This is a genomic window from Streptomyces sp. NBC_01381 (assembly GCF_026340305.1).
Lineage (GTDB): Bacteria > Actinomycetota > Actinomycetes > Streptomycetales > Streptomycetaceae > Streptomyces.
Genome location: NZ_JAPEPI010000002.1, coordinates 2,398,208 through 2,455,043, shown reverse-complemented (window position 1 = coordinate 2,455,043; position 56,836 = coordinate 2,398,208). Strand labels below are relative to the sequence as shown.

53 protein-coding genes (2 of these 53 cut by a window edge) are annotated in these 56,836 nt (G+C 71.9%); 23 read left to right on the top strand and 30 right to left on the bottom strand.

Annotated elements, in window-relative coordinates; genetic code table 11:
* On the top strand, positions 1–199 hold the 3' portion of the coding sequence (gene narI, locus OG453_RS32595) for a respiratory nitrate reductase subunit gamma (RefSeq protein WP_266872143.1). The gene continues 524 nt to the left of window position 1, outside the view; only the last 199 of its 723 coding nucleotides appear in the window; the start codon falls outside the window, past its left edge; it ends in the stop codon at positions 197–199.
* A gap of 66 nt (positions 200–265) precedes the next feature.
* Here the strand turns inward: narI and dnaK are convergent, their stop codons facing one another.
* The 4 genes from dnaK to OG453_RS32575 all read right to left on the bottom strand — a co-directional run bounded on the left by dnaK (position 266) and on the right by OG453_RS32575 (position 5,807).
* A complete protein-coding gene (dnaK, locus tag OG453_RS32590) occupies positions 266–2,122 on the bottom strand; it encodes a molecular chaperone DnaK (protein WP_266872142.1) in 1,857 nt (618 codons plus the stop codon).
* A gap of 169 nt (positions 2,123–2,291) precedes the next feature.
* Positions 2,292–2,717 carry an OsmC family protein gene (locus OG453_RS32585; RefSeq protein WP_266872141.1) on the bottom strand — a complete coding sequence of 142 codons (426 nt, stop codon included), beginning with the start codon at positions 2,715–2,717 and terminating at the stop codon, positions 2,292–2,294.
* Positions 2,718–2,790: 73 nt separating this feature from the next.
* A complete protein-coding gene (locus tag OG453_RS32580) occupies positions 2,791–4,620 on the bottom strand; it encodes a hypothetical protein (protein ID WP_266872140.1) in 1,830 nt (609 codons plus the stop codon).
* Positions 4,621–4,745: 125 nt separating this feature from the next.
* The gene (locus OG453_RS32575) at positions 4,746–5,807 is read right to left on the bottom strand and encodes an ATP-binding protein (RefSeq protein ID WP_266872139.1); all 1,062 of its coding nucleotides are present in this window, start codon (positions 5,805–5,807) and stop codon (positions 4,746–4,748) included.
* A gap of 293 nt (positions 5,808–6,100) precedes the next feature.
* Here OG453_RS32575 and OG453_RS32570 point away from each other — a divergent pair, with 293 nt between their 5' ends.
* On the top strand, positions 6,101–7,747 hold the full coding sequence (locus OG453_RS32570; protein ID WP_266872138.1) for a DUF6345 domain-containing protein: 1,647 nt from the start codon (positions 6,101–6,103) through the stop codon (positions 7,745–7,747).
* Between the two features lie 36 nt (positions 7,748–7,783).
* Here the strand turns inward: OG453_RS32570 and OG453_RS32565 are convergent, their stop codons facing one another.
* The 3 genes from OG453_RS32565 to OG453_RS32555 form a co-directional block, all read right to left on the bottom strand.
* A complete protein-coding gene (locus OG453_RS32565; protein WP_266872137.1) occupies positions 7,784–9,169 on the bottom strand; it encodes an amino acid permease in 1,386 nt (461 codons plus the stop codon).
* A gap of 82 nt (positions 9,170–9,251) precedes the next feature.
* Positions 9,252–11,402: a phage holin family protein gene (locus tag OG453_RS32560; RefSeq protein ID WP_266872136.1), complete on the bottom strand. Its 2,151-nt coding sequence runs from the start codon at positions 11,400–11,402 to the stop codon at positions 9,252–9,254.
* A 79-nt stretch (positions 11,403–11,481) separates the two neighbouring features.
* A complete protein-coding gene (locus tag OG453_RS32555; RefSeq protein WP_266872135.1) occupies positions 11,482–11,904 on the bottom strand; it encodes a hypothetical protein in 423 nt (140 codons plus the stop codon).
* A 94-nt stretch (positions 11,905–11,998) separates the two neighbouring features.
* Here OG453_RS32555 and OG453_RS32550 point away from each other — a divergent pair, with 94 nt between their 5' ends.
* Both OG453_RS32550 and OG453_RS32545 read left to right on the top strand, forming a co-directional pair.
* On the top strand, positions 11,999–12,787 hold the full coding sequence (locus tag OG453_RS32550; protein ID WP_266872134.1) for an MBL fold metallo-hydrolase: 789 nt from the start codon (positions 11,999–12,001) through the stop codon (positions 12,785–12,787).
* Positions 12,784–13,401: a DedA family protein gene (locus tag OG453_RS32545; protein ID WP_266872133.1), complete on the top strand. Its 618-nt coding sequence runs from the start codon at positions 12,784–12,786 to the stop codon at positions 13,399–13,401. Before OG453_RS32550 ends, OG453_RS32545 begins: the two co-directional genes overlap by 4 nt.
* Positions 13,402–13,509: 108 nt before the next feature.
* Here the strand turns inward: OG453_RS32545 and OG453_RS32540 are convergent, their stop codons facing one another.
* From OG453_RS32540 to OG453_RS32530, 3 genes are all read right to left on the bottom strand, one after another.
* A complete protein-coding gene (locus OG453_RS32540) occupies positions 13,510–14,643 on the bottom strand; it encodes an MBL fold metallo-hydrolase (RefSeq protein ID WP_266872132.1) in 1,134 nt (377 codons plus the stop codon).
* On the bottom strand, positions 14,640–15,887 hold the full coding sequence (locus OG453_RS32535; RefSeq protein WP_266872131.1) for an aminotransferase class I/II-fold pyridoxal phosphate-dependent enzyme: 1,248 nt from the start codon (positions 15,885–15,887) through the stop codon (positions 14,640–14,642). The genes OG453_RS32540 and OG453_RS32535 overlap by 4 nt, the downstream gene beginning before the upstream one ends.
* Positions 15,888–16,267: 380 nt before the next feature.
* Positions 16,268–16,978, bottom strand: coding sequence for an ANTAR domain-containing response regulator (locus OG453_RS32530; protein ID WP_266872130.1), 711 nt, complete (start codon positions 16,976–16,978; stop codon positions 16,268–16,270).
* A 79-nt stretch (positions 16,979–17,057) separates the two neighbouring features.
* Between OG453_RS32530 and OG453_RS32525 the strand changes: the two genes are divergently transcribed.
* Positions 17,058–18,194 (top strand): PAS domain-containing protein, encoded by a 1,137-nt coding sequence (locus tag OG453_RS32525; protein ID WP_266872129.1) that lies wholly within the window; start codon positions 17,058–17,060, stop codon positions 18,192–18,194.
* Between the two features lie 18 nt (positions 18,195–18,212).
* On the opposite strand, the gene OG453_RS32520 is transcribed toward OG453_RS32525, so the two are convergent.
* Positions 18,213–19,010, bottom strand: coding sequence for an RNA polymerase sigma factor SigF (locus OG453_RS32520; protein ID WP_266872128.1), 798 nt, complete (start codon positions 19,008–19,010; stop codon positions 18,213–18,215).
* A 215-nt stretch (positions 19,011–19,225) separates the two neighbouring features.
* On the bottom strand, positions 19,226–19,393 hold the full coding sequence (locus OG453_RS32515; protein ID WP_266872127.1) for a hypothetical protein: 168 nt from the start codon (positions 19,391–19,393) through the stop codon (positions 19,226–19,228).
* A gap of 140 nt (positions 19,394–19,533) precedes the next feature.
* Here OG453_RS32515 and OG453_RS32510 point away from each other — a divergent pair, with 140 nt between their 5' ends.
* Positions 19,534–19,905, top strand: coding sequence for a CBS domain-containing protein (locus OG453_RS32510; protein WP_266872126.1), 372 nt, complete (start codon positions 19,534–19,536; stop codon positions 19,903–19,905).
* Positions 19,906–20,207: 302 nt separating this feature from the next.
* On the opposite strand, the gene OG453_RS32505 is transcribed toward OG453_RS32510, so the two are convergent.
* The 3 genes from OG453_RS32505 to OG453_RS32495 form a co-directional block, all read right to left on the bottom strand.
* Complete coding sequence (locus tag OG453_RS32505) at positions 20,208–21,161, bottom strand: AraC family transcriptional regulator (protein WP_266872125.1); 954 nt, start codon at positions 21,159–21,161, stop codon at positions 20,208–20,210.
* 165 nt (positions 21,162–21,326) lie between these two features.
* Positions 21,327–21,920, bottom strand: a complete 594-nt coding sequence (locus tag OG453_RS32500; RefSeq protein ID WP_266872124.1) for a TIGR03086 family metal-binding protein — start codon at positions 21,918–21,920, stop codon at positions 21,327–21,329.
* Positions 21,921–22,169: 249 nt separating this feature from the next.
* A complete protein-coding gene (locus tag OG453_RS32495; RefSeq protein ID WP_266872123.1) occupies positions 22,170–23,789 on the bottom strand; it encodes an ABC-F family ATP-binding cassette domain-containing protein in 1,620 nt (539 codons plus the stop codon).
* A 190-nt stretch (positions 23,790–23,979) separates the two neighbouring features.
* Here OG453_RS32495 and OG453_RS32490 point away from each other — a divergent pair, with 190 nt between their 5' ends.
* From OG453_RS32490 to OG453_RS32450, 9 genes are all read left to right on the top strand, one after another.
* Entirely contained in the window at positions 23,980–24,789 is an 810-nt protein-coding gene (locus OG453_RS32490) for a methyltransferase domain-containing protein (RefSeq protein WP_266872122.1), read from the top strand.
* Between the two features lie 97 nt (positions 24,790–24,886).
* Positions 24,887–25,057: a hydrophobic protein gene (locus OG453_RS32485; protein WP_266872121.1), complete on the top strand. Its 171-nt coding sequence runs from the start codon at positions 24,887–24,889 to the stop codon at positions 25,055–25,057.
* Positions 25,058–25,252: 195 nt separating this feature from the next.
* Positions 25,253–25,792 (top strand): hypothetical protein, encoded by a 540-nt coding sequence (locus OG453_RS32480; RefSeq protein WP_266872120.1) that lies wholly within the window; start codon positions 25,253–25,255, stop codon positions 25,790–25,792.
* 276 nt (positions 25,793–26,068) lie between these two features.
* Positions 26,069–27,169 (top strand): enolase C-terminal domain-like protein, encoded by a 1,101-nt coding sequence (locus OG453_RS32475; RefSeq protein ID WP_266872119.1) that lies wholly within the window; start codon positions 26,069–26,071, stop codon positions 27,167–27,169.
* A gap of 29 nt (positions 27,170–27,198) precedes the next feature.
* The gene (locus tag OG453_RS32470; protein ID WP_266872118.1) at positions 27,199–27,777 is read left to right on the top strand and encodes a hypothetical protein; all 579 of its coding nucleotides are present in this window, start codon (positions 27,199–27,201) and stop codon (positions 27,775–27,777) included.
* Positions 27,778–27,787: 10 nt separating this feature from the next.
* Positions 27,788–28,141 carry a VOC family protein gene (locus OG453_RS32465; protein WP_135333505.1) on the top strand — a complete coding sequence of 118 codons (354 nt, stop codon included), beginning with the start codon at positions 27,788–27,790 and terminating at the stop codon, positions 28,139–28,141.
* A 43-nt stretch (positions 28,142–28,184) separates the two neighbouring features.
* Positions 28,185–28,871, top strand: a complete 687-nt coding sequence (locus OG453_RS32460; protein WP_266872117.1) for a GntR family transcriptional regulator — start codon at positions 28,185–28,187, stop codon at positions 28,869–28,871.
* A 154-nt stretch (positions 28,872–29,025) separates the two neighbouring features.
* A complete protein-coding gene (locus OG453_RS32455; protein ID WP_266872116.1) occupies positions 29,026–30,318 on the top strand; it encodes an amidohydrolase family protein in 1,293 nt (430 codons plus the stop codon).
* Positions 30,319–30,409: 91 nt separating this feature from the next.
* A complete protein-coding gene (locus tag OG453_RS32450; protein WP_266873208.1) occupies positions 30,410–31,789 on the top strand; it encodes an amidohydrolase in 1,380 nt (459 codons plus the stop codon).
* Here the strand turns inward: OG453_RS32450 and OG453_RS32445 are convergent.
* The 9 genes from OG453_RS32445 to OG453_RS32405 form a co-directional block, all read right to left on the bottom strand.
* Positions 31,747–33,732, bottom strand: coding sequence for a DUF5107 domain-containing protein (locus tag OG453_RS32445; RefSeq protein WP_266872115.1), 1,986 nt, complete (start codon positions 33,730–33,732; stop codon positions 31,747–31,749). The two genes, OG453_RS32450 and OG453_RS32445, sit on opposite strands and share 43 nt — an antisense overlap.
* Positions 33,733–33,772: 40 nt before the next feature.
* Complete coding sequence (locus OG453_RS32440; protein ID WP_266872114.1) at positions 33,773–34,318, bottom strand: GNAT family N-acetyltransferase; 546 nt, start codon at positions 34,316–34,318, stop codon at positions 33,773–33,775.
* A 21-nt stretch (positions 34,319–34,339) separates the two neighbouring features.
* The gene (locus OG453_RS32435; RefSeq protein WP_266872113.1) at positions 34,340–34,651 is read right to left on the bottom strand and encodes a PASTA domain-containing protein; all 312 of its coding nucleotides are present in this window, start codon (positions 34,649–34,651) and stop codon (positions 34,340–34,342) included.
* Positions 34,648–34,905 (bottom strand): DUF1049 domain-containing protein, encoded by a 258-nt coding sequence (locus OG453_RS32430; RefSeq protein ID WP_266872112.1) that lies wholly within the window; start codon positions 34,903–34,905, stop codon positions 34,648–34,650. The genes OG453_RS32435 and OG453_RS32430 overlap by 4 nt, the downstream gene beginning before the upstream one ends.
* 127 nt (positions 34,906–35,032) lie before the next feature.
* Entirely contained in the window at positions 35,033–36,775 is a 1,743-nt protein-coding gene (locus OG453_RS32425) for a CocE/NonD family hydrolase (protein WP_266873207.1), read from the bottom strand.
* A gap of 782 nt (positions 36,776–37,557) precedes the next feature.
* Complete coding sequence (locus OG453_RS32420) at positions 37,558–38,484, bottom strand: LD-carboxypeptidase (protein ID WP_266872111.1); 927 nt, start codon at positions 38,482–38,484, stop codon at positions 37,558–37,560.
* On the bottom strand, positions 38,481–40,469 hold the full coding sequence (locus OG453_RS32415) for an LpqB family beta-propeller domain-containing protein (protein WP_266872110.1): 1,989 nt from the start codon (positions 40,467–40,469) through the stop codon (positions 38,481–38,483). Before OG453_RS32415 ends, OG453_RS32420 begins: the two co-directional genes overlap by 4 nt.
* 31 nt (positions 40,470–40,500) lie before the next feature.
* Positions 40,501–41,862 carry a M20/M25/M40 family metallo-hydrolase gene (locus OG453_RS32410; protein ID WP_266872109.1) on the bottom strand — a complete coding sequence of 454 codons (1,362 nt, stop codon included), beginning with the start codon at positions 41,860–41,862 and terminating at the stop codon, positions 40,501–40,503.
* On the bottom strand, positions 41,855–42,688 hold the full coding sequence (locus OG453_RS32405) for a M55 family metallopeptidase (protein WP_266872108.1): 834 nt from the start codon (positions 42,686–42,688) through the stop codon (positions 41,855–41,857). Before OG453_RS32405 ends, OG453_RS32410 begins: the two co-directional genes overlap by 8 nt.
* 161 nt (positions 42,689–42,849) lie before the next feature.
* Between OG453_RS32405 and OG453_RS32400 the strand changes: the two genes are divergently transcribed.
* Both OG453_RS32400 and OG453_RS32395 read left to right on the top strand, forming a co-directional pair.
* A complete protein-coding gene (locus OG453_RS32400; protein ID WP_266872107.1) occupies positions 42,850–43,668 on the top strand; it encodes a mycofactocin-coupled SDR family oxidoreductase in 819 nt (272 codons plus the stop codon).
* Between the two features lie 33 nt (positions 43,669–43,701).
* On the top strand, positions 43,702–45,345 hold the full coding sequence (locus OG453_RS32395; protein ID WP_266872106.1) for an amidohydrolase: 1,644 nt from the start codon (positions 43,702–43,704) through the stop codon (positions 45,343–45,345).
* An 18-nt stretch (positions 45,346–45,363) separates the two neighbouring features.
* On the opposite strand, the gene OG453_RS32390 is transcribed toward OG453_RS32395, so the two are convergent.
* Complete coding sequence (locus tag OG453_RS32390; protein WP_266872105.1) at positions 45,364–46,011, bottom strand: TetR/AcrR family transcriptional regulator; 648 nt, start codon at positions 46,009–46,011, stop codon at positions 45,364–45,366.
* A 99-nt stretch (positions 46,012–46,110) separates the two neighbouring features.
* Between OG453_RS32390 and OG453_RS32385 the strand changes: the two genes are divergently transcribed.
* The 4 genes from OG453_RS32385 (at position 46,111) to OG453_RS32370 (ending at position 49,931) form a co-directional block, all read left to right on the top strand.
* Complete coding sequence (locus OG453_RS32385; RefSeq protein WP_266872104.1) at positions 46,111–47,508, top strand: MFS transporter; 1,398 nt, start codon at positions 46,111–46,113, stop codon at positions 47,506–47,508.
* A 14-nt stretch (positions 47,509–47,522) separates the two neighbouring features.
* Positions 47,523–48,749, top strand: a complete 1,227-nt coding sequence (locus tag OG453_RS32380; protein ID WP_266873206.1) for an FAD-dependent monooxygenase — start codon at positions 47,523–47,525, stop codon at positions 48,747–48,749.
* A 92-nt stretch (positions 48,750–48,841) separates the two neighbouring features.
* Entirely contained in the window at positions 48,842–49,447 is a 606-nt protein-coding gene (locus OG453_RS32375; RefSeq protein ID WP_266872103.1) for a hypothetical protein, read from the top strand.
* A 4-nt stretch (positions 49,448–49,451) separates the two neighbouring features.
* Entirely contained in the window at positions 49,452–49,931 is a 480-nt protein-coding gene (locus tag OG453_RS32370; protein ID WP_266872102.1) for a hypothetical protein, read from the top strand.
* A gap of 20 nt (positions 49,932–49,951) precedes the next feature.
* Here the strand turns inward: OG453_RS32370 and OG453_RS32365 are convergent, their stop codons facing one another.
* On the bottom strand, positions 49,952–51,460 hold the full coding sequence (locus OG453_RS32365; protein WP_266872101.1) for a carboxylesterase/lipase family protein: 1,509 nt from the start codon (positions 51,458–51,460) through the stop codon (positions 49,952–49,954).
* A 6-nt stretch (positions 51,461–51,466) separates the two neighbouring features.
* On the bottom strand, positions 51,467–52,387 hold the full coding sequence (locus tag OG453_RS32360) for an MBL fold metallo-hydrolase (protein WP_266872100.1): 921 nt from the start codon (positions 52,385–52,387) through the stop codon (positions 51,467–51,469).
* A gap of 102 nt (positions 52,388–52,489) precedes the next feature.
* Here OG453_RS32360 and OG453_RS32355 point away from each other — a divergent pair, with 102 nt between their 5' ends.
* Positions 52,490–53,398 carry a helix-turn-helix domain-containing protein gene (locus OG453_RS32355; RefSeq protein ID WP_266872099.1) on the top strand — a complete coding sequence of 303 codons (909 nt, stop codon included), beginning with the start codon at positions 52,490–52,492 and terminating at the stop codon, positions 53,396–53,398.
* Here OG453_RS32355 and OG453_RS32350 read toward each other — a convergent pair.
* The gene (locus OG453_RS32350; protein WP_266872098.1) at positions 53,367–54,140 is read right to left on the bottom strand and encodes an SDR family NAD(P)-dependent oxidoreductase; all 774 of its coding nucleotides are present in this window, start codon (positions 54,138–54,140) and stop codon (positions 53,367–53,369) included. The genes OG453_RS32355 and OG453_RS32350 overlap by 32 nt on opposite strands.
* A gap of 28 nt (positions 54,141–54,168) precedes the next feature.
* Positions 54,169–54,978 (bottom strand): SDR family oxidoreductase, encoded by an 810-nt coding sequence (locus tag OG453_RS32345; protein WP_266872097.1) that lies wholly within the window; start codon positions 54,976–54,978, stop codon positions 54,169–54,171.
* Between the two features lie 102 nt (positions 54,979–55,080).
* Here OG453_RS32345 and OG453_RS32340 point away from each other — a divergent pair, with 102 nt between their 5' ends.
* On the top strand, positions 55,081–55,911 hold the full coding sequence (locus OG453_RS32340) for a helix-turn-helix domain-containing protein (RefSeq protein ID WP_266872096.1): 831 nt from the start codon (positions 55,081–55,083) through the stop codon (positions 55,909–55,911).
* A gap of 139 nt (positions 55,912–56,050) precedes the next feature.
* On the opposite strand, the gene OG453_RS32335 is transcribed toward OG453_RS32340, so the two are convergent.
* A protein-coding gene (locus OG453_RS32335; RefSeq protein WP_266872095.1) for an agmatine/peptidylarginine deiminase crosses the window boundary here: on the bottom strand, positions 56,051–56,836 show its 3' portion. It continues 372 nt past the right edge of the window; the window shows 786 of its 1,158 coding nt (coding positions 373–1,158); its start codon lies beyond the right edge, outside the window; it ends in the stop codon at positions 56,051–56,053.

Below are 56,836 nucleotides of genomic sequence, written 5' to 3'. Positions count from 1 at the left end.
GGGGGTTCCGGTGCTGTACCAGATCCACGCGTTGGTCGGGATGGCTCTGATCGCCCTGGTCCCGTTCACCCGTCTCATCCATATGTTCAGCGCGCCGGTGCAGTATCTGTTCCGGCCGTATGTGGTGTACCGGAGCAGGGATCCGCGGCGGGTGGGGGCGCGGCCGGAGCGGCGGGGCTGGGAGAAGACGGGTTCTTGATCCCCAACCCCGCCCCGAAAGTTGAGCCCGTCCGGCGATTGAGGACGAACTCGGCGAAGCCGGTGATCAGCGGCTCCCTTGCTCCGGCCCGCTCTCCTTCCCTTCCTCGTCCACAATCTCCGCTTCCACCACGCCCTCCTCGGCAGCGGGACCTGCACCCCCCTGGTCCTGGGCGCCCCCGCCCGCATACATCGCTTGACCCATCTTCTGGCTCACCGTGGCCAGTTTCTCCGCAGCGGTGCGGATCGCCGCGGCGTCGCCGCCGTCGAGGACGGACTTCACCTCGGCTGCCGCCGACTCCACCTCCGCCCTGGTCTCCGCGGGGATCCGTTCCTCGTTCTCCCTGACGAACCGCTCCGTCTGGTACACGAGTTGCTCCGCCTGGTTGCGCGTCTCCGCCGCCTCCCTGCGCTTGCGGTCCTCCTCCGCGTGTTCCTCCGCCTCCCTGACCATGCGGTTGATGTCGTCCTTGGGCAGGGCGGAGCCGCCGGTCACCGTCATGCGCTGCTCGCGGCCCGTCGCCTCGTCCTTCGCGGAGACATGCATGATTCCGTTGGCGTCGATGTCGAAGGTGACCTCGATCTTGGGGACACCGCGCGGGGCGGGCGGCAGGCCCGTCAGGTCGAAGACGCCCAGCTTCTTGTTGTACGCGGCGATCTCCCGCTCCCCCTGGAAGACCTGGATGCCGACCGAGGGCTGGTTGTCCTCGGCGGTGGAGAAGGTCTCCGAACGGCGGGTGGGAATGGTCGTGTTGCGTTCGATGAGCTTCGTCATGATGCCGCCCTTGGTCTCGATGCCGAGGGACAGCGGCGTCACGTCCAGGAGGAGTACGTCCTTCACGTCACCGCGGATCACCCCCGCCTGGAGGGTCGCGCCGAGCGCCACCACCTCGTCGGGGTTGACCCCCTTGTGCGGCTCGCGCCCCGTGAGTTCCTTGACCAGCTCCGTCACCGCAGGCATCCGCGTCGAACCGCCGACCAGGATCACATGGTCGACGGCGGACAGCTTCACGCCCGCGTCCTTCACCGCCTGGTGGAAGGGACCCCGGCAGCGTTCGAGCAAGTCGGCGGTCAGCTCCTGGAACTGAGCGCGGGTCAGCTTCTCCGCCAGATGCAGCGGGCCGTCCGCCGACGCCGTCACGTACGGAAGGTTGATGTCCGTCTCGCTCGACGAGGAGAGTTCGATCTTCGCCTTCTCGGCGCCCTCGCGCAGCCGTTGCACCGCCATCTTGTCCTTGCCGAGGTCCACGCCGTGCGCGTTCTTGAACTGCCGCACCAGGTGTTCGACGATCCGCTGGTCCCAGTCGTCGCCGCCCAGCTGGGTGTCGCCGTTGGTGGCCTTCACCTCGATGACGCCGTCGCCCATCTCCAGGAGCGATACGTCGAACGTGCCGCCGCCCAGGTCGAAGACGAGGACGGTCTGGTCGTCGCCCTTGTCGAGGCCGTAGGCGAGGGCGGCCGCCGTCGGTTCGTTGATGATGCGAAGCACCTTCAGGCCCGCGATCTCCCCGGCCTCCTTGGTGGCCTGGCGCTGGGCGTCGTCGAAGTGCGCGGGGACGGTGACGACCGCGTCGGTGACGTCCTCGCCGAGATAGGACTCGGCGTCGCGCTTCAGCTTCTGCAGGACGCGGGCGGAGAGCTCCTGCGCGGTGTACCGGGTGCCGTCCACGGCCCCGCTCTCGGGAAAGCGCCAACTCCCGTCGCCCATATGGCGTTTGACGGAGCGTGCGGTGCGCTCCACATTGGTGACCGCCTGCCGCTTGGCGACCTCTCCGACCAGGACGTCGCCGTTCTTCGCGAAGGCGATGACGGAGGGCGTGGTGCGCGCGCCTTCCGCGTTGGCGACGACCGTGGGATCACCGCCCTCCAGAACCGCCACCACCGAATTGGTCGTACCGAGGTCGATCCCGACTGCACGTGCCATGTCCAGTCCCCTTCCACCGCGAGCCCGTTCCCGGCGTACTCCGCCCTCCATCACAAAACTTGAGCGTCGTCTTGTCAATGCCGCGTCAGCGGGTACGGGCGGGTACGACTGTGCCGCCGCCCCCGAAGGGACGGCGGCACAGTCGGTTGCGCGCGGGCGTGCGCCGGCGTCAGGCCAGCTTCGCCGTCAGCGTGATCGGCGTGGCCTTCAGCGCCTGGCTCACCGGGCAGTTGACCTTGGCGTCCTCTGCGGCCGCGAGGAAGTCGGCCTCGTCCATGCCCGGCACGGTGCCCTCGACGGTGAGGTGGATGCCGGTGATGCCGGTGCCGGGCTGGAACGTCACGTCGGCCGACGTGACCAGGCGGGTCGGCGGGGTGCCCGCCTTGTCCAGGCCGTTGGAGAAGGCCATGGAGAAGCAGCTGGAGTGCGCGGCGGCGATCAGCTCTTCCGGGCTGGTCTTGCCGTTCGCCTGCTCGGCGCGGGACGGCCAGGACACCGCCTGCTCCCCGATCCCGGAGGAGTCGAAGGTGACGGTGCCGGAGCCCTGGAGCAGGTTGCCTTCCCAGACCGTGTGCGCGGAGCGCGTGGTAGCCACGATGGAGATCCCTTCAGTACGGTTCCGTGATGCGTGTCGGAACTTCCGTGCACCCATCCGATCACACCCTGACTCAGCGCACGCGGAAGACCGGCCCACGCGCGGTGAACGGCAGACGGCCACCGGACGGCAGCAGATACGCGTGCTCCCTGCGCACCCGCAGCACATCGCAGTCTCCGTCGGTGATCACCAGGACCGGCGCGGCGGCCGGGAAGTCGTCCGCGCGTTGCAGCAGATCGATGCCGGGCTGCAGCACGGTGCCGCCGCGCCCGCGCACCCGCACCCGCCCCCATAGCCCGAAAGGCATGGGAGGTGCCCCCCTCGCGATCTCCGTGACCGGCAGATAGCCCGCGTCGTGCGGGGCCGCGTCGCAGAAGACCACGCGGGCCGCCGGTACGTCGCGTGCGGTGGCGTACGAGGCGATGGCGCCGAGCGCCTTGCCGAGCAGGACGCGGCTCATGGACCCGGAGGTGTCGAGGACGACGCCGAAGGTGCAGCGGGCGATCTCCTCGGGCGGGTGGTAGCGGCCCGCGCGCGGGATGTCGGGGGTCGAGGCCTGGCGGCGCGAGGGCCGCGCGTAGCTGCGCAGGGGCTCGGGCCGGGGCACGAACTCGTCGAACCAGCGGGCCAGTTGGGCGTCCCACGGCACGGGCGGATGCGCGAGCGCGCGGATCTCCTCGATGAGGCCGCCGGGCAACAGCCCCCGGTCCTGCTGGTGATGCAGCTCGTGCCCCTGCACGAGTCCGCGCCGGTAGAACTCGTCGAGGTCGACATAGTCCCCCACCGGCCCGAGCGGCTCCCCGAGGATGTCGCCGCGCCCTTTGCCGCGCAGCGTCGCCATCCGGCGCATGCGGCGCTGGTCGGCGACGATCCTGTCGTACACCTCCTCGGCGGATAGCCCCGCCAACTCCGGGTCGTACAGCAGCCCTTCGGGCATCTCACCGACGCCCATCTCGCGCAGCCAGCCGTTGATGACGTAATCGGCGGCGACATTGAAGAGATACGGGTCGCGGACGCCCCGCCGATCACCGTGCCGCAGGGCGGCGTGCAGCATCTCGTGGGCGAGGATGAACCGCCACTCCTCGTCGGCGTACCGCTTCAGCGGGTTGATGTAGATCTCCCCGGCGTCGGCGTTGACCGCGGCGACGGAGATGTCATGGGCGCGGGCGAGTTCGGCGTCCGCGACGACCGTCATGCCGGCCGCGATGCCGCCGAGGAGGGGGTAGGAGGACACGAACCAGTTGAGCGCGCGTTCCCAGGGGCGGGTGGGCACGCGCTCGCCCTTCAGCTCGTCACGCCGCCCGCCCGCCACGTCCATGGCGGCGGACACCGTGCGGGTGAGGGCGTGCGCGAAGACGGTCTGCCAGTCCTTGACCGGGCCGTACCAGGCGGGCCAGGGCTCAAGCACCTGGTCGGGGGCGGTGCCGCCGGCGCCGCAGTGCTCGTACTGGGCCGGGATGCCGTCACGCCGCCAGCGCGCGGCGAGCTGCTCCTCGTCGCCGCCGGGGAACTCGGTGGGCAGGTCGTCGGGCGGGCTGCCGACGGGGAACGTCTGCTGGAACCGGTGGACGACCACGCAGCGCGCCGCGATGTCGAACCGGTCCGGCTGCTCGCGCTTGCCCTTGGCGGCGGGGACGTGACCGAAGCCGAGGTGCAGCAGGCAGTGGGAGAGCGCCCAGGCCCATTCGCCGGGGGTGGCGAGGCGGGTGGGGTGGACGTGCACGCAGCCGTCGGAGTCGACGCGGGCGTGGCCTCGCGGGGGCGCGACGCGACAGCCGCTCCGGCAGAAGTCCGCTTCCAGGGAGTCCAGGGCGGGGTTGCTCCGCACCATGGCAAGTCCCTTGAGGTAGGCCTCTGTTGCGGGGTCGGGGCGGGGGTTCTTGTCCTTGCGGGGGCGGGTCATGCGGGGTCACTCCTGGGAAGCTTGCGTGCCGTCATCACCGGCTCCGCCGAGTTCGTCCTCAAACTCCCCCAAGCTCTTAAAGAGCAGGGGGGACCCCCTCGACGGGCTGAAAACTTGACACAGAGTCACCGCCTCGCCTCCACCAACCGCGGCATGTCCCTCGCCGCCTCCACCAGGAACCACGCCGGCAGCAGCGGATTGCCGTCCGCGTCGTCCGCGATGACCGTCTGGGCGACCTCCACCGAGATCTCCGCCAGCTGCACAAGCAACGACTTGGCCCGGTACGCGGTCTGGCGGACGGACGGCGACGCGTGCTCCTTGGCCGCGGGGAGTTCCTTCGCCAGGCGCCCCCGGAAGGACTCCGCGAGGTAGTAGAGGAGGTCCCGCTCCTCCAGGCGATGAGGCCACCCCGCGTCGCCCTTCAGGATCGCGTCGAGCCCGAACCGGCTCCGCACGACCTTGACGTATCCGCAGAAGGCGACCGCGTGCCCCGGCGTCAGCGTCCCGTGCGCGACGACCTTCAGGGTCTCCTCGTCCAGCGTCGGCCCGAACGAGTGCAGCGCGTCGGACAGCATGTGCCAGGACCGGGGCGTGGAGAACGGCTCTTCCGTCTTCGGCGGCTTCGACCACAGGTGGTCGGGCCGGTCGGTCAGGTAGTCCGTGATCCAGGGGTGGATGCCGTGGCCCGCAGCCCACCCCAGCCAGTCCGTCACGGATGCCGAAAGGTGCACATGTGCAAGCCGGTTGACCAGCGCGGACGAGATCGGACGCGCGAGCGCGTTGTCCGTGGCACGGTTGCCCGCGCCGATGACGATCGAGCCCTCGGGCAGTTCGTAGTTGCCGATGCGCCGGTCCAGGATCAGCGAGTAGAACGCCTTCTGGACGTCCGGCGTCGCCGCGTTCAGCTCGTCGAGGAACAGGCAGTACGGCTCGTCCCGCGCGATCGACTCCGGCGGGCAGAACACCGAACGGCCGTCACGGATCTGCGGTACGCCGATGAGGTCCTCAGGAGCCAGCTGCGTACCCAGCAGGCTCACACACTCCAGGCCGAGGGAGTCCGCGAACTTCCGTACCAGGGACGACTTTCCGATGCCGGGCGCGCCCCAGATGAAAACGGGCCGCACCGTGGCGAGCCCGAGCAGCAGCTCGGGAATCCTGGCGGGAGTGACGCTGACAGCAGCCTGCACGCAGGGGCTCCTTGGGGGTGTTCGAGTGGGGCGCGCAGGTGCGCGAGGTCCGGTACGAACAGTGTGTGCGCTGCGCACGTCGGGACGCACGCCATTTTCCGCTCCGCGGACGCCCGTCACACCCCACCGCGTACCACCCCGCACGCCCCCTCAAGGGAGGCGAATGGGGCAGGGCGAGAGCCCTGGTGCGCGCCCGCTATGGCCGGAATGGCAACTGTGCAAGGTTCCGGCGCGGTGACATTTTGAGGCCCCCTCGCGCACGGGACGAGGAATTCACCTCAGGGGGTTTGGCCATGCGCATGAACTACACGGACCGCGGTCCGTCTCCGCTGGAAGCGGAGAAGCCCGGAGCCGCGGGCGACCGTGACTCGACGTTCGGCTGGTGGGGTGCGTTCAGCATCCAGAAGTTCGTCAATCAGTCATCGCTCTTCCACACGCACGCCGATGCCACCGGATGGCTGGCGTACCTCCAGCAGTTCTACGACCGCAACTTCTGGTTCGCGGACGGCGGCGCGCAGGTGTGGGCGTACGAGGAGACGTACGACAACTGGCAGGACCGCTACGGCATGGACGCGGTGGTAGCCGTCTACCACTCGGGCCACGGCGGCATGGACGGGAACGGGGTCTTCTTCGCGCCACTCGGCGCGGTCTGGGACGGCCGCAGCGACGCCGTCTCCAACCGGATGGCGCTGGGCAACGAGAAGGCCAACTACGTCTTCTGGTCCACCTGCACCTCGCTGCGGGTGCTCGGCGGGCACTCCCCGATCCGCACCTGGGCGGGTCCCAACATCGGCTTCCGGATGATCTTCGGGTTCGAGACGGTCAGCATCGACAGCCCGGACTACGGCAAGAAGTTCTGGGAGAAGTGGCGGGCCGGGCAGACCTTCACCGACGCCTGGCTGAACGCGAGTTGGGACATCTACAAGGGCCAGGCGCCCTCGGTCTGCGCGGTCGGCGCCACCCAGGCCGACGCCAACGCCCGCCTCAACGGCGAGCGCACCCTGTACCGCGAGCACGTGCCGGACAACTGGTACGCGTGGCGCTGGTACTACGCGCGCGACACCCTCAGGGAGCCTCTGACGCAGGCGCCCACCAGCCCGCAGATCGTGCAGCTCGCGCCGCGCGACCCGGGCCAGGAGCTCACCAAGATGGGGCAGCTCGCCAACTTCCCGTCGGCGGCGCTGCAAGAGGTGCAGGTCGAGCGGCAGGGCGTGCTCAGCGCCACCTCCGGCGACCGGACCATATCGACCGCGCCGCACGCGGTCCGCTGGGTCAAGCTCGCCGAGGCCAACCACCGCAATCTGCGGCAGCTGCCCACCGAGCGTGCGGTCGAGGCCGCACGCGCGTTCGCCGAGCAGCACGCGGACGGCGCCGAGCTTGTCGTCGACAGCGTGCACGACCTGATGCAGAACTCCGGGGCGAAGGACGGCTCCGAGCTCGGGCAGCCGGTGTCGCTCGAGACCCATGTGACGTTCCGGCAGGTCTTCGACGGCATTCCGGTCATCACTCCGGACCGCGGTCTGATCCGGGTGGCCCTGGACAACGACGCCACCGTCGTCCAGGCGCAGATCTCCACTCGTGAGACCACCGGCACGACGCGCGAGCCGAGCACGGACATCGCGCCGCCGCCCCAGGCCGGCAAGGCGGCCGGCGGCAAGGCGGCCGCCGCGCCGCTGGAGCGCGACCCGCGCAAGGCGCTGGCCGCCGCCCAGCAGAAGCTGCTCGCCGAACTCGCCGCCGTCACGGCCGGCGAGCCCGGCGCCAAGGGCGCCAAGGCTCAGCAGGATCCCCAGGTCAGGGACGTGCCGGGCACGTTCGACGTCGGCTATGAGATCGAGGGCAACGAGGCCTACCCGGCCGCCCGCAAGCTGATCGAGATCGGCCCGCCCGACGGCATGTTCACCACCCGCCGCTGGGTGGTCGCGCCGCTGGCCCGGTAGTCCGGGGCAGGGCCACGACCGACGGGGGTCGGGGAATCAGTGAGTGGCGGTCCGCTTCTTGCGGGCCGCCATCCACGCGTAGACGATGACGCCCGCGAAGAGGAACAGCACGCCCTGGTAGACGGCCGCGTACCCGGACCCGGCGACGAGCCACATGGAGAACCCGCACGCGATGCCCGCGAGGATCCCGTCCCGCACCAGGCGGCCGCGGTTGACCCGCTCGCCCCGACCGGAGATCAGGAAGAAGATCTGCGCGGCGGTGGCCAGGAGGTAGGGCACGGTCGCCGTGAACGTGGTGATCAGGACGAGGGACTCGAAGACGCCGCTGGAACCGGCCGTGTAGTTGTAGACGGTGAGCAGCGAGGCGAGGACGACGGTGACCAGGACGCCGACGGTCGGCACACCGCGCTTCTTCTTGCCGAAGGCGGGCGGGAAGAGCCCGTCCTTGGCGGCCGCGTACGGCGTCTGGGCACTCAGCAGCGTCCAGCCGTTGAGGGCGCCGAGGATCGACACGACCGCCGCGCAGGCGACCGCGATACCGCCCCATGACCCGCCGAACATGACGTTGACGGCGTCCGAGAACGGCGCGGTGGAGCCGACGAGCTTGTCGTGGGCGACGGTGCCGAAGACGGCCAGGGTGCCGAGCAGATAGACGAGGGCGGCGCCCAGCGTGCCGAGGATGGTGGCGCGCCCGACGTTGCGCCGCGGATCGCGCACCTCGCCGGCGCTGACGGCGGCCGACTCGACGCCCAGGTAGGAGAAGAGCAGGATCGCGGCGGACGCGGAGACGGCGCCGACCGGGCTGTCGTCGCTCGCCTGGAAGGGCCCGAGGTTGCCGCTGTCGAAGAAGAAGAGTCCGCCGACGGCGACGAGGAGCAGCGGCAGGAACTTCAGGACGGTGGCGACGACCTGGACCGCGCCGACGTACCGGGTGCCCGCGAAGTTCGCGAGCGCGGGGAGCAGTTGAAGGACCAGGGCGGCCAGGCAGGCGGTCCACTTGTGGTCGTCGACCGGTATCAGGACGTCCAGATAGCCGACGGCCGCGACGGCGAGCGCCGCGTTCGACACCCAGGCGGTGGCCCAGTAGGACCAGGCCGAGAGGAATCCGGCGAAGTCGCCGAACGCCTCACGCGCGTAGACGTAGGGTCCGCCGGTGCGCGGATCGCGCCGGGCGAGCCGCCCGAAGACGAGCGCGAGGGCAATCGCACCCGCGGTCAGGACGGCGAACGCGACGAGGCTGATGGTGCCGAAGGGGGCGACGGAGGCCGGGAGCAGGAAGATGCCGCCGCCGATGATGTTGCCCATGACGAGGCAGGTGGCGATCGGCAGTCCGAAGCGCCGAGCGTGCCTGCTCTGCTCTTCGTGCTGTTCTTCCTGGTCGGGGGCCGGAGCCGGCAGAGTCGCGGTTCCGGTGTCGTGCATGGGGTGGTGCCTCTCGTCGTGCGGGGCGCCCGGGATCGCCGGGCGCGAGCCCATGGTCGGGCACGACGCGATGCGCTCAAAATCAGTGTGTTTTGTCCTGTACGGAACCATCGGTGACCGCAAAAGCTGTGCCGCCGGGGCCCCCGCGCGGGGAATCGTCCGGGACCCCCGTACCCCCTCCCACCAGCGGAATCTCCGGCCCTTGGGACTCCCCCAGCCAGCGTCGCAGTACGTCGTGGACCTGCTCGGCCCCGACGAGTTCACGGCCGTCCTCCAGCGGCGCGGACAGGCTGAGCGGCGAGAGCAGGAAGGGGTGGCCCTGGGTGCCGCCGAGCCCGCCGTGCGAGCCGATCTGCTCCTCGAACGCGAGCACTTCGCCCTCCTGGGGGTCGTACCAGGAGTTGACCATGATGTCGGCGGTGTGCGGGAAGCCGTCGGTGCGGCGCACGGCGTCGGCGGCACCGGGCCCGAAGTCGGCGAGCGGCCCGAGGTCGCCCGGCTCCTCGTCGAGGTACACCTCGCTGCCGCGCGCGCCCAGGACGAGCGGGCCGCGCTCCTGACTGCGTACGAGGACGAAGCCGACGCCCGGGTGGTTGGCGAGGGTCGGCAGGAGCGCCGGGTGGCGCAGGTCGATCTCCTCGCGGGTCATGCGGTGCGGGACGTCGGGGAAGGAGACCAGGCCGAGGTTGCCGGAGGCGAGCACGATGGGCTCGGCGCGGCGGGCGGGCAGGTGCTCGCCGGCGCCCTCCTCGACGGGGCGGCGCAGCGCGGCGCGCGCCGTGGAGCGGGCCTCGGCGCCACTGTGCGTGCGCTGCGCCCTGCGCGGCACGGGAAGCCCGCAGCCCGCCCTGACCAGGGCGCCGAGGGTGAGGCCGTAGCGGGCGTGGAAGGTCTCGCCGGGGCTCTGGCCGTGGTCGGACAGGAGCACGATGCGGTAGGCGCGCGGGGCGTGTTCGGCGACCTTGGCGATCAGCGCGATGGACCGGTCGAGGCGCTGCAGGACCTTCTCCGCGTCGCCGCTGACGGGCCCGGAGTGATGGGCCACTTCGTCGTACGCGACGAGGTCTGCGTAGACCGAGCTGCGCCCGGCGAGCATGTCCCCTATGACGGCGGCGACCACGACGTCACGCTCGACGACGGTCGCGAAGGCCCGGATGAAGGGGTAGAGCCCGCCCCGGTTCACCCGCGGGCGGCGCATCCTGACCCGGGCGGCGGTCGACTGGCCGATCTCGCGGAAGACCTCGGCGATGAAGGAGAGCGCGGTGCGGACCGCGTTGGCGGGGTCGGAGAAATAGGCGAAGTACCCGGAGCGTGAGCGGTTCTCCTTGCCGCGCCTGGCGGCGATGGAGAGCACGAGCGCGAGCTGCTCGGCTCCGCCGCTGAAGAGATTGCCGCGGCTCGCCCCGTCGACGGTGAGCAGGCCGCCGTCGCCGGTGCGCTCGATGGCGCGGCGCTGCAGTTCCGCGGCGGACGCGGGGCGGTTGGAGACCATCACCTCGCCCGTGTCCTTCTCGTACCAACGGAAGGCGGGGACGTCTTCGTTGGAGCCGTGCAGGATGCCGAGCTGGCTTGCGCCTGTCTGGCTCGACCAGTCGGTGCGCCAGGGGGTGAGCCGGTGGCTCGCCCGCCCGCCGTCCCGCCCGAGCCAGCCGGCGACGGTCGGCATGAGCCCCTTCTCCACGGCGTCACGCAGGACGTCGTGGCCGACCCCGTCGAGCTGGAGGAAGACGGTGCCCGGCGGCGTGGGCCCGGAGAGGCCCTCGACGACGCGGTGGCGACGGCGGTCGGCGAGCCGGTAGAGGCGTCTGCGGTAGGCGTCGTCGTCACGGACGGCGAGCGCACCTCCGGTGGCGGAGGCGACGGCGGACATCACGGCGGCGACGACCACGGCGGTCTCGGGGTTGGCCTCACCGCGGCCGTCCGGGATCAGCCGCAGGGCAAGGAGCAGCAGCGAACCGTTGAGGAAGAAGGCGAGCAGACCGAGCACCAGGGCGGGGACGAGCAGCAGCGCCCGCACGAGGACGGGCCACACCAGCGCGGAGAGCAGACCGAAGGCACCGGCGCCCAGGGCCGCGGTGACGGCGATGCGGGTGGCGCTGTCACCGTCCGCGGACTGCAGCTGGAAGTCGGGCAGGATCCCGGCCAGGGCGAGCATGGTGAGCGTACTGACGATCCATACGGCGACGGACCGCCACACCGCACTCCCGACCGCCCGCCATCGCCCTCGCCCCACGCCACGCCGCCTCACGTTTCATGACAGAACCGGACACCAGCGTGTCATACGGCGCCGACCGCAGGCCGAACCAGCGAGGTCAACGGCCGTCGTACCCCGCGGTGGGCATGGACAACCGCCGGTGGACACACGCCTTCATCACCGCGTCGTACGCCGGTTCCGCGAGGCCCGCCGTCTCGATCCGCACCCCGCGCCGCCCGCACTCCGCGGTGAACTCGTCGGCGGAACGCAGCGCGAGGTCCAGGACGCGGCGGCTGGGCACGACGAAGAGGTCCACGAGGCCCGCGTCGATGTCGGCCCACAGGACGGCGTGGTCGGCGGGCAGGCCCCGGACGACGAGTTCGCGGGTGACGACGTACCCACGGGCCGCGGCCCACCGCGCGCACATCGCGTGCTGGCTGCGGGAGTCCACCAGGAAGGGGTCGACATCCAGCTCCTCCAGAGGCGTCAGGCTCGCGATCGACGTGACCCGCATCCCGCCCACGTCTGCCGTGTCTGCCATCGCGTCCCCCTCACCTCTGTCGTCAGTTGTCGTCAGCCGAAGACCCTACTCCTGGCCGTAGGCTCGTAAACAGTCGTGCGGAGGAGGAACCGGAGTGCCGGTGGAGATCACCTGGTGGGGTCACGCCACCTGCACGATCGAGGACTCGGGCCTGCGGGTGCTGACGGACCCGCTGTTCGCCCGCCGCCTCGCCCATCTGCGCCGCCGCAGGGGCGCGCTGCCGCCCCCGGACGCGGCCGTCGCCGACGCGGTGCTCGTCTCTCATCTGCACGCCGACCATCTGCATCTGCCCTCGCTCGCGAGCATCGCGCCCGGCACCCGCGTGCTGCTGCCGCGCGGCGCCCCCGGCGCGGTGCCCGGACTCTCCCGCAGGCTCTCCCACCTGCGTCTCGTCGAGGTCGTGCCCGGCGACGAGGTGCGGGTCGGCGATCTCGTCGTCCGCGTGGTGTCCGCGCTGCACGACGGGCGGCGGCTGCCCGTCGGACCGCACCGTGCGCCCGCGCTCGGGTTCGTGGTGGGCGGTGAGTCGCGGACGTACTTCGCCGGGGACACCGGCCTGTTCGACTCGATGGCCGACGAGGTCGGGGACGTCGACGTGGCACTGCTGCCCGTCGGCGGCTGGGGCCCGCATCTGGGCCACGGACATCTCGACGCGGCGCGCGCCGCCGTAGCGCTGGCCAGGATCGCGCCCCGCAGCGCGGTGCCGGTGCACTACGGAACGTACTGGCCGATCGGCATGGACGCGGTGCGCCCGCATGAATTCCACGCGCCGGGCGAGGAGTTCGTGCGCCATGCGGCGCGGCTCGCACCCGAGGTGGCGGTGCACCGGCTCGGCCACGGCGAGAGCGTGCGGCCCGAGGTCACCAAGGGGGAGCCCCAGTGATCCTCGCGCAGGCGGCCCAGGTGCCGCCGGAGTCGACGCAGCAGGCGGTGGGCTATCCGTCGCTGTTCCTGCTCATCGTGCTCGGCGCGCTGGTGCCGGTGGTGCCCACGGGAGCCCTGGTCAGCTCGGCCGCCGTGGTGGCCTTCCACCAGACGGCGCCGTTCGCGCTGCTCATGGTGTTCGGGGTCTCGGCGCTCGCCGCGTTCCTCGGGGACCTCGCCCTGTACTGGCTCGGTCAGCGCGGCATGGGGTCGAAGAACGGTTCGCGCTGGCTCGCGGCGATCCGCGACCGCGCGCCCGAGGACCGCCTCGAACAGGCCCAGGCCAAGCTCGCGGCCCACGGCGTGCTGGTCCTCGTCCTGTCCCGTCTCGTCCCGGCAGGGCGGATCCCCGTGATGCTGGCGTGCCTGATGGCGAAGATGCCGCTGCGCGAGTTCGCCCGCGGCGACGTACCCGCCTGCCTGGCCTGGGCCCTGACGTACCAGCTGATCGGCATTCTCGGCGGCTCGCTCTTCGAGAAGCCGTGGCAGGGCGTGGCGGTGGCGGTGGGTCTGACGGTGCTGATCAGCGTGGCGCCGACGGTGTGGCGCAAGGTCCGGCGTACGGCGGCTTGAGCGCTGCGGGCGGACGAAGCGCCCCGTAAGGGGCGCGGGGCTGTGACATCTGCGGCTCCGCCGCGTGGGCGCGACAAGCCACGACGGCACCCGCAGACGAACCCTCAACTAAGACCGCGAGTCCCCATCAAGCACACGGGACGCCCCCACCGCCAGATCCCACAGATCCGCACGATCCCGCCCTGCCGCCTCCCAGGCGCCCCGCACCCGCGTCAGCGGCTCCAGCACCGGCTCACCGGACAGGAGAAACGTCCCCCAGTGCATCGGCGCAAGCCGCCTCGCGCCGACTTCGGCCGCAGCCAGCACCGCCTCCTCGGGATCACAGTGGACGTCCCTCAGCCACCACCGGGGGTGATACGCGCCGATCGGAAGCAGCGCAAGGTCGATGCCGGGATACCGCGCGCCGATCCGCTCGAACCAGTGCCCGTACCCGGTGTCGCCCGCGAAATAGATCCGCTGCCCCTCAGCGTCGGTGAGTACCCAGCCGCCCCAGAGGGTGCGACAGGTGTCGACGAGGCTCCGCTTGGACCAGTGGTGCGCCGGTACGAAGTCGAAGCGCACCCCGGCCAGTTCGGCGGCCTCCCACCAGTCGAGCTCGGTGACCTGGCCGAAGCGGCGGCGGGTGAACCAGCGGCCGAGCCCGGCGGGCACGAACACCGGGGTGTCCCTGGGCAGCCGGGCGAGGGTCGGGGCGTCCAGGTGGTCGTAGTGGTTGTGGCTGATGACGACCGCGTCGACGCGCGGCAGCGCGCTCCAGGCCACGCCCGCGGGGGTGACACGGGCCGGCGTGCCGAGGATCTTGCGGGACCAGACGGGGTCGGTGAGGACGGTGAGCCCGCCGATCCGGATGACCCAACTGGCGTGCCCCACCCAGGTGACGGCGACGGTACGGGTGTCGACGCGGGGCAGCGGCCCCGGCTCGAAGGGCAGCCGCTGGATGTCGGCGAGGCCTTCGGGAGTGGGCCGCAGCGAGCCCTCACGGGCGAACCGGGCCAGGGCCCGCAGCCCCGGCAGCGGCGCGGTCAGCCGGTCCGCGAACGACTTGGGCCACAGACGCGCCCCGCCGGGGGTGCGCGGCGGGGCGAGGGGGGCTGGGGCGGGGACAGGGAGGGCGGGGCCCCCGCCCGCCGGCCGCGTCTTCTGTGTGACCCGTACGGCGTGCTCTGCCTGCCCTGCCCGCTGCGTCTGCTCTGCCTGGTCTGACTGCTGCGTCTGCTCTGCCTGCTGCGTCTGTTGCGTCACCGAGGAGGCTCCATTCGCCGTGTTGCTGCGCGGAGATCGTCAAAGGCCGACCCGAACATGCTCAACGCCCGTTCCACATGCGGCAATTCCAGCGCGTCCGGTGTGGTGAGGGACTCCATGCGCTCCTGCTGGGTTGAACCGAGCAGCGGACCGGTGGACAGACGTACCCGCAGCGCCCCGAGGTCGTCGCCGAAGCGGTGGCCGCCGGGGGCGGGCATGCCGAGCCGTTCGCCGAGGAAGTCCTCCAGGTCCTGCGAGTCGCCGACGCCGTGGGCGGTGAGGGCGGAACGCAGCGGGCCTAGGTCCACGTAGAGGTGGCGCCCCGCCCGCGGAGGCCTGGCGAGCGCACCCGCGACGACCACCCTGTGCAGCACGGCGCCGGCCACGCGCGCGTGCAGGCGGTTGGCGCGGACGAGGCGTTCGGAGACTTCGTCCGGTTCGCCCATCGCGTACGTCGCCGCCGCGGCGGCCGGTGCCGCGAGGAGCGCGCCGAGCGCGGTGAGGACGTCGAGGGTGCGGGCACGCAGCGCGGTGCCGCGCGCGGTGGCGGGGAACCGGGCGACCGCGGCGGGCAGGGCCGGCGGCAGAAACGCGCCCGACAGGTCGGTCAGGACGGTCACCCGGTCGGGGGCCATCTCGGCGGGGCCGATGAGGACGGTCTCGTGCGGGCGGTGCAGGGTGTCGCGCCAGGTCTCGTCGCTGACGATGTGCAGGCCCTCGTCCACGGCCGCTTCCACGGCCTCGTGCAGCACTTCAGGGGGCGGCACGGTGGCGGTCGGGTCGTCGGCGACGGATAGGACCAGGAGGCGTGGGGTGCCGCCTTCGTCGCGGATACGGCGGACGGTCTCCAGGAGGGCGTACGGGTCGGGGACGCCGCCGCATTCGGCGGGCGTCGGCACGTGGTAGACCGCGCGGCCGAGCAGCCGCGCCTGCGGGGCCCACCAGGCGGGGCAGGGGCGGGGCAGCAGGACCTCGCCGGAGCCGAGTGCGGCGGTCAGGGCGAGGAGGAGGGGCGGGGCGCCGGGGGCGGCGACGACGTGGCCCCGCTCGGCGGCGAGGCCGCGTCTGGCCCAGTAGCCGCTTGCCGCTTCGCGGAGGGCGGGGCCGCCGCCGGGGGGTTCGGCGTGGGCGTCGCCTGCGGCTGCGGTGAGCACGGCGGTGAGCTCGGGCAGAACGGGGAGCCCCGCCTCCGGCAACGGCGGCCCGTACCGAACCGGGCCACGTCCCTCGGCTTCCGTCCGCATACGTCCATCAGAGCGCGCGGGGGCGTCCCTCGCCCGGCGGTGGGCTCCGCCTGGGTGAGTTTCCTTTCCCCAACCCCACCCCTACCCGAATCCTTTCCGGCTCCGCCGGCCGCGAGGTGACCGCAGATCACCGCCTTCGGCGAGTTCGTCCTCAAACGCCGGACGGGCTGAAAGACCTACCGACGGGGTGGGCGGGCAGCTGCCGGGCAATCGGGTGGGCGGGCGGGAAAGCTTTCGCCGCGAAGCGGCGGTACGGCGGCGCGGCCGACGACGGCGTGTCGGCAGGCTGGGACCGCTGCGGGGCAATCGGGTGGGTGGGCGGGAAAGATCCGCCGCGAAGCGGCGGTCCTGAGCGGGGCCCGGGGCGGAGCCGCGAAGACTCACCCGGCAGCCAGACCCTCCAGCTCCCGCTCAACCCCCCGCCCCCGCGTCCGCACAAGCCCCGCCGCCACCTCCGCCACCCGCCGATTCGAGCCCTGCGAGACCCTGCGGAGGACGTCGAAGGCCTCCTCCGCCCCGCAGCCGAGCACATGCATCACGATGCCGCAGGCCTGATCCACCACCGGCCGCGTCCGCAGCGCCTCCCCCAGCTGATCGACCTCGCTCAGCGCCGCCCGGTACCGCCGGTCGCGGACAAGACCCGCCGTCGCCAGGTCACCGAGCACCCGCACGGGCCCGTGCCGCGCGCCGTCCAGCGTGCCGGGGCGGAAGCTGAACAGGGTCAGGGTCACCGTGAGCCCCGAGCGCTGGAACGGCAGCGTCACACTCGCGCGTACGCCGGAGTCGAGTGCCATGGCGCGATACTCGGGCCACCGCTCGTCCCGCAAGAGGTCACCGGAGTCCACCGGAGCCCCGCGTTCCCGCGCGGCCGGTATGGGCCCCACGCCGGAGCGCAACTGGACGGAGACGAGTCCGGCGAGGTCGGGATGGGTCACCGCACCGGGCTGCTCGCCACCGCTGTCGGTGACCGTCGCACCCGCCCCACAACAGGCTGCCGTACAGCGCACGGCCTGCTCGGCGAGTTCCGAGAGCCTGCGCCCGGGCAGCGCGGATTCCGGTCCGTCCAGTTCCGGTTCGGGCAGCAGGGACATGGCGGATTCCTCCTCTGACTCCCTTTTCGCCTGCCCGCACGCCCCTCCGGAAAACCGCCGCAGCCACTACGTTCGACGCATGTCCCAGACGGAGGAGTTCGGCGAGGAGCTCGCGGACTTCGTGCGCCGCGTCGCCGAGTTGAAGTCGGCCCGTTCCGTCCCGGCGGGCGACCTCGGCACGGTGCTCGACGCGGCGATCTTCGAACTCGACCATGTGGCCGAGCAGTTGCGCCCCGCCTACGAGCGGCTCGCGGCCGACGGGCAGCTCGGCGGAGGCCGCTCCCCCGACCGCGACGAACAGCGGCTGCTTCGGGCGATCTTCCAGCGGCTGCCGCTGCCCGTCGCGTTGGTCGACCGGGAGTCGGTGGTCCGGCGGCTCAACTTCGCGGCGACCGGTTTCACGGGCGTACGCGCGGGCTATGCGACCGGCAGGCCGCTCACCGGTTTCCTGCTGCACGCCGACCGGGTGGCGTTCCGTTCGCAGACGGCGGCGGTCGCACGCGGCGAGGGCGACCGCAGCCTCACCGTCCACCTCCAGCGGATGCCGCACGCCCCGGTCCGCGCGACGCTCGCCGCACTGCGGCCGGGGACCGAGCCGCGTACGGCGGTCCTTGTGGTGCTGCAGCCGCAGACGCATCCGATGGACGGCGCGCGCCCGCAGGATGCGGGCCCGCAGGGCGCCGTGCCCGACCTGCGCGAGGCGACCCGGCACGCGGCGCTCCTCGACCTCGCGGACGCCATGACGGCCACCCTGCTGACCGCCCCGGCCGGGGACCGTGCGGCCGTCCTGGAGCGGGCGGCCGGGGTGCTGCACGGGCGGTTCGCCGACTGGGTGATCGCCGACGAAGGGGCCGCGCACCAGCGGCGTACGACCGTGCTCGGCCCGAACGGCGCCCCGGTCGACGACGTCTTCGCACAGGCGCCCGCCGCATGCCCCCTGGTGGTCGAGGCGGCGCGCGGCGGGGCGCCCGTGCTGCAGGTACGCCCGGAGGACCCGGACGCCTTCGGCAGGGACGCGTCCGGCGCCCCCGTCCTCGTACGCGCCCAGGTGACGTCCCTGCTGTGCGTGCCGCTGAGCTCGCGCACGGACGGCCCGGTGGAGGGCGTCCTGACGCTTTTCAGAAGCGGGGCGCGGCGCGCCTTCTCGATGGCCGAGGCGCAGGCCGTCGATGTGATGTCACGTCATATCGCGCTCGCCCTGCGGCGCCCCGGCTGAGCCGGCGGCCCCCACGCGTCAGGCTGCGTCCCGCATGACCTGGTCGCGAAGCCGGTCGCAGCAGCGGCTGATCAGGCGTGAGACGTGCATCTGGGAGATGCCGAGCCGTTCCGCGATGCGGCTCTGCGTCATGTCGCCGAAGAAGCGCATGTAGAGGATGTCGCGTTCGCGCTCCGGCAGCGCCGCGATGCGTGGTTTGACGGCCTCCCGGTCGACGACGACATCGAGGGCGGGGTCGGGTCCGCCGAGCACGTCCCGCAGCGCGTATCCGTCCTCGCTGCCCGGGAGTTCGGCGTCCAGGGAGAGCGCGGTGAAGCTGTCGAGCGCTTCGAGTCCGGCGGCCGCGTCCTCCTCGGACAGCTGGGCCCGCTCGGCGATCTCGGCGAGGGTCGGCGCGCGTCCGGGGACGGTCTGGGTCAGGTCCTGCCGGGCGAACCGCACACGGTTGCGCAAGTCCTGTACGCGGCGCGGCACATGGAGGGTCCACATGTGGTCGCGGAAGTGGCGCTTGATCTCGCCGGTGACGGTCGGCACGGCGTAGCTCTCGAAGGCGCTGCCGCGCTCCGGGTCGTACCGGTCGACGGCCTTGACCAGGCCGAGGGCCGCGACCTGGCGCAGGTCGTCGAGGGATTCGCCGCGGTTGCGGAACCGTCCCGCGAGCCGCTCGGCCATGGGCAGCCAGGCGCTGACCAACTCCTCGCGCAGGGCGTCGCGTTCGGGGCCGTGCGGCAGTTCGGTGAGCCTGCGGAAGGCGGTCGCGGTGTCGGGGGCGTCGTCGTGCGGGTGGCCCTTCGCGAGCGGTGTGTCGGATCGCATGATGCGTCGCAACTCCCTTGTCGGTGCCTTGGGTTGAAGAGTCACCGTGGGATGCGCGCAGCCGCGTCGGGACACACCCGGGGCGCGCGAGCCGCTCCCACGGACGTGCCTCCGGTCCGAAGCACTGTTGGTTCTCGCCTGCCCCACGCCACGCGGGACAAACACACCGGCGGTCACGGGCGGCGCCCCGCGGGAGTGTGCGCCGCCCGGCCGCGTCACAGTGCGCGGCGTACGGCGTCCGCCTCGTCGGGGTCGGCGGCGTTCCCGACGGTCCCGACTGTTCCGGCGTTCTCGACGGACGGCAGCATCCACTCCTCGTACCGGCCCAATGCCAGGACGATGCCCAGCATCAACACCGGTATGAACACAGCGAGAACCGCCATGACTCCTTCTTTCCCAGCATGCCCGTGGGGGGTGTCGTCGGCCGGGTCTCCCCACTTCTGCCGGGCAAACCCGAATGGACCGGCCGGATGCGGGTACTGCGGGCGGAACGATGCATCCGCGCAGGGAAGGGCTGCTCGCCATGGCTGATTTCGTCAGGGACGTCATGACACCGGGCGTCGCGGCGGTTCACCCCGACGCCTCGCTGGTGGAAGCCGCGCAGGTGATGCGCGCTCAGGACATCGGGCATGTCCTGGTGGCCATGGACGGCCAGGTGCTCGGCGTGCTCACCGACCGCGACATCGCGCTGCGTGCCGTCGCCGACGGCGCCGATCCGCTCACGGTCAGCGCGCACGCCGTGTGCACCCCGAACCCGGTGGTGGTCACGCCGGACGACGCGGTGTCGGCGGCGGTGAGCCTGATGCGCGAGATCGCCGTGCGCAGGCTGCCGGTCGTGGAGGACGGGCAGCCGGTGGGGATGGTGTTCCTCGGCGATCTGGCGCCCGCGGTCTGAGGTGATCTCGCGCCCGCGGTCTGACCCGGCCGGGCGGTGGCCCGGCCGGGAAGGGTGCGGATCCGGTCGCACGGGGGGAGCGACCGGACCCGCGGCACGGGGCCGGCCCGGCGTGTGAAGCCGGGCCGGTTCGCCGGGGGTCCGTCACGGTCGTGCCCTAGGGGCGGGCTATGGACCCTCGGACGGCGACCGGCCCAGCCGACGACAGGTGAAACGATAATTCAGTGCGGGCGCGGCCACGATCCGCTGAGCGCGGCCGTTGTCCGAATAACGCACCCTCTGCCGATGACGCACGCGGCCGTTCACCCGCGCAGCGTCTGCGACGGCAGCTCGCCGAACCGGGCCCGGTACTGCTCGGCGAACCGCCCCAGATGGCTGAAACCCCAGCGGTGCGCCACGTCGCTCACGTTCACCGAGCCGGGCTCCGCCGCGCTCAGCTCGTCGTGCACCCGGTTCAGCCGTACGTCCCGCACATACGCCATGGGTGACATCCCCACGTAACGGCGGAACGCCTCCTGGAGCCAGCGCACACCGACCCGCGCCTCGGCGGCTAGCCCCGCGGGCGTGAACGGATGGTCGGGGCGCTGCTGCACGGCGTCCATCGCGCGCTTGACGGGGGCCGGGCGCAACCGCTGTGCCGGGGCGGCGAGTTCGGCACGGAAGGGGTGATCGGCGGCGAGCAGCATCCCGTTCAGGACGGCCTCCTGCAGTGGCGCGGCGACCAGCGGCGACGCCATCAGCGTGTCCGGGTCGTCGCGCAGGTCCGCCACGACGGTCGTGACGAGCCGTGCCCAACTGCGCCCCGGGCCACGGGTGGTGTCGAGTTCGGGCGCGAGGCTCAGCGGGGTGCGGAAGGACCGTCCGAGGAGCTGTTCAAGGCGCCGTTCGAGGGCGTCGCGGTCCATCTTCACGGCGAGGATGCGGCAGTCGCCGGTCCACCGCTCCACCACCGTGTCGCCGACGGGCTGGAACACCCCGGCCCGCTCGGCCGTCGCGACGGTGCCCGCGGCGGCGCCCTGCCGGAAGTGCATCTGCCCGCCGAGCAGTATGTTCACGTGGTACGAGCCGAGTTCGCCGAGCCGCATCCGTACATCGGCGCCGCAGCTCAGTTCCCCGAGGGTGAGCTCGCCGAGCTGCCCGACGTCGAACTCGGCCCGGAACGTGCGCGGTCCGTCGATGACGTCCATGAAGTTGCTGTAGAACGCGGCGCCGATGACATCCCGCGCCTCGTCCACGTCCCCGGTCGTGCAGGACATCCTCAGCGGCTCCGCGCTCATCCGCGGCCCATCCGTGCCCACCCTTGCCCCCGCAAGATCGTCCGTGCTCCCCGCGGCTCCGCCCGCGCGGGCGGAGAGAACGCTCTCTGCTCCAAGTACGCAGCGTACGGGGTTCTCTCGGTCACGGTGAAGGAGCCGGCGTCCTCACACCCGGCGCCCCAGCAGGTTCAGCATTTTGGTCTGCGCATCGGCGTCCGCCGGCGATTCCACCGCGGGGGCGAAGAGGCCGCTCTTCTCCAAGTCGGCGGCGTACGGCGTGATTTCGCCCACGGAGAAGGCGACGAGATCGTCCGGGAGCCGCTCGTCCGCGCCGATTCCCCGGGACAGGTCCCAGGCGTGCACGACGAGGTCGGTGATCATCTGTCCGCAGTAGAAGACGGCCGAGGTGTCGCCGAAGGAGAGGTGGACGGTGCGGTCGAGGGCGCCCGGCTCGGCGAACGCCTCCCGGGCGGCGGCAGCCGCGGTGTCCCAGGAGACGACCGGGTCGGGGCCGAGCATGTCGCCGTCGAAGGCGTCGCCGACGGAGGCGATGGTGGCGCCGTCGCGGATCAGCGAGGGCACCCACAGCTGCTCGACGGTGAGGTGGTTGACGAGGTCGCGCACGGACCAGTCGGTGCAGGGCGTCGGGGCGTCCCACTGGTCGGCGCGGACCTCGTGCACGCGGTCGGTGAAGAGGTCGAGGGCGGCGGCGTGCCGGGCGAGGAGCGGGTGTGCGGCCTTGCCAGTCGTGTCTGCCATACCCGCCATTGTCCTCCTGGGGCGCGGGGGCGCTACTGCTTGCGGCATGGCGCTGGGTGCTCCGCGGGAAGTGCCGCGTGGGTGCCGTCGCTCGTCTGCGGCTTCGTCGTGGCTGGTCGCGCAGTTCCCCGCGCCCCTTCGGGGTGCTCGGCCGTCGCTCGTCTGCTGGCCTGTCGTGGCTGGTCGCGCCCACGCGGCGGAGCCGCACATGTCACAGCCCCGCGCCCCTTCGGGGCGCACCAGAGCCGCTCAGCGCTTGCGTTCCACCCTCCGCTCGTCCCACACCGGCTCCGGTGTCTCGCGTACCAGGCCGTCGCTGCCGAAGACCAGGTAGCGGTCGAAGGAGCGGGCGAACCAGCGGTCGTGGGTGACCGCGAGCACCGTTCCCTCGTATGCCTCAAGGCCCTCCTGGAGCGCCTCGGCCGATTCCAGGTCGAGGTTGTCGGTGGGCTCGTCGAGCAGCAGTGCGGTGGAGCCCTCGAGCTCCAGGAGCAGGATCTGGAAGCGCGCCTGCTGGCCGCCCGAGAGCCGCTCGAAGCGCTGCTCGGCCTGGCCGGTCAGCTCGTACCGGCGAAGGCGCGACATGGCGGGGCCCTTGTCCTGGGCGTGCTCGCGCCACAGGATGTCGAGGAGCGTACGGCCGAAGAGCTCGGGGTGGGCGTGGGTCTGCGCGAAGTGGCCCGCCACGACGCGCGCGCCCAGCTTCCACTCGCCGCTGTGCGCGACGTCGCCGCCCGCGAGGAGCCGCAGGAAGTGCGACTTCCCTGAGCCGTTCGAGCCGAGCACCGCGACCCGCTCGCCGTAGAAGACCTCCAGGTCGAAGGGTTTCATCAGGCCGGTCAGCTCCAGGCCCTTGCACGTGATGGCCCGGATGCCGGTGCGCCCGCCGTGCAGCCGCATGGTGATGTCCTGCTCGCGGGGCGGCTCGGGCGGCGGCCCTGCCTCCTCGAACTTGCGCAGCCTGGTCTGTGCGGCGGCGTACCGCGAGGCCATTTCGTGGCTGACGGCGGCGGCCTGCCGCAGGTTCAGGACCAGCTTCTTCAGCTGGGCGTGCTTCTCGTCCCAGCGCCTGCGCAGCTCCTCGAAGCGCGCGAACCGCTCGCGCCGCGCCTCGTGGAAGGTGGCGAAGCCGCCGCCGTGCACCCAGGCGTCGGCGCCCGCGGGGCCCGGCTCGACGCTGACGATCTTCTCGGCGGCGCGGGCGAGGAGCTCCCGGTCGTGCGAGACGAACAGGACGGTCTTGCGCGTCTCCTTGAGCCGCTGCTCCAGCCAGCGCTTGCCCGGTACGTCGAGATAGTTGTCCGGCTCGTCCAGGAGCAGCACCTCGTCGCCGCCGCGCAGCAGCGCTTCGAGCACGAGGCGCTTCTGCTCGCCGCCGGAGAGCGTGCGGACCTCGCGGAACTGGGCCTTGTCGTACGGGACGCCCAGCGCGGCCGTGGTGCACATGTCCCACAGCGTCTCGGCCTCGTAGCCCTGGACCTCCGCCCAGTCGGAGAGCGCCTGTGCGTACTGGAGCTGCGCGGCCTCGTCGTCGACGGTCATGATCGCGTGCTCGGCGACGTCCACGGCCTTGGCCGCCTCGCGGATGCGGGGCGACGACACGGAGACGAGCAGCTCGCGCACGGTCGTCTCGTCCCGCACCGACCCCACGAACTGGGGCATCACGCCGAGCCCGCCGCTGACGGTGACGGTGCCGCCGTGCGGCTGGAGCTCTCCGGAGATCAGCCGCAGCAGGGTGGTCTTGCCCGCGCCGTTCGCCCCGACGAGGGCGACGATGGCCCCCTCGCCCACGCGGAACGAGACATCGCCGAGCAGCGCACGGCCGTCCGGCAGGTAGTACTCGATGTGCGCGGCTTCAAGATGTCCCATGGTCACGCATTGTCAGCGGCGGGGGTCGGGGAGAGCAAATCAATTCCCTGTCGGCTCCCTGCCCGCGGCCGCCGCCGCCCCACCAACCGGCCCTGACCATATACTGATACGCGGGTCTCATTATTCGACATGGCGGCGTACGGTTCGGAGCACCGCAGCAAGCGGCAGCGAACGCGAAGGAGTTCCCGTCATGCCGGAGGAGACCGCCGTCTACACGCACGGACACCACGAGTCCGTGCTGCGTTCCCACACCTGGCGGACCGTCGCCAACTCGGCGGCCTATCTCGCCGGTTCACTCAAGCCGCACATGAAGGTCCTGGACATCGGCTGTGGCCCCGGCACCATCACCGCCGAGCTGGCCGAGCTCGTCCCCGACGGCCGGGTCACGGGCGTCGACCAGGCGCCCGGCATCCTGGACCAGGCCCGCGCGACGGCCGCCGGGCGGGGCGTGACGAACGTCGAGTTCGCCGTCGCCGACGTGCATGACCTGCCGTACCCGGACGACTCGTTCTGCGTCGTCCACGCCCATCAGGTGCTGCAGCACGTCGGCGACCCGGTGCGCGCCCTGAGCGAGATGCGGCGGGTCTGTGCGCCGGGCGGCATCGTCGCCGCCCGCGACGCGGACTACGAGGCGATGACCTGGTATCCCCAGTCCCCCGTCCTGGACGGCTGGCTCGACCTGTACCGGCGGGTGGCCCGCGCCAACGGCGGGGAGCCGGACGCGGGGCGGCGCCTCAAGTCCTGGGCGCTGGAGGCCGGTTTCGACGACGTCACGGCGACCGCGAGCACCTGGTGCTACTCATCGGCACCGGAGCGCGACTGGTGGAGCGGCCTGTGGGCGGACCGCACGGTCGCCTCGTCGTACGCCGACCGCGCGGTGGAGTCCGGGCACGTCGGCGCCGGGGAGCTGCGGGCCATCGCCGACGCGTGGCGGGAGTGGGGGCAGCGGGACGACGGCTGGTTCACCGTGCTGCACGGGGAGATCCTCTGCCGGAAGTAGGGCTGCCCGCGGTGCGGTCCTGACGGCGGGCGCCGTGGCTCAAAACGCCGCGTAGGACGGCCCGTCGGGGATACCCGGACGGCAGGAGGTAGACACCATGGTTCCGATTCTGCTCGTCCTGCTGCTGGCCCTGCTGCTCTTCGGGGCGGGATTCGCGGTGCAGGTCCTCTGGTGGATCGCCGTCGTCGTGCTCGTCATCTGGCTCCTCGGATTCCTGATGCGCAGCACGACTGCCACCGGGACGAGGTCCCGCTGGTACCGGTGGTAGCCGCGCACACCGAGTGACCGGGCCCGCGGTTAACCCCGCGGGCCCGACGCTGTCCCTGGTCATGGGGGTTCCCGCAGGGTTCCCAGGGGTGTTGACAACACCCCGGTTCGGGGGCTCGCGGGCGTGCCTCGCGATGCCCGCGCCGGAAGGATTCAGGGAGAAGTCCCGGCCCTACGGAAGCGAGCGAGGCACACCATGGCGTACGAAACGCGTTCAGGGCACCCGAAGCCGATGCGGTCCCGGCCGGTGCGCGGCGGTGAGCCCTCCGCTCCCCCGCCGGTGCACACCGCCTTCGCCCTGTGGATCACCGCGGTCGCGGCGGGCGTCTTCGAGATGGTGCTCGCGGTGGGCGGGCTCATCGCCGACGGGGACACGACCGCCGGGGAGATAGCGGGCGGGCTGGTGGTGCGGATGACCGTGTTCTCGGCGGCCGTCCTGCTCGCCGTCCAGCTGCGGCGCGGCCGGAACTGGGCGCGGTGGGTGCTCGCCGTGGGGCTCGGCGGCTTCGGCACGGCGTCCCTCGTCGTCGGCCCCGTCCAGTGGCTGGCCGACGGGCACGCACCGCTGGACGCCTTCCGGGATCTGGGGGTGGTGGACGCCCTGTTCGGCGCGAGCCGCGTGCTGCATCTGAGCGCGGTGCTCGGGGCGCTCGTCCTGATGTTCGTGCCGGCGGCCAACGCCTGGTTCAAGGCCTCGTCGGGCGCACGTCCCAAGAGGCTGTCCGGCACCCGCTGACCGAGCCCACCGCAACAGCGCCTGCTCCACGAGGAGCCACCACGCGGACGCGGTCGCCGGGCATCGCCGCGAGGCGGTGGCCGCTCCGTGAGGCCCGCCGATCCACGTCCGCGGGCCCCGCCGATCCCCGCCCGCAGGCCCCGCCCATCCCCGCCCCTGCACCGGCCGTTTGCCCGCCACCGCCCTGGATACCCGTACAGCCCCGCACATCGAACGGCCGCATCGCCGTCCCCACACCCCACTCCCCACCCCTCCCACGCGACCCAGGACGCCCTGATGAAGGACGCAGTGCCCATCGAACGACTCGTCATGTCCGCGTACTCGGTGCCCGCGGACGCCCCGGAGGCGGACGGCACCTTCGCCTGGGATGCCACGACGATCGTGATCGTCGAGGTCACGGCGGGCGACGCCACGGGGACCGGCTGGACCTATGCCCCCGCCGCCGTGGTGTCCCTCATCGACGAGCAGCTCGTGCCGGCCGTCACGGGGCTCGACGCCGTCGACATCCCCGCGGCGCACGACGCGATGGCCAAGGCGGTCCGCAACACCGGCCGCCCCGGCGCCGCCTCGTGCGCGCTCTCCGCGGTCGACATCGCCCTGTGGGACCTCAAGGCACGCCTCCTCGAACTGCCCTTGGTGCGTCTCCTGGGAGCCGCCCGCGACGCGGTTCCCGTCTACGGGAGCGGCGGCTTCACGACGTACCACGACACACATCTGGCGGCCCAGCTGACCGGCTGGGTGCACGGTCAGCACATCCCGCGCGTCAAGATCAAGGTCGGCGAGAGCTGGGGCCGGGCGGCGGCCCGCGATGTGGCGCGGGTGCGCACCGCGCGTGAAGTCATCGGCCCGCAGGCCGAGTTGTACGTCGACGCGAGCGGCGGCTACACCCGCAAGCAGGCGGTACGGGTCGGCCGGGTCCTCGCCGAGCACGGGGTGGGCCTGTTCGAGGAACCGGTGTCCTCGGACGATCTGCACGGGCTCGCCCTGGTGCGGGACGCGCTCCCCTGCGACGTGACGGCCGGTGAATACGGCTGCCATCTCCCGTACTTCGCGCGGATGCTCCCCTCCGTCGACTGCCTCCAGGTGGACGCGACCCGCTGCGGCGGAATCACCGAGTGGCTGCGCGTTGCGGCCCTCGCGCAGGGCCACGGCCTGGAGGTCTCGGCCCACGGCGCCCCGCACGCACATGCCGCGGTGGCCGCCTGCGTACCGAATCTGCGGCACGTCGAGTGGTTCCACGACCATGTGCGGATCGAGTCGATGTTCTTCGACGGGGCCCTGGACCCGACGGGCGGCACCGTGCGCCCCGAGGGCGGCGTCGGGCACGGTCTTGAGCTGCGGCACGCGGAGGACGTGGAGGAATACCGGGTCGCGTGAGACCGTGCGGGCCTGGCACGCTCCCCCCCATGCGAAGGCCTGAACCTGAAGCACTGCTCATCGGGGGCCGTTCCGGGGCCGGGAAGTCCTCGGTCGGCTGGGAGGTCGCGGCGCTCCTTCGGGCGGCGGACGTGGCGCACGCGTACATCGAGGGCGACACCCTGGACGCGGTCCATCCGACACCGGACGGCGACCCCGACCGTTCCGGGATCACCGAGCGCAACCTCGCGGCGCTCTGGGCGAACTACACGGATCTCGGCTGCCGCCGGCTCGTCTACACGAACACGGCAAGCGTGCTCGGCAGCGAGGAGTGGATCTTCCGCAGCGCGCTCGGCGGGCCGCGCATCATCCGCGTACTCCTGACCGCTTCGGACGCCACCGTCGAGGAGCGGCTCACCGCCCGCGAGCTGGGCTCGGAGCTCCAACAGCAGCTGCGGCGCAGCGCGTTCATGGCCCGCCACCTGGAGCGGCACGTCCCCGACGGCACGCGGCGGATCGCGACGGACGGGCGGCCGGTCGGGGACATCGCGGCCGATGTGGTGGCTGCCACGGGATGGAAGTCACCGGAGTCGCCGGAAACGATCTCGCGTGCGGGCAGCGCCAACTAGGCTCGCCCGTATGGAGATCCTGGGAGCCACGCTGCGTATCTGCGTCGAGGACCTGGAGTCCTCGGTCGCCTTCTACGAACGTCTCGCGGGCGGCCCCGCGCAGCGTTTCGAGCGTGGGGGCGTCTCGGTCGCGGCGGTCGGCTGCTTTCTGCTGATGAGCGGACCCGAGCGGGAGCTGGAGATCCTCCGGAAGGTCTCCGCGACGATCGCGGTCCAGGACGTCGACGAGGCGTACGCGGTCCTGAACGCGTCCGGCGCCCGTGTCATCGCGGGCCCCGTGCCGACCCCGGTGGGCCGCAACCTCATCGCGATGCACCCGGACGGCGCGGTCTTCGAGTACGTGGACCGGCGCGCCGCGACCTGAGCCGTATCCTCCACGGCAGACAGGCCGAACGGAGGACGGTGCGGTGGCGGGCAGCAAGGAAGAGGCGTCGCGGACGTCGTTGAGCGCGCAGGCGCGCGAGGCGGTCCGGCAGCGCATCGTGGACCGCCGCTATCCGCTGGGTTCGCGCCTGGTGGAGCGCGAGGTCGCCGAGGAGCTGCGGATGTCCCGCGTGCCCGTGCGCGAGGCGCTGCGTGCGCTGGTCGCCGAGGGCCTCCTCGAGCTGCTTCCGCACAGCGGGGTGCGGGTGCGCCGCCTGGAGCGTTCCGATGTGCGGCATCTGTACGAGGTGTGGGAGCCGCTGGCCGTGCAGGCGTCGCGGCTCTCGGCGCGCCGGGTGGCCGAGTGCGCGCCGGACGACGAGCCGCCGGGCCTCGCCGCGCTGCGGGCCACGCTCGGCCATGCCGAGCAGGCGTCGGACGCGGACGACGGGGCGCGTGAGGTCGCCGCGCACACCGCGTTCCACGAGGGCATCGTGGCCCTCTCCGGCAATCCGCTGCTCGCCCGCATGATGGAGCAGCTGAGCTGGCAGCTCCAGCTCCTGTTCGGCATGCGCGCCGAGCCGGACCACATGCGGGCCCAGCACCACCTCATCTACCGGCACATCGCGGCGGGCGACGAGGAGACGGCGGCGGCGAGCACGCTGCTGCACGTGCGGGACAGCCAGGCCGTGGCGCTGCGGTCGCTGTTCGAGGAAGATCCCTCCCACTGACGGACTCTGTATACCAAGAGGCTTCGCTCTCCCTTCGGCGCCGGGCATAACCCCGCATATGCCTGGGCATTGCATGACCCTCCTTGCGGCACACTCCGGCTTGGTATACAAACTGCGGACGCGCCCCCTCCGTAACTCGTCCTGGAGCCGTCCGATGTGCGTTGAGAACACCCCGCCCCCGTCGTCCCGGCTGACCCGTCGCGGCGTCCTCGCCGGCGCCGCCGCGCTCGCGGGGACCACCGCCGTGCTCGCCGCGGCCGCGCCGCAGGCCGCTGCCGCGGACACCCGGGATCCCGCCGCCCCACGTACCGGACGGCGCGGCGGTGACCTCGTCATCGAAGGCGGCACGCTGCTCGACCCGGCGACCGGCGAGGTCACCGAGGACGCCGTGGTCGTCATCGTGGACGGCGTCGTGCGCGCGGCGGGCGCCCGCGGGCGGATCTCGGTGCCCGAAGGAGCCGAGACGATCAGCGCGCACGGGCGGTGGATCCTGCCGGGTCTGGTCGACGCGCACATCCACCTCAACACCGCCGCCGAGGCACGCAACGCCGTGGCGCAGGGCGCGACCAGTGCCCGCAGCGGCTCGACCAACTTCTACCAGGACATCGCCGTACGGGAGTTGGCCCGCCAGGCCCCCGGCCAGGCGCCCCGGCTGCGCGCCGCCGGTGTCTTCGTCACGCCCGACCTGGGCGACACGATCCTCGCCGACCCCGACCTCACCCCGCTGGCCGGGCTCCGCGACGGGGTGCGCTCCCCCGAGGCGCTGCGCCGCGTCGTCGAGGTCAACCTCGCCCGGGGCGCCGACGTCATCAAGACCCGGGTCAACGAGCGCGCGGGCCTGCCCGAGCAGGACCCGCTGGCCCAGGTGTACGACCGCGAGCAGGTGTCCGCCGTGGTCGCCGCCGCCAGGCGCGGCGGCAAGGGCGTGCTCTGCCACAGCTACAGCGAGAAGGGCTGCCACGACGCGGTCATGGCGGGCGTCCGCTCCCTGGAGCACGGCGCGTTCGTCGGCGAGCACACCCTGGCCGAGATGCGGCGCAGGGGCACGTACTTCACGCCGACGCTCACCGCGATCGCCGGTCTCGCCGACTCCTCGGACCCGGTGCTCGCCGAACGCGGGCGCCAGTACCTGCCGGTCCTGAAGCGGGCCGTGCTCGCCGCGCACGAGCTGGGCGTGCCGCTCGCCGCGGGCACGGACTCCTCCGGCGGGAAGATCAAGCCCATCGGCCGCGAGGTGGAGCTGATGCGCTCGGCCGGCCTCTCCGCGCTCGACGCGATCCGCACGGCCACCACCGGCGCCGCGAAGCTGCTCGGCATCGACCGCACGGCGGGACGCCTCGCGCGCGGCTTCGCCGGCGACGTGATCCTCGTGGACGGCGACCCGCTGTCCGACGTGACGGTCCTCAAGAAGCCCGTACGCGTGGTCCGTTCGGGCATCGCGCTCTGACCACTCCTCCAGTACCTCCTGGCAGTCATCCCCGCACCACATCCCGACATCCCCGAAGGAGACCCCTGTGACGCCCCTCTCCCGTCGTGGCATGCTCGCCGGCGCCGCCGCCCTGGCAGGCACCGCCACCGCCCTGTCGGCCGGCTCACCGGCCGCCGCGTCCCGCGCCGACGGCCGCCGTTCCAAGGCCGTGGTGTTCCGCGACGTCCGCCCCTTCGGCGCCAAGACCCCGGTCGACCTCACGGTGCTCGACGGCCGGATCACGGACGGCCGGGCGCCCAAGGGCGCCGAGGTGATCGACTGCGGCGGGCGCGTGGCGCTGCCCTCGCTCGTGGACGCCCACATCCACCCCGACAAGACGACGTGGGGCGGCGACTGGGTCAGCCGCAAGCCCGCGAGCGGCATCGCCGACTACGTCGCCCAGGACGTGGTGCTCTTCAAGAGCCAGAAGCGGCCCGTCGGGGAACGCGCGTACGGCCTGATGGCGCACGCCGTGACCCGCGGCACCCGCGCGATGCGCGCCCACGTGGACGTGGCGCCCGCCTACGACCTGGCCGGCGTCGAGGGCGTGAACACGGCCCGCGAGCGCCTCAAGCACGCGCTCGACGTGCAGATCGTGGCGTTCCCGCAGCACGGCGTGATCCGGACGCCCGGCACGGCGGAACTCCTTGAGGAGGCGGCCCGTTCCGGCTCCATCGACCTGGTCGGCGGCATCGACCCGATCAGCTTCGACAACGCGATGGACGAACAGCTCGACCTGGTCTTCGACCTCGCGGACCGGCACGGCGTCGGCGTGGACATCCACCTCCACGACCGCGACGAGAAGGGCACCAAGGTCCTGCGGGCCATCATCGACCGCACCCGCGCGCTCTCCCTGCGCGGCAAGGTCACGGTCAGCCACGTCTTCTGCCTGCCGTACCTGTCCGACTCCGAACTGGGCAAAATGGCGGCCGACTTGGGCGAGCAGGACATCTCCCTGACGACCGTGGCGCCGAACGAGTCGCTCGTCCTGCCGATCGCGGAGCTGCGCGAGCACGGCGTGCGCGTCGGGCTCGGCTCGGACGGCGTGCGCGACGCGTGGAGCCCGTTCGGCAACGCCGACATGCTGCACCGCACGCACATACTCGGCTGGGTCACCGACGTCCGCCTCGACGACGAACTCGCCGAGTGCTACCGCGTGGGCGCGCACGGCGGCGCCGACGTGATGGGCCTGGACCACGCCGACCTGAAGCCCGGCGCCCCGGCCGACTTCATCCTCGTACGCGGTGAAGGCGTGCAGCAGGTCCTGGTGGACATGCCGCAGCGGGACATGGTCGTGCACGGGGGCCGAGTCGTCGCCAGGAACGGCGAGTTGGCGAAACGACGACCGCCGTCGCCTCCACAGTCACCGCCCGTGCCGGGCTGCCCAGGTCCCGGCACGGGCGGTTCTCACTCCTCGGACGACGCCGACGCCCGCATCCGGAAGTCGTAGCGCGCCGGCAGTTCCTCGTCGGTCGCCGCGCGCCACAGCTCGCCGAGCACCTCGGCGCCCTCGCGCAGGTCGGCCGGCTCGAAGCCCTCGTCGAATATCGCCCGCGCCGCGGTCTTCTCGCCCTCGGCCAGGAGCAGTTGGACCTCGACGAGCCGGAAGCGGCCCTCCGCGCGGGTGGCCTCGTGCAGGCGGTCCCATATGCCGCGGGCCGCGCCGTACCGTCCCGCCGTGAGCAGCACGGCCATCGCCTCCCGGCCGAGCGCGGCGGTCGCGGACGTCCACAGGGCGCCGTCGTCGCGCCGCTCCTGGCACAGGTCGTCGAAGGCCTCCGCGTACCGGTCTGCGGCCCTTTCCATGTGGCCCGACTCCTGGTCCGCGACGGCCAGGCAGCGCAGCAACGGCCAGCGGGACGGGGCGAGTTCGAGCCCGCGCTCCCAGCTGCGCACCGCCTGGGCGAGGTCACCGGCATGCCACTGGGCGACGCCCAGGTGATACTCGGCGACCGGCCGCGCGGGCGCCGTCTCCAGCATGTCCCGCCAGTGCGGGGCGACAAGGGTCGGTCCCGGCGGGGCGACACGGCGCGGCTCCGGGACGGCGCCGGAGTGCAACAGCTCGACCCACGGCGCCTGTTCAGGGCCGAGGTCGGCCTCGTCGAAGGGCGTGCCGGACAACTTGTGGCCGGCGCGCAGGACTTCGAGCGCTCCCCAGCCGGACCCGGTGGCGAGCCGCTCGCCGGGTTCGGCGTCGGCGCAGGGCCGCCAGGCTTCGTACGCCGCGTCCACCGCGTCGCGGGGCAGCGCCTGGGCGAGCCGCTGCTCGGCCTCGCCGCGCGCGGCCGACCAGTCTCCGCCGTGCACCACGTCCGGCTCGGCCGAGAGCGGGCCGTACGACTCCAGCCAGGCGAACTCGGCCTCGGCGTCCAGGCGTATGTGCTCCAGCTGGGTCCGCGCGAGACCCGCCTGGATCTCCGCGTAGCCGCCGGTGCCCGGCTCGGTCAGCCACTCCTGCCAGCGCCGCCCGCCGGTGCCGGTGCCCCAGACGAAGAGCTTGCGGCCGCGCTGCAGATCGGTCGACGTCTGGACGAGTCCGTGCCCGTCGTCGTCGAGCGCGGCGATCCACCGCCGGGCGTCGGCCGGTACGTCGTAGAAGTAGTCGGCGGCGTACTCGCTGCGCGGCGGATACGTCCGGTCCACCCCGTCGGTCTCTGGCACCGGCACCTTGCGCAGGCCGCCCGCGTACCCGAAGTGCCAGGCCTCGTCGGCCGGGGCGAGGACGCGGCGCTCCTGGGGCACCGCGATGTTGGACCACCAGTACACCGGCACCGGCTTCTCGTGCGGATTGCGGATCCGCACGCCGACGTGCAGGAAGTCGGAGTCCGCGGGCAGCCACAGGTCCACCTGGAAGGGCACGTCACGCAGGCGTTCCCACTCCCAGAGCCGCAGCATCTCGCCGCCGTCGGGTGCGGTCACGCGGGCGGCGTGCAGGGGCGCGCAGGACAGCGTCGTGTGGCCGGTGGCGCCGATGTTCCACTCGATGCCGCCGGAGAACCAGGCGCCGTTGAGCGCGAAGTCGGCGGGCTGCAACACCGGGTTGCGGTAAAGGAGTTCACGGCCCGTGGGCTTGTGGAAGAGGGAGTGGACGCGGCCGCCGAGGCCCGGCAGGACGGTGGCACGCAGCCGGTCGTTCTCGATGACGAGCGTGTCGAGCGTCGTCTCGGTGCGCTCACGGCCGTACCCGTCGAGCACCCGGGTCGGCAGGATGCCGCGCAGCGGCTCGTACCCCAACTGCCGCGCCATGTCACGCGGCAGCCCCTCTCTGCCCCGCTCTTCCAGAGTGTGCACCCTGCGCAGCGGCCGCAGCGGTGTCAGCGGATTCTCGGGGCCCAAGGGGGCGGCGGGCAGCGTCAGTACGTCACGTCGCACGGTGGTCGTCACGATCACCATGGAACACGCTGACGGCGGCCCCGACCAGGGGCTCCACCGGTCAGAATTGTGTCCCTGCGGTCAACGCCCACCGTTCGTGATCGCGCCAGGCCCCGTCGATGAAGAGGAAGTCCGGCGAGAAGCCCTCGAGCCGGAAGCCGCAGCGGCGGGCGAGGGCGATGGACGCGGCGTTGCGGGGCTGGACGTTGATCTCCAGGCGGTGCAGTTTCAGTACGTCGAAGGCGTACCGCACGACGAGTCCGAGCCCCTCCCGCATCAGCCCGCGCCCCGCCGCATGCGCGAAGGCGCCGTAGCCGAGCGCCCCGCACCGGAAGCCGCCCTCGACGATGTTGTTGATGTTGACGAACCCGGCGACGCTGCCGCCGGCCGCCCGCTCGCAGAGCAGGAACCCGGCCTTGGTCGGGTCCTCGATGAGGATGCCCGCGTACGAGGCGTAGGCCGTGTCGGTGATGGGCGGGAAGAGCCAGGGGCGGTGCAGCTCACCGCTCTCCCGCGCGCGCGTGGTGAACTCGGGGCCGTCCGCGAGGGTGTAGGGGCGTATGCCCACGCGGGGGCCCTCGGCGAGGTAGGTGGTGCTTTCAGGCATCCGGCCACGCTAGCTCCCGCGTCATCCGGGGCAGCTCTCGCCCTTCTTCACCACACCGATGGTGACGCGCTGCCCGGCCAGCTCCTTGCCGGGCGCCGGGGACTGGGAGCACACCTTCCAGCTGGGCGGCCACAGCACGTGCCGGTCGAAGCCGCTGGTGTCGTGGACGTCGACGCGGGTGCGGTAGTCGAGGCCCGAGAAGACCCGCGCGAGGCCCTTCCCCCGGAAGTCCGGCATCGGCGGTCCCGCCGCGGCCGCCGTCGTCACGGTCATGACGCCCGCCGCGAGCGCCGCGCCTGCGACGGCTCCCGCGCGCCTGAGATGTACGTTCACTTGCGCCTCCGCATGAAGTACGCCCCGCAGAGCGCACCGATCAGACCCGTGCCGAGCAGTGCCACCCACAGGGGCATGGTCACTACGGGGATCAGAAGCCTGATCTTGGTGTGGCGGGTGTTCTCGAAGATGAAGATCAGGCCGAGCACGGCGAGCGTGAGGACGGCCACCCTGCCGGGCGTCATGGCGCCACGGATGCCGCCGCCACCCGAGCTGCTCTTCTTCGAGCCGCTCGTGGAGGTGCTGGGACTCATGCGTGGACCCTTCCGTCAGAGCTTCGGCCGCCCTCCCCTGGCGACCAGCATGGGCCGCCGGGGAGGGTTTGCGCGCGGTGGGTGCCGCTCCGGGGTGGGGGTGTGGGCCGTACGGGTGAGTCCGGGTTCAGCGGACGACGGGCAGGCGCAGCACCCCGGTGTCGTCGGGCGCGCTGGTGACCGTCACCGGCTTGATGCCCCTGTTCCCGATGTACGCGTCGTCGCTGGCCGCGACGGTGAACCGCAGCTTGTGGCCCGCGTTATACCGGTGCACGATCCCCGGCAGCGAGAAGGTGAACGGCTTGGTCACGTCCGGGACGCGCACGGGGGCCACGAGGCGGCGCACCAGCGTCTTCTTGCCGTCGGGCGCGATGTCGTACAGCTTCGCGAAGAGGACCAGCTTGTCGGCGGCGTCGCCGGAGTTCTGCACCTTCGCCGTCCGGGGCGAGACGACCTTGAGGGTCGCCTTCGGGGCGCCCACCACGTCCACCGGGGCGGTCAGCGGCTCGCTCGTCCAGTCGAGGTGGGTGCCCTTGGTGTCGCGCGGTGCGGTGTCGGGAAGCCCGATCATCCCGGCGATGGATCGCTCCGAGTGACTCGTCGGGATCAGCCGGTTCCGGTACTCGCGGCTGCCGCGTGCGACCTTCGCGCGGTTGTCGACGAGCTTGCCCTCGCCGGACAGATACAGCTTCTGGCTGAGCGCGGGCACCTGCGGCGCGGTGGCGTAGGAGCCGTTCGGTCCGCTGCCCCTCGGCACCCAGTCCTGGTGGTAGGCGAAGGCGGGTCCGGTGCCGACGCCCTTCTTCCGGTGGAGATAGCGGTCGAACCACGACAGGATGCGCTTGCCGACGTAGCTGGTCTCCCAGTTGCCCTTGGAGAGGTTGAGCTCGCCGGACGCCGGGGCGGTGAGGCCGCCGCTGTGGCCCCAGGACTGCCAGATCATCTTGGCCGTGGTGCCCTGTGCCTTCAGTGTCTCGTACGTCGCCTGCGCCTCGTTGAGGTTGAACAGCCTGTCCGCCTGGCCCTGGACGAGGAGGGTGGGCGCCTTGACCCGGGGCAGGTAGGAGACGGGCGAGACGCTGCGGGCGTACTTCTGGAGTGCGGCGGTCTTGTCGGCGGGATAGCGGCCCGAGTTGAGGGTGCGGATCGTCTCGCAGGCCTGCGTGGCGAAGTGCAGGCAGTTCCGGGAGTTGATGCGGGACGGGTCCAGGCTCCGCACGAGCAGCGGCTGGCCCTCACCGACGAGGTAGAAGCCGTTCATCCACTGCCACTTGGCGGCGCCGGGGACGCTGCGGTCGGAGGCGTTGTTCGGGTCGAGCGAGTAGTTCAGGTCGTGCCAGGTGATCATCGGTACGAGGGCGTCGACCCGGTGGTCGACGGCGGCCGTCGCCAGCTGGATCGCCCCGCCGTAGGAGCCGCCGATCATGCCGACACGGGGGTCGGCCCCGGCGTCCTTGGTGACGTAGTCGATCTTCGTGCCGTCGTCGGCGGCGCGCTTGCCCGCGAGGAAGTCGATGAGCCCGGAGGCCGCCTTGCCGTCGATCTTCGGGTCGTCGAGGGAGATCAGACACCCGGACTTGCCGAAGCCCAGCCCCGAGTAGACGAGCCCGACGTAGCCGCGCTCGGCGAAGGCCTTGCCGGTGTCCGCGGTCCCGTCGGACTTGCTGCCGCCGAAGCCGTTGGTGGTGAGCACGGCGGGCGCGGGGTGCGCGGCGTCCACTCCGGCGGGCCGGTAGAGATCGGCGTCGACGGTGCAACTCCTGCCACCCACGCCGACCGTGAACTTCAGCGGCGTGACGGTGTATTTGCCGGTCGCGCTCGCCGTGGCGGGGCCCACGACGGCGAGCGGGGCGACGAGCGCGGCACCCAGGGCGAGGCCGAGCGGCGCGCGGGACCGGGAGACGGCACGTCGGGGTGCGGTACGACGGGACACGAGACCTCCACGCTGAGGACAGCCGAATACCGACCGGTCAGTACCCGGCCAGGGTCATGCTGTGACACACGTCACGTCGGGGTCAACGCTCGTGACGGGCGTTTCTCGACGAATCTTGACGGATATTCAGTACGGGGGTCTTGACGGAGGCCCGGTATGCAGGTCTGGGCGGAGGGCCGGCACGGGGAACGTGACGGAGGCCCGGTGCACGGATCTCGACGGAGGCCCGGCACGCGAGCCCTGACGTGCGTCCGGTGCGAGGACCCTGACGGAGGGTCGGCACGCGGACCCGGACGGACGCCGGTGCGCGCAACCTGACGGAGGGACGGCACACGGCCCCTGACCGAGATCCGGGACGCGGAACCTGACAGAGGCCCGGCACACGGACCTTGACGGAGGGTCGGCACACGAGCCCTGACATGCCTCCGGTGCACGGACCCTGACGGACGGTCGGCACGCGGAACCTGACGGACGCCGGTACGCGCAACCTGACGGAGGGACGGCACACGGCCCCTGACCGAGATCCGGGACGCGGAACCTGACAGAGGCCCGGCACACGGACCCGGACGGACACCCGGTACGCGGAACCTGACAGAGGCCCGGCACACGGACCCGGACGGACACCCGGTGCCCGGATCTCGGCAGAGATCCAGCACGCCGCTTCCCGGCGCCGGCGCCCGGCACCCGGCAGGCGGCAGGCGGCAGGCGGCAGGCGGACCTCATGCCAACGCCGACACCTCAAGCGTCAACGTCCCCGCCTCCGCGTCCAGTTCGGCCGGCAGGCCGAACGGAACCGTCAGCGCGCCCTCGCAGTGGCCGAAGCCGAAGTCCTCGACGATCGGTACCCCGAGCCCGCCGAGCCGGTCGGCGAAGAGGGCCCGCACATCACCGGCCGGCTCGCAGTCTTCCCAGGAGCCGAGTGCGATCCCTGCGACGCCCTCCAGCCACCCGGCACGCAGCAACTGCGTGAGGATCCGGTCGAGCCGGTACGCCTCCTCGCCGATGTCCTCCACGCAGAGCAGCCCGCCGCGCGCGGACACCCGCCCGTGCGCCGTGCCCAGGTCGGCGGCGAGCAGACTCACGCACCCGCCGAGCGTGACACCACGGGCCCGCCCCGCCACCAGCGCGGCCGCCCCTTCGGGTGCGATCACCTGCACGCTCTCCGGCTCGAAGAGCGTCGCGCGCAGATGGTCCTGGGCCCGTGTGTTCTTGAGAAAGTCGGCGACCGCGACCATCGGGCCGTGCAGTGTGGCGAGGCCGAGGCGCGCGGCGAACGCCTCGTGGAGCGTGGTGATGTCGCTGTAGCCGAGGAACACCTTGGGCCCCGCGGCCCGCATCGCCGTCCAGTCGACGAGGTCCGCCATCCGCGCGGCGCCGTACCCGCCGCGCGCGCAGAACACCGCGGACACGGTGGGATCGCACCATGCCCGCTCCAGGTCCCGGGCCCGGTCCGCGTCGCCGCCCGCCAGGTAGTCGAACTCCCCGTGCCGGTCGAGGACGTGAGGTGCGACGACGGGGTCCAGGTTCCAGGCGCGCAGGATGTCGAGCCCCGCCGCCAGCTGGTCCCGCTCCACCGGTCCGCTCGGGGCCACGACGGCGACCCGCGCGCCGGGGGTCAGCCGTGCGGGTCGGGTCAGCGGCTTCACTTGACGAGCTCCAGGGTGGGGACAGGTCCCGTCAGGTTCAGGCCGAACACCTGGGCGTACAGGGAGAGTTCCGTCTCCAGGGCCCGCACCAGCGTGTCCGCGCGGCGGAATCCGTGGCCCTCGCCCTCGAAGGCGATGTACGCGTACGGCATCCCGCGCCCCTCGAGCTCGGCGATGAACCGCTCGGCCTGCGCGGGCGGACAGATCACGTCGTCGAGCCCCTGCAGCAGCAGGAACGGCGCGGTGACCCGGTCGGCGTGCTCGGCGGGCGAGCGTTCCACGTACCGTGCCCGCGCCTCGTCGAACGGCCCGATCAGCGAATCCAGATAGCGCGACTCGAAGTCGTGCGTCCCGCCGTCGACCCACGCCGTGAGGTCGAGGACCGGATAGATGATGGTGCCGCAGGCGTACACGTCCGTCGTGGTCAGGGACGCCGCCGTGGTCCAGCCGCCCGCGCTGCCGCCGCGGATCGCGAGCCGGTCCCGGTCCGCCGTGCCCTCGTCGGCGAGGGCGAGCGCGACGGCCGCGCAGTCCTCGACGTCGACCACGCCCCACTGCTCGCGCAGCCGTTCGCGGTAGGCGCGGCCGTAGCCCGTCGACCCGCCGTAGTTGACCTCGGCGACGCCGATGCCGCGCGAGGTGAAGTAGGCGATCTCCAGGTCGAGCACGAGGGGCGAGCGGCCGGTGGGGCCGCCGTGCGCCCACACCACGTAGGGCGGCCGTTCGTCGTCGGGGGCGACGCGGGTGGGGTGGTGCGGCGGGTAGATGTGCGCGTGGATCTCACGCCCGGCCGGGCCGCTGAAGGTGCGGATGCGCGGCTCGGGGTAGTACGCGGTGTCCACGGGGTCGTCGTGCGCGGCGCCGATCACGCGGGCGCGGCCGGTGCTCGTGTCCAGCTCCACCACCTCGTACGCGCTGCGGGGGCTCGCCGCGACGCCGGCGACCCGGGCACCGCAGACCGCGACGGTCGACGCGAACTCGGTCCAGGGGCCCGCCGCGTCGACGACCTCGCCGGTCTCCGGGTCGAGCACGCCGAGCGAGGTGGCGCCCTTGCCGTGCACGACGGCGATCAGTCCGCTGTCCAGCGGCGCGAACCAGCCGGCTCCGACCTGCCACAGGGGTCCCGCGAACTCCTCGTCGCGCGTGCACAGGGGCGTCCCGCGGCCGCCGTCGGCCGGGTCCTGGCGGTACAGGTTCCACCAGCCGGTCTGGTCACCGGCGTACAGAAGCTGCCCGTCGACGCTCCACTCCACCTGCGCGATCGACTCGCGGGGCCCGCCTGCGACCGCTCTCGGCGCGCCGAACGTGCCGTCCGCGCGGACGTCGGCGACCAGCAGTTCCGTGCCGTCCCACGGCATCCGGGGGTGATCCCAGGCGATCCACGCGACGCGGACGCCGTCGGGCGAGAGCCGGGGCCCGGTGATGAACCGGTGCCGGTCGTCGGTGAGTTCACGCAGCGCGGCGCGGTCCTGTGCCGCCGAGCCGTCCAGGGGCACGGCGACGGCTGCACGGCGCACATCGGTGGGCGCTTCCCCGGTGAACTCCTCCATGACGCACCAGACTTCGCCCCGGTCCAGGTGCACACAGGGGTCGACGTAGCGCAGTCCGCCGCCCACGTCGGAGACCGGCGTGAGCGGGCGCGGCACGCCGCCGGGGCGTTCGGGCTCGTACGCGTACAGCCGCTGGTCGGAGAAGTTCGCGAACACGACCAGCGGACCCGCGGCTCCCTCGGCCCCGGCCCAGGCCTGCCCGCCGTACTCCATGACCCGGCTGCGCACGTTCCACGGAGCGGGCAGCACCGATTCCTCCACCCCGTCCGGGCTCCGCCGCACCAGCGCACGCCGGCCGCCTTCCGCGGGCCGCGGCTCGGTCCACCACGCCTCCGTCCCGACGAAGCCGACTTGGGCCGGAGAGCCGTCGTGGGCCGCTGCGAGCGCGGCGTCGATGGGTGACGGCCACGATCCGTACGCCTGGGTCTGTCTCATGTCCCTCTCTTCCCCCATGTCCCTTTGTTCCCTAGGCCGTTCGCAGATAGCGGTCGAGAACGCGGACGCCGAAGTGCAGCGCGTCGACCGGCACCCGCTCGTCCACGCCGTGGAAGAGGGCCTGGTAGTCGAAGCCCTCCGGGGTCTTCAGCGGCGAGAAGCCGTACCCGGTGATCCCAAGGCGCGAGAACTGCTTGGCGTCGGTGCCGCCGGACATGCAGTACGGCATCACATGCCCTTCGGGCGCGAACTCCTCCACGGCGGCTCGCATCTTCGCGTACGTCAACGAATCCACCGGCGCCTGCAGCGCCACCTCTCGGTGGTGGAACTCCCAGTCGACGTCCGTGCCGGTGAGCCGGTCAAGGGTGGCGACGAATTCTTCCTCGCCACCGGGCAGCATGCGCCCGTCCACGTAGGCGACGGCTTCCCCTGGAATCACATTGACCTTGTAACCGGCCTGCAGCATGGTCGGGTTGGCGCTGTTGCGTACGGTCGGCTCGACGAGGGAGGCGGCCGGGCCGAGCTTCTCCAGGAGGACATCCACGTCGAATCCGGGCGCGTCCGGATCGGCCTCCACGCCGTAGAGCCCGGCCAGATCGAGCAGCGCCGCACGGACCGTCGGCGTGAGCCGCACCGGCCAGCGGTGCTGCCCGATGCGGGCGATCGCCTCCGCCAGCTTGGTCACCGCGTTGGCGTGGTTCACCTTCGAGCCGTGGCCCGCCTTGCCGCGCGCGCTGAGCTTGAGCCAGCCGGTGCCGCGCTCGCCCGCGGCGATGGGGTAGAGCTGGTTGCCCCGCCCGTCGTGGAAGGTGAAGGCACCGGACTCGCTGATGCCTTCCGTGCACCCCTCGAAGAGGGAGGCGTGCCGGTCGGCGAGGAAGCCAGAGCCGTCCTCGGCGCTCGCCTCCTCGTCCGCGGTGAACGCGATCACGATGTCCCGCCGGGGCCGCACGCCCGCACGGGCCCAGCCGCGCACGACGGAAAGGATCATCGCGTCCATGTTCTTCATGTCGATGGCGCCGCGGCCCCACACCACACCGTCGCGGAGCTCTCCGGAGAACGGGTCCACGCTCCAGTCGGACGCCTCGGCGGGCACGACGTCCAAGTGGCCGTGGACCAGCAGCGCGTCGGCCGACGGATCCGTGCCCTCGACGCGCGCGACGACGTTCGTACGCCCCGGTGAGCACTCCAGGAGCGTCGGTTCGAGCCCGGCCCCGGCCAGGCACTCGGCGACGTATTCGGCGGCGGGCCGCTCCCTGCAGTCGCCGCTGCCGCGATTGGTGGTGTCTATGCGGATGAGATCGGACGTGAACCGCACGACCTCGTCGAGAGCCTTCGCGTCGACCTGCGGTCTCGCCCGCTCCCCTGCCTGCTCCCCCGTCTGCTCAGCCATACTGCTCCTCCACGGCGGCCGATGCGATCGTCGTGACGGCCTTGAAGGTGCGGATGCCCTCGTACATGGTCTCGCTGGTGTACGCGACCTTCCGCTCGCCGCTGCGCCGCACGCCCGGCACGACGGTCGACGCCATGGCCAGATGCTCGGCGTCAAACTCCAGCTCGACGGTGAACGGGCCGCCCTGGACCGGCTGGTGGCGCGTGGCGAGGGCCGCCGCCTCCCGCGCCGCGGCCCGGATGTCGGCGGCGGTGCGCGCCGGCGTCCGACACACCGCTGCGTACCGCGACACATGGTCTTTCACGGCCACCTTCAGCGCGCCCGGCGCATAGCCGAGCGCGTCCTCGCAGGCCAGATCGTCGCCGGTGACGAGGACGACGGGCACGCCGTACTCGGCGACCACATGCGAGTTGAGCAGCCCTTCACTCGCGCGTACGTCGTTGACCCACACGCCGGTGATCGAGTTGGCGAGGTAGGTGTGCGCGAGCACGCCCTCCATGCCGGCGCCCGCGTGGTACCCGATGAACGCGATGCCGTCGACGTCGTCGTGCTGGACGCCCTCGACCATGGAGAGCGACTTGTGACGCCCTGTCAGCATCTGGGCCCGCTCGTCCAGCTGCTCCAGGAGCAGATTGCGCATGGTCCAGTGCGCCTCGTTGATGAGCACCTCGTCGGCACCGCCGTCGAAGAAACCGAGCACGGCGGCGTTGACGTCCGAGGTGAACATCGCCCGGCACCGCTCCCACTGCGGCGTACCGGGCAGCACATCGGCGGGCCAGGTCACGCCGGTGGCGCCCTCCATGTCGGCGCTGATGAGGATCTTCATGACGAGCTGTCCCGTCGCAGGTCGCAGGCGTGGATCTTCATGCCGCTTCACGTTACGCGTCGACGGCGATATCAGCCACGATGAGAAGGCGAACACACCCGGTTCTCGCCGGAACATCGCGGCGAGGTGACGTTCGTAGATCCCTGCGGTAGGCCGGAACCATGAAGGGGCGTCTTGACGGCAAGGTGGCCTTCGTCACCGGCGCGGCCGGCGGACTCGGCCGCGGCCACGTTCTACGGATGGCGGAGGAAGGCGCCGACCTGGTCATCGTGGACATCTGCGGGCCGGTCGACACCGTGCCCTACCCGCAGTCGACACCGGAGGAGCTGGGCGAGGCGGTCGACGAAGTGCGGGCCCTGGACCGCCGCGTCGTGGCACGGCAGGCGGACGTGCGCGATCGGGCCGCCCTCCAAGAGGCGTACGACGCGGGGCTCGCCGAGTTCGGGCAGATCGACGTCGTCGTCGCCAACGCCGGGATCGCACCGCTCCTTGTGGAAGACCGGGTGCAGGCGTGGCACGACGCCATCGATGTGAACCTCACCGGCACGTTCCACACCATCGAGGTGGCCATCCCGTCGATGGTCGCCGCCGAGCGGGGCGGGTCGATCGTGATCGTCAGCTCCACCGCGGGCCTTGTAGGCATCGGCGGGGCCAGCAACGGCGGCCTGGGCTACGCCGCCTCCAAACACGGTGTGGTCGGTCTTATGCGTACGTACGCCAACAACCTCGCCCGGCACAGCATCAGGGTGAACTCGGTGCACCCCACCGGCGTGGCCACCCGCATGGTGACCGATCCGGCCATCGTCGAGTTCGTCGCCCAGGACCCGATGCTGTCCGGGGATGCGCCAAATGCCCTTCCGGTGGCCACAGTTGAGCCGGTCGACGTGGCGAACGCCGTGCTGTGGCTGGCCTCGGACGAGGCCCGCTATGTCACCGGTGTCACGCTGCCCGTCGACGCCGGATTCATCAACCGCCGCTGAGTCGCCGAGCCGGCGGTGGAGAGGGGGAGCGCCATGACCGATCAGTACGCGGACACGGTTCTGGTGGGCGGGCACGTCAAGACGTCGTCGGGCTGGGCGGAGGGACTCGCCGTACGCGCCGGTGTCATCGAAGTGGTCGGCGGCCGCGAGGAGGTGCTGCGCCGGCGCGGACCGGACACGCGGGTGATGGAGCTGGCGGGCGACACCGTTCTCCCGGGCCTGCACGACCTGCATGTGCACCCGATCTACGCCGGAATCCGCGAACGCCGCTGCAAGGTCCCGCAGGGCTCGAACCTGGCCGACACCCTCCGCATCGTGGCCGCGCACGTGTCTCGCGCCGCGCCCGGCGCGTGGGTTCTCGGCGGGCAATGGGACACGTCCGCGCTCGGTGCCCTCCCGGACCGGACCGTCCTTGACGCTGTCGCCCCGCATCATCCCGTCCTCCTGGAGGACACCAGCGGACACAGCTCATGGGCGAACAGCGCGGCACTCCGGGCCGCCGGAATCGGCCCCGGCACACCGGACCCGCCGGGCGGCGTCTTCGAGAGGGACCTCGCAGGCCGTCCGAGCGGCATACAACGCGAGACCGCCGCCGATCTGCTCGCCGCATCGGCCCCCAAACCGGCCGACGAAGAGGTGGAGGCGGCCCTGGAGTGGGCGCTGGGAGAGATGCTCTCCTACGGGATCACGTCGTTCACCGAGGCCGCGGTCGGGTTCACCGCCGGGCCGCGGGCCGAACTGCTCGCCTACACCCGGCTCGCCGCGCGCGGAGCGGTCAGGCAGCGTGTGCGTCTCAGTCTCGTGTGGTCTCCCAATGACCCTGCCTGTGAAGAGGTGATCGCGACGCGGAACCTCTGCGCGAGCGGTCACATCACGCCCGACTGCGTGAAGATCTTCCTCGACGGGGTACCGACCGACAGCCGCACGGCGGCGATGATCGAGCCCTACACAGCCACGGGTGAGGGACGAGACGACGAGGCAGGCCGGCACGGAGTGCTCGCGATCGCGCCGGCAGTCCTCGATCAGGCGGTGACCCGATTCGACCGGATGGGCATCACCGTCAAGTTCCACGCGGCCGGCGATGCGGCGGTCCGGGCGGCGCTCGACGCCATCGAGGCCGCACGCGCGGCCAACGGACACGGCCCCTGCATGCACAACGTAGGACACTGCACGTTCGTGACGAAGACCGACATCGAGCGGGCGGCGCAGATCGGCGCGACGTTCGAGGTCTCGCCCTACTTGTGGCAGCCCTCCCCCATCTGCTCCGACATCGCAACGGCCGTCGGCCCACAGGCGGTTGAACGCGTATGGCCGGTGCGCGAGATGCTCGAAGCCCACGCGCTGGTCGTGCCGGGGTCGGACTGGTGCGTGGTGCCGTCGGTGAATCCGTGGTCCGCCATCGAAACGCTCGTCACGCGGCAGCGGCCAGGGGGCAGCCTTGACAGCTTCGGCGCGTCGCAAGCCATCACGTTGGAGCAGGCCTTTGACCTTTTTACGGTCAACTCCGCGCGCCAGGAGGGCATGGCGCACCGGGTCGGGCGGATCGAACCGGGCATGCTCGCCGATGTCATCGTCGTCGGCCAGAACCCCTTCGCCGTGCCGGTCACTCAAGTCCACGCCACCGAGGTCAAGATGACGTTCGTCGAGGGTGAACTGGGCTTCGACGCCGGGGCGTAGCGGCCCTCCGGGCGTCAGTCACCTGGTCCGGTACGCCCGGAGGAAGGTCCGCACTCCCTCGACGACGAGCGGCCGGACACGGGTGTCCTGCGCGGCGTTCGCGGAACCGAGCCGGTCAAGGGCGACGCCGAAGGTCAGCGCGATGAACTGGTCGGCCGCCAGTCGGGGGTCGGGGACGTCGAGCAGCCCGGCCGCGGCCAGGGCGGCGAACCGCTCGGCGATCGCCTCGTCGGGGGTGTCGGCCATGGCGTTGTAGCCCCGGTGCGGAAGGTTGCCGGACTCCGCCCGGACCAGTCGTTGCAGCGTCGCGTACTCCGCCGAGCCGAGCATGTCGGTCGCGATGCGCATCGAGAACGTGACCAGGGCGTCCTCGAGTTCGGCGTCCTCGGCGAGGTCGGCGAGCGTGTCGTCGAGGGTGCGCCGGATCGTGGTGATCAGTGACTGGCCGACGGCGTCGACGACTGCTTGCAGCAGCGTCTGCTTGTCGCCGAAGTAGTCGTAGACCGTCCGCTTGGACACCTCGGCCCGTGCGGCGACCGCGTCGACGCTCGACCGGTCGAAGCCGTCGGCGAGGAACAGTTCCCGGGCCGCCGTGAGGATGGCGGCCCGCTTGTGCGCGGACCCCTCGCGCAGCGTCTTCGTGGTCGGTGACTTCGTGGTCGGCATGGCCACATCTTAACCGTCCTACACTGCACGGTGTAGTGTAGTTTTGAACTCGGCACATGTCCTTGCTCGCCCGCCCATGCCGGAAAGGACGTCTCGTCCATGACCGCAACGCTCGCTCCACCGGTCCGCGTCGAAAAGGCCGCCATCTGGGCCCTCGGCATGCTGGCCGTCGCCACCGGGTCCCTGGAGTCGGTGGTGGCGCCGACGCTCCCGCTCCTGCAACGCGAGCTGGACATCAGTCCGTCCACAGGGGCGGTGCTCAACATCGTGCTCGCCATCACCGGCGCGCTCGTCACACCGCTCGCGGGCAAGCTCGGCGACCGCTACGGCGGGAAACGGGTCCTCATCCGGCTGATGGCGGTGGTCTCGGTCGGTGGCCTGGTCTCCGCGGTGGCGCCGAACCTGCCCGTGCTGCTGCTCGGCCAGGTACTGCAGGGGGCGATGATCGGCGCGCTGCCCCTGTCGTTCATCGTGGTGCGCAAACACCTTCCCGCGCGGGAGTCGAAGGTGGCCATCGGGCTGGTCAGCGGGATGTTCGTGGGTGGCTCGATGGTGGGTCTTCTGGCGGCCGGGCCGGTGGCGGAAGCGCTCTCCCGACACTGGATGTTCGCGTTGCCGACGTTCGCGGTCATCGGGTTCACCCTGCTGGTGAACAGGCTGATGCCGGCTGATGAGCCGGGCCGGTCGGACGGAGCCGGGATCGACTGGCCGGGCATGCTTCTCTTGAGCGGGATACTGGTCACGCTCATGCTCGTCCTCGCGGTGGCGCCCGACGCCGGCTCGCAGCCGCTCGCGCTCCTCGCCCTCCTCGCGCTTCTGGCCGCCTTCGTGGCCGGGTGGATTGCCGTTGAGCGTCGTGCGGCCGCGCCGCTGATCGATCTGGGCATGCTGGCGCGGCCTGTGATCTGGAAGTCGTGTGTGCTGACGTTCGTGATCTGCCTCGGCACCGCGACGGGGGTCTTCCTCATTCCGCAACTCCTCGACGTGTCCGGCGACGGGTACGGTTTCGGGGCCAGCGCCACCATGATCGGCTTCATCCTCCTGCCCGGCGCCGTGGCCGGGACGCTGGCCGGGCCGGCCGGTGGGCTCGGGGAGCGGCGTTTCGGCTCGCGTGCCGTGGCCGCTGCCGCGGTCGTCCTCATGGCCACCGCCATGCTCGCCCTGTCCGTCGCACACACCGAGGTCTGGCACATCGTCGCCGGCAAGGCGCTCATCGCGCTTGCCAACGGCCTGTGCGTGACGGCCATGGTGACCGGCATCGTCTCTTCCGTCGATGAAAGCGACACCGGCATCGCCACCAGCCTGATCCTGGTGACGCGCGTGCTGGGCTCCGCCATGGGCGGAATGCTCGGTGGCGTGCTCCTCGCTTCGGGGACCCCTTCCGGATCGAAGGTCCCGGACGAATCGGCCTTCGTCGCCGGCTTCCTCATCGCCGGCGTCGTCGCGGCGCTGTCCCTGCTTGTCGTCCGTTCCATGAGCAAAGGAGCCAAGAAATGACCTCCACCGATCAAATCACCCCCACCGATCAGTTGAAGGACATCCGTTCCACACCCAGGCGCAAGGTCCTGATATCCGGGGCGAGCATCGCGGGTCCCGCCCTCGCGTTCTGGCTGAACCGGCATGGATTCGAGGTCACGGTGGTCGAGAAGGCGAGCGCACCGCGGAGCGGTGGTTACCCCATCGACGTGCGCGGCACCGCACTTGAGGTCGTCCGGAGGATGGGGATCCTGCCGCGGCTGCGGGAGGCGCACATCGACCTGCGCCGGCTGACCTTCCTCGACGGGGACGGCGGCGAGGTGGCCTCGCTCGACCCGCACACCGTCACCGGCGGGGTCGCGGGAGAGGACCTGGAGGTGCCGCGCGGGGATCTGACCGAGGCTCTCCACTCGGCGGTCCGTGACGACGTGGAGTTCTTGTTCGGCGACTCCATCGACACCCTCGATCAGTCGGGCGGCCATGGGGTCGACGTCACCTTCCGCGGGGGCGGCAGGCGTACGTTCGACATGGTGGTCGGCGCGGACGGTCTGCACTCACGCACCCGGGAGGCCCTGTTCGGCCCCGAAGAGCAGTTCCACCGCTACCTCGGCTACTGCTTCGCGGGATTCATGATGCGCAACACCTTCGGGCTCTCCCACGAGACCGTGCTGTGGAACACCCCGGGCAGAGCCGCGGCTCTCTACGCCGCGGGGGACGACGACGAAGTGCACGCCTTCCTGAACTTCGCCCGCCCACAACCGCCGTTCGACGCGTTCCGGAACCCGGAGGCCCAACGGGACCTGGTCGCCGCGGTCTTCGCCGACGCGGGATGGGAGGTCCCCGGCATGGTCGCCGCCCTGCGCGACGCGGACGACCTGTTCTTCGACGTGGTCAGCCAGATCCGTATGCCCCGCTGGTCAAGCGGCAGGGTCGCGCTGGTGGGCGACGCCGCGTACGCACCGTCGTTCCTCACCGGGCAGGGCTCAAGCCTGGCGCTCGTCGGTGCGTACATGCTCGCCGCTTCCCTGGCCGACCGCGACCACACCGCAGGCTTCGCCGCGTACGAAGACAGCACCCGCGGGTTCGTGACCGCGAACCAGGACCAGGTCGGCAAGGGGGACGCCACCCTCTTCCCCACCACCGCACGGGCCCTGGAGCAGCGCAACGCCATGCTGCGACAACTCAGCACCATGCCGCCCTCCCCGGAGGGGCGCCCGGCCCACTCGGCCCTCACGCTGCCCGAGTTCATGCCCGTGACGTAACTCCAGCAGGTTCGTTCCGGCCAACTCTCGTGTAGCGCACATGAGTTGGCCTGCCATCGGACGTCACCATCATCAGCGCCCTGGGTCTCAGCGTGCTGCTGACCGTACCGGCCGGAATCGCGACCGCCGCGCCCGGGCCGAACACCACTGATTTCACCACGGACTTCACCATCGTGACCGAGCAACCAGCCCCGGACCCCGGGGAGGAACCGTCGTTCGACCTCGACGACCGCCGGTCCCACAAGGGCCTGCCGGAGGAGAGCGCGCAGGACGTACGGGAGCGCATCGACGCCTCCCGCACACTGCAGACACTCAAGGAGGAAGGAAAGTCGCCGAGCGCTCTCGCCAAGCCGTCCGGGACCGGCGGGCAGACCGAGGGTCCTGCCCTCCGGCGTACCGACCCCAACATCAACGTCTGCATGGAGAACAGCAAGACGTACCGGACCTACGGCTGGACCATCGACCACTTCTTCCACTGCCAGGGCACGACCCAGACCCTGTACAAGCAGAGGTGCCGCATCTACTACGGCACACTCCTCGACAAGATCGAGGTCAGGGGCGACGTCTCCGGTCTCAAGCTCCGCCACAGCATCGCCTGCGCGAACCTCAGCGGCTCGTACCACTGGTTCAACTCGCCGACCGTATCCTCGACTCCGACGCGTTCTACGTCCATATCCGCAGCTGACCGCTGGAGGTGAGCCGGTGACGGCCACTCCCCCGTCCGCCGAACTTCTCGGCGCGACGACCGCCGAGCCCCGCATCTCGTACTTCACCTTCTTCCTGCGCGGCCTGGAGGACGGCGCCGATCCTCAGGCGGCCGTCGGCACCGCCCCGAAACGCTGGACGGTGCTCGCCGGTCCTGGCGGCGCGCTCTTCCGGTGCGCCACCACCGACTTCCACCCGCAGGTACGCCTTGAGAGCTGGTCCGGCGAACCGGCGGCGCCGCAGGGCGGCTGGGACACCCTGGAGACAGTGGAGTTCGAGCTGTTCCGGCACGGGAAGGTGCAGCTCAACGAGTGGGACGGCCTTCCGTCGGGCGAGCCGGTGGAACTCGGCGGTCCGGGCGTCTACCGGCTGCGCGCGGCGAGCCTGGGCCGCGACGCCGCGAAGGAGCGGCACGCGGCCGGCGAGATGTTCTTCCACGGCACGGAGGAGTGGCTGATCCAGCTCTGGCCGCGCTGAGGTCAGGCATCCAGCTGAGGTCAGGCATCCAGGGGTGCGCACGCGCCGGGCGGGGACCACGCCCGGCGTTCCGCCCCGCGCGGGTCGGGCAGGGCCGCCCATTGCTCGCCGATCCGCATCGTCGTACGGCGTTCGGTGTCGTACGCGTCCCAGCCCGGGTCCCCGGTGCGTGCGAACCGCACCCACGCGGCACGCAGCCGTTCCGCCAGGCCGGCAGGAACCGGGCTTGGTCCCAACAGGCCGCGTGCGCCGCGGAGTTCGGGCAGGTCCGTCCGCCCGAACAGAAACGGGACCTCCACCGCGTGCGCGGCACCGAGCACGCCTCGCCAGTCGAACTCGTAGTGGAAGGTGGGGCGCCCGGCGGTGGCGTACGCCTCCGCAAGGGCCCACGTCCCCTTGCCGAACAGCGCGTCGCCGAGCACGGCCGAGCGCAGCCCGGCATCCGGGGTGCCGGGCCGGGCGGCGGCCCGGTACGCGGCCAGGAGCCTGTCCGGGTCCGGGTGTGCCCGCTCGGCCGCGCCGTGCGCGTCCTCTCCGTCGGCGGCCGGGTAGAGGTTGCCCTCCTGCGTCGTCGTCCCGAGGAGCAGGTCCACGGCGGCGGGCGGGGCGTGCGCGGGCTGCACCGGAAGGACCACGCTGAACGGGGTCAGCCCCATCAGCGGGTCGTACGCACCCGGCGTACGCAGGTCGATCCCGGAGAGCCGGCCGACGACCTCGACGAGACGGTCGTCCGGCACGGCCGCGAAGGCATCGGCGTGCGCCGCGACCCCCAGCTCCCGCGCCGCCGCCCGTGTCACCCGTGCTGCCTGCTCCGGGGTGAAGGCGCCGAGCCCACTGCCGCTCTGCACGATGGCCCGGCGCAGCAGTCCCGCCGCATCGGGCGCGGCCGCCACGGCGGAGACGATCGTGGCCCCGGCGGACTGGCCGAACAGGGTGACGGTGCCCGGGTCCCCGCCGAAGGCCGCGATGTTCTCCCGTACCCAGCGCAGCGCGGCGACCACGTCGAGCAGCCCGCGGTTGCGCGGCGCGCCCGCGAGGTCGAGGAAACCCTGGACGCCGAGCCGGTAGTTGACGGTCACCAGGACCACGCCCTCCCGGGCGAGTGCGGTGCCGTCGTAGAGCGGCGCGCTGGTCGATCCCGCGGTGAAGCCGCCGCCGTGCACGAAGACCATGACCGGCAGTTCGCGGGCACCACCGTCCGCTCCGATGTCTGCTCCGGTGTCTGCTCCGATGCGGGGCGTCCAGACGTTCACCGTCAGATGGTCCGCGCCCCGGACCCAACCCGGCCCGAAGTAGGGGGACATGTCGATGTCACCGAGACGGCGTGCGGCCTGCGGCGCGGTCGGCCCGGCGACGGTGGCGTCGCGGACCCCCGCCCAGGGCGCGTGCGGCTCCGGCGCGGCGAACCTTCCCGCGCCTTGGGGCGGGGCGGCGTACGGGATGCCGAGGAACACCCCGATGCCGTCCTGCTTGAGGCCCCGGACGGGGCCGAGCGTGGTCTCCACTACGGGGTTGCGGGAGTCTGGCATCGCCGGTCAGCCCTCGTCGCCGGGGGTGTACGACGTGAAGGGGGCCCACCCCTTGATGGCGAACCGGCCGCCGTCCCGGGCGACTTCGGCCGCACCGTGGCCGCCGAAGTGCGCGGGGAACAGCAGTCCGTTGCGGTCGGCCGCCCAGCCGAGGACCCGGCGCCGGGCGGCCCGTGACCGGCCGGGATCCTCGCAGAAGCAGCTGTTCGCGTCCGGTTCCAGGATCTGTACGGGACTGTGCAGCAGGTCGCCGACGAACGCCGCCCTTTCGCTGCCGGACGCGAGGGTGAGCACGGAGGATCCGGGGGTGTGGCCCGCGGCGAGTTCAAGCCGCAGATGCGCGTCGATCCGGTAGCCGTCGCCCTCCCACAGCAGGGTCCTGCCCGCCTCGTGCACCGGGGCGACGCTGTCTTCGAAGACGTGGGCGTTGCCGTCGCCGAGTACGGAGGTGTGGCCGTTCGCCGGGTTCCAGAACTCGAAGTCGTTGCGGTGGATCAGGTAGTCGGCGTTCGGGAAGGTGGGCACCCAACTGCCCCCGTCGAGGCGGGTGTTCCAGCCCACGTGGTCCGCGTGCAGATGGGTGTTGACGACGAGGTCGACGTCCTCCGGCCTGACTCCGGCGCGGGCGAGATTGCCCAGGAAGTCGGTCTCCAGGTGATCCCAAGGGGTGCCGGGCCGTGGCTTGTTGTTGCCGCCCCCGGTGTCGACGAGGATGACCCGGCCTTCGCTGCGCAGCACCCAGGTCTGCAGCGCGGCGTTGACGACCGGCGGCTCTCCCGCGATGAACTCCGGCCGCAGCCAGCTCTCCTGTGCCTCCCAGACCTCCTCACTGCTCTCGGGTACGAAAGCGCGTGGTGTGAACCCGATCGGTCCGTAGAACTCGCGGACCCGGCTCACGGTGACATCGCCCAACTCGATGGTTTCCATGCCCTCAAGGCTGCGCGGGCCCGCGGAAGTCGGCCACACCCTTCCCTGCCTATCCCCGCCAGGGAGAGGCAACCGGCTTGCGGGCAACGGATACTGGGCCGCATGGACGGACAGAGCGGACAGAGCGCCCTCGGCGCGTTCCTGCAGGCGCGCCGGTCCCGGCTGCGGCCCGAGGACATCGGCCTTGACACGTACGGGGAACGGCGTCGCGTCCCGGGCCTGCGCCGCGAGGAACTCGCCCTGCTCGCCGGGGTCAGTGCCTCGTATTACGCACGCCTGGAGCAAGGCCACTCGCACAACGCGTCCCCGGAGGTCCTCGACGCGATCGCCCAGGCGCTGTGTCTGGACGAGACCGAGCGCCTGCACCTGCGCGATCTCGCGGGCGCGGCAGTCCGGCGCCGCCGCCCGGCCCGGCGGCCGCCGCCGGAGCGGGTCGACGCACCGACCCGTACGCTCCTCGACTCGATGCCCGACGTGCCCGCCGTCGTCACCGGCCGACGCGCCGACGTCCTGGCCTGGAACCCGCTCGGCCACGCGCTGTTCGCGGGCCACCTCGACCCGTCGGCGCCGGAGCGCTCGGCCGACCGGCCCAACATGGCCCGGTTCCTCTTCCTCGACGCCCACGCGCGCGACCTCTACCTCACGTGGGAGGCCAAGGCGCGGGCCGTCGTGGCCAATCTGCGCTATGCGGTGGGCCGTCACCCCGACGACTCACTACTGGCCTCCCTCATCGGCGAACTCAGCATGAACAGCACGGAGTTCGCGAAGATGTGGGCCGACCACCGGGTGCGCCCCTGCACCATCGCCGAGCACAAGATGCGGCATCCGCTGGTGGGCCCGATGACCGTCACCCAGCAGGCACTCAACCTCTCCGACGATCAGGTCCTCGTCGTGGCGACCGCCCCCGCGGGATCGGAGGGCCGCACCGCCCTCCGGCTCCTCGCGCAGGCGACTGCCGCCCCCACGACGGTCCCGGCAGTCACTGAGCGGTCCAGCCTCCGTCGACAGTGAGGAGCGCGCCGGTGACGAAGCCGGCCGCGTCGGAGACGAGGAAGACGACGGCCTCCGCGACCTCCTCGGGGTGTCCGATCCGTCCGATGGGGTGGGCGGGGCCGAACGAGGCGAGCATCTCGCGGCCGTCCTCGACGACGCCCTCCATGATGTCGGTGTCGATGACCCCGGGGAGCACGGCGTTGGAGCGGATCCCCTTGGGGCCGCCCTCGATGGCCAGTACGCGGGTGATCTGGGCCAGGGCGCCCTTCGACGCGGCGTACGCCGTCTGCGTGGCGAAGGCGACGAGTGACGAGACGGAGGCGACGGAGACGATCGCGCCGCCGCCACCGGCCTCCATGGCGCGGAACGCCTCGCGGGCCTGTACGAAGTTGCCGCGGGCGTTGACGCGGAGGATGTCGTCGAAGTCCTCGACGGTGGTCTCGGTGACCGGCTTGTTCAGGGTGCGTCCCGCGTTGTTGACCAGGATGTCAAGGCGGCCGAACCGTCGGGTGGCGAGGGCGGCGGTAGCCCGGGCGAGGTCCTCGTCGGCGACGTCGCCGACGAGTGCGGCCACGTTGTCGGGGTCCTTCGCGGCGAGCTCCTCGACGGCCTCCGACCGGTCGGTGACGACCAGTCGGGCGCCGCGGTCGCGCAGCAGCGTGGCGGTGGCGTGGCCGATGCCGCGGGCGGCTCCGGTCACGACGGCGACCCGTCCGGTGAGGTCCCAGGTGGTGGGGAGGGCGGGGTGGTGCAGGGGCATAGTCGTGTGTCCTTCGGTTTCGTGTTGGTCAGCGCTGACGGGTGGGGCGTACGACGATTTCGTTGACGTCGACGTCGGACGGCTGCTCCAGGGCGTAGGAGACGGCGCCTGCGATGGCGTCGGGCCTGATCGCGTGCGCCCGGTACGCGCGCATGGCCTCGGCGGCGCCGGTGTCGGTGATGGTGTCGGCGAGCTCGGAGTCGACCACGCCGGGCGAGACGGTCGTGACCCGGATCGAGGGGTCTGACTCCTGGCGCAGGCCCTCGGTGACGGCCCGGGCCGCGTACTTGGTGGCGCAGTAGACGGCACCGGTGGGTACGACCTCGTAGGCGCCGACGCTCGCGACCGTGACGAAGTGCCCCGCGCCCTGCGCGGTGAACACGGGCAGCACCGCCGCGATCCCGTGCAGCAGGCCGCGCACGTTCACGTCGATCATCCGGTCCCACTCGTCGACGAGCAGGGAGTCGAGCCGCGACAGCGGCATGACCCCGGCGTTGGCGACGAGGACGTCGACGCGGCCGTGGCGCTCGCGCGCTGCCTCGACGAACGCCGCGACGTCCGCGCGGTCCGTCACGTCGAGGCGTACGGGATGCAGGCTGCCGCCGGAGCGGGCGGCCATCGCCGCGGTGCGCTCCGCGAGCGCCCGCAGGCGATCGGTGCGGCGCGCTCCGGCCACCACGCGGTGGCCCTCGGCCACGAGTCGTACGGCGACGGCCTCGCCGATGCCGCTGCTGGCGCCGGTGACGAGAACGACCTTGCGGCCGGCCGCCGACTCGGCGCGTTCCGGCTGGTGTTCGGCTTGCTGTGTGATGACGGCTTCGAGTCGCTGTGTGCTCATGGCCTCGAGGCTGGCCCGGCCGGAGCGCCCGCGGGAGAGGCGGCGTCCTCCTGGGTGCAGCGCACCCAGGAACAGCGGCGGACCCCGGCCTACGATGGCCGCATGGCACGCTCCGAACTCGGCGCCTATCTCACCGCCCGGCGCGCCCACGTCACCCCGGCCGATGTGAACCTGCCCGTCTCGGGGCACCGGCGGGTGCCGGGGCTGCGGCGCGAGGAGGTCGCCCTGCTCGCCGGGGTCAGCGCCGACTACTACGTACGCCTGGAGCAGGGCCGGGAGCGCACGCCGTCCGCGCAGGTTCTCGACGCGCTGGCGGCCGCGCTACGGCTGGACGACGACGGCCGCCTGCACCTGTTCCGGCTCGCCGGGATCGGCCCGCGCGCCCGGTCCGCCGCCGTGCCCGACCGGGTCGAACCGAGCCTGTCGGCCCTGATGGAAGCCTGGCCGCACAACCCGGCCATCGTCTACAACCGCGCGTACGACGTGCTGGCCTCCAACGCGATCGCCGACGCGCTCTTCCAAGGCTGGGCGCACTCGCGCAACCTCATGCACGTGGTGTTCACCGACCCCGCCGCCCGCACCTTCTACCGCGACTGGCACGACGTGGCGCGCAACTCCGTGGCCGGCTTCCGGCTCGGCCACGGCGCGGCGCCGGACGACCCGCGGGTACGGCGGGTGCTCGCGGAACTCCTTGAGCGCAGCCCCGAGTTCGCCGAGCTGTGGGCTGGTCATGACGCCCGGGGCAAGGCCCTGGAGCGCAAGCGCTTCGACCATCGCGACGTCGGGCCGCTGACGTTGACCATGCAGACCTTCGACGTCCGCTCGGCGCCGGGCCAGGAACTGGTGGTCTACCACGCGGAACCGGCCTCCCCCAGCAGCGAGGCCCTCGCACTCCTCGGCTCCCTCGCCGCCACCGCACGCCGGGAGCCCTGAGCCCGCGGCGCCGCTTCACCGGCCGCGACGGATCGGTGTCCTCACCCACGCATGGGGCGGACACCCGGGGGCGGGCCGAACCCCCTCGGTGTGGGCGGGGAACCACCCGGACCGCTGAGGCGTACGTCGCGAACTGCCCCTACGCCACGGGCTGCTGCTGGGTGACGCAGTGGATGCCGCCGCCTCCCGTGCCCAGGCGGTCGATGTTGAGCTGCTCGATGGTGCGGTCGGGGTAGAGCCGGGCCAACGTGGCCTTCGCCGCCGCGTCCGCGCCTTCGTCGCCGAAGTGGGCGCAGATGACGGCGTCGTTGCACAGGTAGAAGTTCGCGTAGGAGGCCAGGAAGTCCGGGTCGGTGGAGCGGATCTTCTCGTAGTCCGGGCCCTGGAGCTTCATCACGTCCATCGGCCGGCCGTCGGCGGTCGTCGACTCGGTGAGGACGCGGTACTGCCGGCGAGCGTCCTTGGCGTAGGCGTCGTTGTCCGACGCGAGCGGCATCTGGACGAGAGCCTCGCCCGGGGCGAGGAAGCGTGACGTGGCGTCGACATGGTCGTCGGTGATGTCCTGCCCGTACACGCCGTCGAACCAGATGACCTTGGACGCGCCGTAGGCGGCGCGCATCGCAGTCTCCAGCGCGCCCTGCTCCATTCCGGGGTTGCGGTTCTTGTTGAGCAGGCTGCTGCGGGTCGCCATCAGGGTTCCCGCGCCGTCCTGTTCGACGGCTCCGCCCTCGCCCACGAAGTCGGCCCGGATGAACGGCACTCCGACATACGAGGCGATCCGTTCGGCGACCTTCGCGTCGCTGCCGTGGGTCTGCTTGTTGCCCCAGCCGTTGAAGTTGAGGCCGACCGCGTCGAGGCCGCCGGCTCCGTCGGTGCGGAAGACCGGGCCGGTGTCACGCGTCCAGCAGTCGTCGACGGGGATCGA

Coding starts and splice junctions, on each gene's coding strand:
- OG453_RS32410 (WP_266872109.1), bottom strand. CDS start 41,862: ATGGCTGAGCAGACGGGGGAGCAGGCAGGGGAGCGGGCGAGACCGCAG.
- OG453_RS32555 (WP_266872135.1), bottom strand. CDS start 11,904: ATGGCAGACACGGCAGACGTGGGCGGGATGCGGGTCACGTCGATCGCG.
- OG453_RS32405 (WP_266872108.1), bottom strand. CDS start 42,688: ATGAAGATCCTCATCAGCGCCGACATGGAGGGCGCCACCGGCGTGACC.
- OG453_RS32530 (WP_266872130.1), bottom strand. CDS start 16,978: ATGTCCCTGCTGCCCGAACCGGAACTGGACGGACCGGAATCCGCGCTG.
- OG453_RS32515 (WP_266872127.1), bottom strand. CDS start 19,393: ATGGCGGTTCTCGCTGTGTTCATACCGGTGTTGATGCTGGGCATCGTC.
- dnaK (WP_266872142.1), bottom strand. CDS start 2,122: ATGGCACGTGCAGTCGGGATCGACCTCGGTACGACCAATTCGGTGGTG.
- OG453_RS32365 (WP_266872101.1), bottom strand. CDS start 51,460: ATGCCAGACTCCCGCAACCCCGTAGTGGAGACCACGCTCGGCCCCGTC.
- OG453_RS32580 (WP_266872140.1), bottom strand. CDS start 4,620: ATGACCCGCCCCCGCAAGGACAAGAACCCCCGCCCCGACCCCGCAACA.
- OG453_RS32565 (WP_266872137.1), bottom strand. CDS start 9,169: ATGCACGACACCGGAACCGCGACTCTGCCGGCTCCGGCCCCCGACCAG.
- OG453_RS32345 (WP_266872097.1), bottom strand. CDS start 54,978: ATGAGCACACAGCGACTCGAAGCCGTCATCACACAGCAAGCCGAACAC.
- OG453_RS32495 (WP_266872123.1), bottom strand. CDS start 23,789: ATGGGACATCTTGAAGCCGCGCACATCGAGTACTACCTGCCGGACGGC.
- OG453_RS32385 (WP_266872104.1), top strand. CDS start 46,111: ATGACCGCAACGCTCGCTCCACCGGTCCGCGTCGAAAAGGCCGCCATC.
- OG453_RS32570 (WP_266872138.1), top strand. CDS start 6,101: ATGCGCATGAACTACACGGACCGCGGTCCGTCTCCGCTGGAAGCGGAG.
- OG453_RS32395 (WP_266872106.1), top strand. CDS start 43,702: ATGACCGATCAGTACGCGGACACGGTTCTGGTGGGCGGGCACGTCAAG.
- OG453_RS32525 (WP_266872129.1), top strand. CDS start 17,058: ATGTCCCAGACGGAGGAGTTCGGCGAGGAGCTCGCGGACTTCGTGCGC.
- OG453_RS32485 (WP_266872121.1), top strand. CDS start 24,887: ATGGTTCCGATTCTGCTCGTCCTGCTGCTGGCCCTGCTGCTCTTCGGG.
- OG453_RS32360 (WP_266872100.1), bottom strand. CDS start 52,387: ATGGAAACCATCGAGTTGGGCGATGTCACCGTGAGCCGGGTCCGCGAG.
- OG453_RS32465 (WP_135333505.1), top strand. CDS start 27,788: ATGGAGATCCTGGGAGCCACGCTGCGTATCTGCGTCGAGGACCTGGAG.
- OG453_RS32450 (WP_266873208.1), top strand. CDS start 30,410: ATGCTCGCCGGCGCCGCCGCCCTGGCAGGCACCGCCACCGCCCTGTCG.
- OG453_RS32535 (WP_266872131.1), bottom strand. CDS start 15,887: ATGCGGACGGAAGCCGAGGGACGTGGCCCGGTTCGGTACGGGCCGCCG.
- OG453_RS32475 (WP_266872119.1), top strand. CDS start 26,069: ATGAAGGACGCAGTGCCCATCGAACGACTCGTCATGTCCGCGTACTCG.
- OG453_RS32350 (WP_266872098.1), bottom strand. CDS start 54,140: ATGCCCCTGCACCACCCCGCCCTCCCCACCACCTGGGACCTCACCGGA.
- OG453_RS32505 (WP_266872125.1), bottom strand. CDS start 21,161: ATGTCCTGCACGACCGGGGACGTGGACGAGGCGCGGGATGTCATCGGC.
- OG453_RS32445 (WP_266872115.1), bottom strand. CDS start 33,732: ATGGTGATCGTGACGACCACCGTGCGACGTGACGTACTGACGCTGCCC.
- OG453_RS32390 (WP_266872105.1), bottom strand. CDS start 46,011: ATGCCGACCACGAAGTCACCGACCACGAAGACGCTGCGCGAGGGGTCC.
- OG453_RS32520 (WP_266872128.1), bottom strand. CDS start 19,010: ATGCGATCCGACACACCGCTCGCGAAGGGCCACCCGCACGACGACGCC.
- OG453_RS32490 (WP_266872122.1), top strand. CDS start 23,980: ATGCCGGAGGAGACCGCCGTCTACACGCACGGACACCACGAGTCCGTG.
- OG453_RS32440 (WP_266872114.1), bottom strand. CDS start 34,318: ATGCCTGAAAGCACCACCTACCTCGCCGAGGGCCCCCGCGTGGGCATA.
- OG453_RS32500 (WP_266872124.1), bottom strand. CDS start 21,920: ATGGCAGACACGACTGGCAAGGCCGCACACCCGCTCCTCGCCCGGCAC.
- OG453_RS32400 (WP_266872107.1), top strand. CDS start 42,850: ATGAAGGGGCGTCTTGACGGCAAGGTGGCCTTCGTCACCGGCGCGGCC.
- OG453_RS32510 (WP_266872126.1), top strand. CDS start 19,534: ATGGCTGATTTCGTCAGGGACGTCATGACACCGGGCGTCGCGGCGGTT.
- OG453_RS32470 (WP_266872118.1), top strand. CDS start 27,199: ATGCGAAGGCCTGAACCTGAAGCACTGCTCATCGGGGGCCGTTCCGGG.
- OG453_RS32430 (WP_266872112.1), bottom strand. CDS start 34,905: ATGAGTCCCAGCACCTCCACGAGCGGCTCGAAGAAGAGCAGCTCGGGT.
- OG453_RS32340 (WP_266872096.1), top strand. CDS start 55,081: ATGGCACGCTCCGAACTCGGCGCCTATCTCACCGCCCGGCGCGCCCAC.
- OG453_RS32415 (WP_266872110.1), bottom strand. CDS start 40,469: ATGAGACAGACCCAGGCGTACGGATCGTGGCCGTCACCCATCGACGCC.
- OG453_RS32455 (WP_266872116.1), top strand. CDS start 29,026: ATGTGCGTTGAGAACACCCCGCCCCCGTCGTCCCGGCTGACCCGTCGC.
- OG453_RS32355 (WP_266872099.1), top strand. CDS start 52,490: ATGGACGGACAGAGCGGACAGAGCGCCCTCGGCGCGTTCCTGCAGGCG.
- OG453_RS32480 (WP_266872120.1), top strand. CDS start 25,253: ATGGCGTACGAAACGCGTTCAGGGCACCCGAAGCCGATGCGGTCCCGG.